47 protein-coding genes and 1 tRNA gene (1 of these 48 cut by a window edge) are annotated in these 45,211 nt (G+C 67.4%); 20 read left to right on the top strand and 28 right to left on the bottom strand.

Annotated elements, in window-relative coordinates; translation table 11 throughout:
• The 4 genes from QRN26_RS15850 to QRN26_RS15830 form a co-directional block, all read left to right on the top strand.
• A partial coding sequence (locus QRN26_RS15850; protein ID WP_285037496.1) for an aldehyde dehydrogenase family protein occupies positions 1 to 239 on the top strand: 239 nt, incomplete at its 5' end.
• Positions 240 to 1,047: 808 nt separating this feature from the next.
• Entirely contained in the window at positions 1,048 to 1,575 is a 528-nt protein-coding gene (locus QRN26_RS15840) for a TetR/AcrR family transcriptional regulator (RefSeq protein WP_285037495.1), read from the top strand.
• Complete coding sequence (locus QRN26_RS15835) at positions 1,572 to 1,925, top strand: DMT family transporter (protein WP_285037494.1); 354 nt, start codon at positions 1,572 to 1,574, stop codon at positions 1,923 to 1,925. The genes QRN26_RS15840 and QRN26_RS15835 overlap by 4 nt, the downstream gene beginning before the upstream one ends.
• Positions 1,925 to 2,242: a DMT family transporter gene (locus QRN26_RS15830; RefSeq protein WP_285037493.1), complete on the top strand. Its 318-nt coding sequence runs from the start codon at positions 1,925 to 1,927 to the stop codon at positions 2,240 to 2,242. The genes QRN26_RS15835 and QRN26_RS15830 overlap by 1 nt, the downstream gene beginning before the upstream one ends.
• 156 nt (positions 2,243 to 2,398) lie before the next feature.
• Here the strand turns inward: QRN26_RS15830 and QRN26_RS15825 are convergent, their stop codons facing one another.
• Positions 2,399 to 3,409, bottom strand: coding sequence for a substrate-binding domain-containing protein (locus tag QRN26_RS15825; protein WP_082498812.1), 1,011 nt, complete (start codon positions 3,407 to 3,409; stop codon positions 2,399 to 2,401).
• A 151-nt stretch (positions 3,410 to 3,560) separates the two neighbouring features.
• On the opposite strand from QRN26_RS15825, the gene QRN26_RS15820 reads away from it, so the two are divergent.
• The 3 genes from QRN26_RS15820 to QRN26_RS15810 all read left to right on the top strand — a co-directional run bounded on the left by QRN26_RS15820 (position 3,561) and on the right by QRN26_RS15810 (position 8,564).
• Complete coding sequence (locus tag QRN26_RS15820; protein WP_285037492.1) at positions 3,561 to 5,051, top strand: MFS transporter; 1,491 nt, start codon at positions 3,561 to 3,563, stop codon at positions 5,049 to 5,051.
• Positions 5,048 to 6,052: a Gfo/Idh/MocA family protein gene (locus QRN26_RS18935; protein WP_350223929.1), complete on the top strand. Its 1,005-nt coding sequence runs from the start codon at positions 5,048 to 5,050 to the stop codon at positions 6,050 to 6,052. Before QRN26_RS15820 ends, QRN26_RS18935 begins: the two co-directional genes overlap by 4 nt.
• A gap of 70 nt (positions 6,053 to 6,122) precedes the next feature.
• Positions 6,123 to 8,564, top strand: coding sequence for a glycoside hydrolase family 2 TIM barrel-domain containing protein (locus QRN26_RS15810; protein WP_285037491.1), 2,442 nt, complete (start codon positions 6,123 to 6,125; stop codon positions 8,562 to 8,564).
• Positions 8,565 to 8,789: 225 nt separating this feature from the next.
• Here QRN26_RS15810 and QRN26_RS15805 read toward each other — a convergent pair whose 3' ends face one another.
• A complete protein-coding gene (locus QRN26_RS15805) occupies positions 8,790 to 9,389 on the bottom strand; it encodes a TetR family transcriptional regulator (protein WP_082498809.1) in 600 nt (199 codons plus the stop codon).
• Between the two features lie 102 nt (positions 9,390 to 9,491).
• Between QRN26_RS15805 and QRN26_RS15800 the strand changes: the two genes are divergently transcribed.
• Positions 9,492 to 10,406 (top strand): SDR family NAD(P)-dependent oxidoreductase, encoded by a 915-nt coding sequence (locus QRN26_RS15800; RefSeq protein WP_056014582.1) that lies wholly within the window; start codon positions 9,492 to 9,494, stop codon positions 10,404 to 10,406.
• 107 nt (positions 10,407 to 10,513) lie between these two features.
• Positions 10,514 to 11,269 (top strand): SDR family NAD(P)-dependent oxidoreductase, encoded by a 756-nt coding sequence (locus tag QRN26_RS15795; protein ID WP_056014579.1) that lies wholly within the window; start codon positions 10,514 to 10,516, stop codon positions 11,267 to 11,269.
• A gap of 185 nt (positions 11,270 to 11,454) precedes the next feature.
• On the opposite strand, the gene QRN26_RS15790 is transcribed toward QRN26_RS15795, so the two are convergent.
• Genes QRN26_RS15790 through QRN26_RS15770 form a run of 5 tightly spaced genes read right to left on the bottom strand, consistent with a single transcriptional unit; the run spans position 11,455 to position 15,054 of the window.
• Positions 11,455 to 11,625 (bottom strand): agmatine deiminase family protein, encoded by a 171-nt coding sequence (locus tag QRN26_RS15790; RefSeq protein ID WP_082498808.1) that lies wholly within the window; start codon positions 11,623 to 11,625, stop codon positions 11,455 to 11,457.
• Positions 11,582 to 11,782: an agmatine deiminase family protein gene (locus QRN26_RS15785; RefSeq protein WP_200936470.1), complete on the bottom strand. Its 201-nt coding sequence runs from the start codon at positions 11,780 to 11,782 to the stop codon at positions 11,582 to 11,584. Before QRN26_RS15785 ends, QRN26_RS15790 begins: the two co-directional genes overlap by 44 nt.
• An 8-nt stretch (positions 11,783 to 11,790) precedes the next feature.
• A complete protein-coding gene (locus QRN26_RS15780; protein WP_285037490.1) occupies positions 11,791 to 12,810 on the bottom strand; it encodes a nitrilase-related carbon-nitrogen hydrolase in 1,020 nt (339 codons plus the stop codon).
• Positions 12,811 to 12,868: 58 nt separating this feature from the next.
• Positions 12,869 to 13,600 carry an MBL fold metallo-hydrolase gene (locus QRN26_RS15775; RefSeq protein WP_056014567.1) on the bottom strand — a complete coding sequence of 244 codons (732 nt, stop codon included), beginning with the start codon at positions 13,598 to 13,600 and terminating at the stop codon, positions 12,869 to 12,871.
• A gap of 29 nt (positions 13,601 to 13,629) precedes the next feature.
• On the bottom strand, positions 13,630 to 15,054 hold the full coding sequence (locus tag QRN26_RS15770) for a purine-cytosine permease family protein (protein WP_285037489.1): 1,425 nt from the start codon (positions 15,052 to 15,054) through the stop codon (positions 13,630 to 13,632).
• Between the two features lie 65 nt (positions 15,055 to 15,119).
• Here QRN26_RS15770 and QRN26_RS15765 point away from each other — a divergent pair, with 65 nt between their 5' ends.
• The 3 genes from QRN26_RS15765 (at position 15,120) to QRN26_RS15755 (ending at position 17,383) form a co-directional block, all read left to right on the top strand.
• Positions 15,120 to 15,752: a TetR/AcrR family transcriptional regulator gene (locus QRN26_RS15765; protein WP_082498806.1), complete on the top strand. Its 633-nt coding sequence runs from the start codon at positions 15,120 to 15,122 to the stop codon at positions 15,750 to 15,752.
• 291 nt (positions 15,753 to 16,043) lie between these two features.
• Entirely contained in the window at positions 16,044 to 16,232 is a 189-nt protein-coding gene (locus QRN26_RS15760; protein WP_056014792.1) for a helix-turn-helix domain-containing protein, read from the top strand.
• Positions 16,229 to 17,383 (top strand): tyrosine-type recombinase/integrase, encoded by a 1,155-nt coding sequence (locus QRN26_RS15755; RefSeq protein WP_285037488.1) that lies wholly within the window; start codon positions 16,229 to 16,231, stop codon positions 17,381 to 17,383. Before QRN26_RS15760 ends, QRN26_RS15755 begins: the two co-directional genes overlap by 4 nt.
• A gap of 188 nt (positions 17,384 to 17,571) precedes the next feature.
• Here the strand turns inward: QRN26_RS15755 and QRN26_RS15750 are convergent.
• The 6 genes from QRN26_RS15750 to topA form a co-directional block, all read right to left on the bottom strand.
• Positions 17,572 to 17,647, bottom strand: a tRNA-Thr gene (locus QRN26_RS15750).
• A 35-nt stretch (positions 17,648 to 17,682) separates the two neighbouring features.
• On the bottom strand, positions 17,683 to 18,324 hold the full coding sequence (locus QRN26_RS15745) for a TetR/AcrR family transcriptional regulator (RefSeq protein ID WP_056776292.1): 642 nt from the start codon (positions 18,322 to 18,324) through the stop codon (positions 17,683 to 17,685).
• Positions 18,325 to 18,337: 13 nt separating this feature from the next.
• Positions 18,338 to 19,960 carry an alpha/beta hydrolase gene (locus QRN26_RS15740; RefSeq protein WP_350223928.1) on the bottom strand — a complete coding sequence of 541 codons (1,623 nt, stop codon included), beginning with the start codon at positions 19,958 to 19,960 and terminating at the stop codon, positions 18,338 to 18,340.
• A 9-nt stretch (positions 19,961 to 19,969) separates the two neighbouring features.
• Positions 19,970 to 21,103: a DNA polymerase III subunit delta' gene (locus QRN26_RS15735; RefSeq protein ID WP_056014551.1), complete on the bottom strand. Its 1,134-nt coding sequence runs from the start codon at positions 21,101 to 21,103 to the stop codon at positions 19,970 to 19,972.
• A 203-nt stretch (positions 21,104 to 21,306) separates the two neighbouring features.
• The gene (gene tmk / locus QRN26_RS15730) at positions 21,307 to 21,942 is read right to left on the bottom strand and encodes a dTMP kinase (RefSeq protein WP_285037487.1); all 636 of its coding nucleotides are present in this window, start codon (positions 21,940 to 21,942) and stop codon (positions 21,307 to 21,309) included.
• Complete coding sequence (gene topA / locus QRN26_RS15725; RefSeq protein ID WP_285037486.1) at positions 21,939 to 24,821, bottom strand: type I DNA topoisomerase; 2,883 nt, start codon at positions 24,819 to 24,821, stop codon at positions 21,939 to 21,941. The genes tmk and topA overlap by 4 nt, the downstream gene beginning before the upstream one ends.
• A gap of 120 nt (positions 24,822 to 24,941) precedes the next feature.
• Here topA and QRN26_RS15720 point away from each other — a divergent pair, with 120 nt between their 5' ends.
• Positions 24,942 to 25,187: a DUF8847 domain-containing protein gene (locus QRN26_RS15720; protein ID WP_056014545.1), complete on the top strand. Its 246-nt coding sequence runs from the start codon at positions 24,942 to 24,944 to the stop codon at positions 25,185 to 25,187.
• A 19-nt stretch (positions 25,188 to 25,206) separates the two neighbouring features.
• On the opposite strand, the gene QRN26_RS15715 is transcribed toward QRN26_RS15720, so the two are convergent.
• The 3 genes from QRN26_RS15715 to QRN26_RS15705 are packed head-to-tail and all read right to left on the bottom strand — an operon-like array spanning position 25,207 to position 26,126.
• Positions 25,207 to 25,620, bottom strand: a complete 414-nt coding sequence (locus tag QRN26_RS15715) for an Rv3654c family TadE-like protein (RefSeq protein ID WP_285037485.1) — start codon at positions 25,618 to 25,620, stop codon at positions 25,207 to 25,209.
• A complete protein-coding gene (locus QRN26_RS15710; protein WP_285037484.1) occupies positions 25,617 to 25,970 on the bottom strand; it encodes a TadE family type IV pilus minor pilin in 354 nt (117 codons plus the stop codon). The genes QRN26_RS15715 and QRN26_RS15710 overlap by 4 nt, the downstream gene beginning before the upstream one ends.
• 3 nt (positions 25,971 to 25,973) lie before the next feature.
• The gene (locus tag QRN26_RS15705) at positions 25,974 to 26,126 is read right to left on the bottom strand and encodes a DUF4244 domain-containing protein (RefSeq protein ID WP_502927645.1); all 153 of its coding nucleotides are present in this window, start codon (positions 26,124 to 26,126) and stop codon (positions 25,974 to 25,976) included.
• Between QRN26_RS15705 and QRN26_RS15700 the strand changes: the two genes are divergently transcribed.
• A complete protein-coding gene (locus QRN26_RS15700; RefSeq protein WP_285037483.1) occupies positions 26,125 to 26,919 on the top strand; it encodes a tail fiber domain-containing protein in 795 nt (264 codons plus the stop codon). The genes QRN26_RS15705 and QRN26_RS15700 overlap by 2 nt on opposite strands.
• Positions 26,920 to 27,832: 913 nt before the next feature.
• Here QRN26_RS15700 and QRN26_RS15695 read toward each other — a convergent pair.
• From QRN26_RS15695 to QRN26_RS15660, 8 genes are all read right to left on the bottom strand, one after another.
• Positions 27,833 to 28,021: a hypothetical protein gene (locus QRN26_RS15695; protein WP_285037482.1), complete on the bottom strand. Its 189-nt coding sequence runs from the start codon at positions 28,019 to 28,021 to the stop codon at positions 27,833 to 27,835.
• A 14-nt stretch (positions 28,022 to 28,035) separates the two neighbouring features.
• Positions 28,036 to 28,383 carry a hypothetical protein gene (locus tag QRN26_RS15690; RefSeq protein WP_285037481.1) on the bottom strand — a complete coding sequence of 116 codons (348 nt, stop codon included), beginning with the start codon at positions 28,381 to 28,383 and terminating at the stop codon, positions 28,036 to 28,038.
• Positions 28,376 to 28,771 carry a hypothetical protein gene (locus QRN26_RS15685; protein ID WP_285037480.1) on the bottom strand — a complete coding sequence of 132 codons (396 nt, stop codon included), beginning with the start codon at positions 28,769 to 28,771 and terminating at the stop codon, positions 28,376 to 28,378. Before QRN26_RS15685 ends, QRN26_RS15690 begins: the two co-directional genes overlap by 8 nt.
• Entirely contained in the window at positions 28,771 to 29,397 is a 627-nt protein-coding gene (locus QRN26_RS15680) for a hypothetical protein (protein WP_285037479.1), read from the bottom strand. Before QRN26_RS15680 ends, QRN26_RS15685 begins: the two co-directional genes overlap by 1 nt.
• A complete protein-coding gene (locus tag QRN26_RS15675; RefSeq protein WP_285037478.1) occupies positions 29,394 to 31,412 on the bottom strand; it encodes an AAA family ATPase in 2,019 nt (672 codons plus the stop codon). Before QRN26_RS15675 ends, QRN26_RS15680 begins: the two co-directional genes overlap by 4 nt.
• Positions 31,409 to 31,795, bottom strand: coding sequence for a hypothetical protein (locus tag QRN26_RS15670; protein WP_056776304.1), 387 nt, complete (start codon positions 31,793 to 31,795; stop codon positions 31,409 to 31,411). Before QRN26_RS15670 ends, QRN26_RS15675 begins: the two co-directional genes overlap by 4 nt.
• Positions 31,796 to 31,821: 26 nt before the next feature.
• The gene (locus QRN26_RS15665) at positions 31,822 to 31,980 is read right to left on the bottom strand and encodes a hypothetical protein (protein ID WP_157579731.1); all 159 of its coding nucleotides are present in this window, start codon (positions 31,978 to 31,980) and stop codon (positions 31,822 to 31,824) included.
• An 801-nt stretch (positions 31,981 to 32,781) separates the two neighbouring features.
• Complete coding sequence (locus QRN26_RS15660) at positions 32,782 to 34,251, bottom strand: recombinase family protein (protein ID WP_285037477.1); 1,470 nt, start codon at positions 34,249 to 34,251, stop codon at positions 32,782 to 32,784.
• 316 nt (positions 34,252 to 34,567) lie between these two features.
• Here QRN26_RS15660 and QRN26_RS15650 point away from each other — a divergent pair, with 316 nt between their 5' ends.
• The gene (locus QRN26_RS15650; RefSeq protein ID WP_235526874.1) at positions 34,568 to 34,918 is read left to right on the top strand and encodes a PadR family transcriptional regulator; all 351 of its coding nucleotides are present in this window, start codon (positions 34,568 to 34,570) and stop codon (positions 34,916 to 34,918) included.
• Positions 34,915 to 35,478 (top strand): HAAS signaling domain-containing protein, encoded by a 564-nt coding sequence (locus QRN26_RS15645; RefSeq protein WP_285037475.1) that lies wholly within the window; start codon positions 34,915 to 34,917, stop codon positions 35,476 to 35,478. The genes QRN26_RS15650 and QRN26_RS15645 overlap by 4 nt, the downstream gene beginning before the upstream one ends.
• A 24-nt stretch (positions 35,479 to 35,502) precedes the next feature.
• Here QRN26_RS15645 and QRN26_RS15640 read toward each other — a convergent pair whose 3' ends face one another.
• From QRN26_RS15640 to QRN26_RS15630, 3 genes are all read right to left on the bottom strand, one after another.
• Positions 35,503 to 36,570: a hypothetical protein gene (locus QRN26_RS15640; protein ID WP_285037474.1), complete on the bottom strand. Its 1,068-nt coding sequence runs from the start codon at positions 36,568 to 36,570 to the stop codon at positions 35,503 to 35,505.
• On the bottom strand, positions 36,567 to 37,601 hold the full coding sequence (locus QRN26_RS15635; protein WP_285037473.1) for a TadA family conjugal transfer-associated ATPase: 1,035 nt from the start codon (positions 37,599 to 37,601) through the stop codon (positions 36,567 to 36,569). Before QRN26_RS15635 ends, QRN26_RS15640 begins: the two co-directional genes overlap by 4 nt.
• Before the next feature lie 173 nt (positions 37,602 to 37,774).
• The gene (locus QRN26_RS15630; protein ID WP_285037472.1) at positions 37,775 to 38,854 is read right to left on the bottom strand and encodes a LacI family DNA-binding transcriptional regulator; all 1,080 of its coding nucleotides are present in this window, start codon (positions 38,852 to 38,854) and stop codon (positions 37,775 to 37,777) included.
• 151 nt (positions 38,855 to 39,005) lie between these two features.
• Between QRN26_RS15630 and uriH the strand changes: the two genes are divergently transcribed.
• From uriH to acs, 4 genes are all read left to right on the top strand, one after another.
• Entirely contained in the window at positions 39,006 to 39,953 is a 948-nt protein-coding gene (gene uriH / locus QRN26_RS15625; protein ID WP_056776324.1) for a uridine-preferring nucleoside hydrolase UriH, read from the top strand.
• Positions 39,950 to 41,392 carry a uridine transporter UriT gene (gene uriT, locus QRN26_RS15620; protein ID WP_502927640.1) on the top strand — a complete coding sequence of 481 codons (1,443 nt, stop codon included), beginning with the start codon at positions 39,950 to 39,952 and terminating at the stop codon, positions 41,390 to 41,392. The genes uriH and uriT overlap by 4 nt, the downstream gene beginning before the upstream one ends.
• A gap of 12 nt (positions 41,393 to 41,404) precedes the next feature.
• Positions 41,405 to 42,343, top strand: a complete 939-nt coding sequence (locus QRN26_RS15615; protein ID WP_285037471.1) for a ribokinase — start codon at positions 41,405 to 41,407, stop codon at positions 42,341 to 42,343.
• Between the two features lie 460 nt (positions 42,344 to 42,803).
• Positions 42,804 to 44,795 (top strand): acetate--CoA ligase, encoded by a 1,992-nt coding sequence (gene acs / locus QRN26_RS15610; protein ID WP_285037470.1) that lies wholly within the window; start codon positions 42,804 to 42,806, stop codon positions 44,793 to 44,795.
• Between the two features lie 75 nt (positions 44,796 to 44,870).
• On the opposite strand, the gene QRN26_RS15605 is transcribed toward acs, so the two are convergent.
• A protein-coding gene (locus QRN26_RS15605) for a RidA family protein (protein ID WP_285037469.1) crosses the window boundary here: on the bottom strand, positions 44,871 to 45,211 show its 3' portion. It continues 130 nt past the right edge of the window; the window shows 341 of its 471 coding nt (coding positions 131-471); its start codon lies off the right edge, out of view; the stop codon is at positions 44,871 to 44,873.

Here is a 45,211-nt window from a genome sequence, read left to right as displayed (position 1 = left end):
CCGTGCGCCTCGCGAACGACACCCCGTTCGGCCTCGGCTCCTACGTGTACACGACGGACCAGGAGCAGGCGCTGCGGGTCGCGGACGGGATCGACGCCGGCATGGTGTGGATCAACCTCGTCCTCGGCGACGCCGCCGAGCTCCCCTTCGGTGGCGTGAAGCGCTCCGGCACCGGCCGTGAAATGGGCAAGCCCGCCATGGACGAGTTCGTCAACAAGAAGCTCATCCGCATCGCGTAAGTTCGCAATCCGGGCCGAACCGTAGACTCCCGATACGCACGAGGGTTGGGTCGGACCGCGACCGTGGAGAAGCGGTGGGTGTAGCCACGCGCCGTTTCAGGCGCTGGTTCCTACAACGACGGATCATCAGTCCCTCGACGCCATGCACCGCGACCATGGCCGCGCAGGTGGACATGATCGCCTCAGTCGGCCTCGGAGGCTCGAGGCGTCTCGGGCGCTACCCTGCATCGTTCAGCGAGGGCTCTCTCGCCGCCGACGTCATCGGCACCACGGAGACGTTCGAGCGGCACCGTCACCGCCACGAGGGCAACAACACGTACCGAGATCAAATCACGGATGCCGGGCTCGTGTTCTCCGGCACCTCACCGGACGGCACCCTCGTTGAGTTCGTTGAACCATGCGTCACGATCCTCCGCAAGCACCCCGACTCAACGATCGCAATCGAGAAGGATGGCGTTTCCTTCCTCGTCGACCCCGGCAGCTTCCTTTCGCCAGCCCCGGATGTCATCCGGGCCGCGCCCGGGTCCTCGTTACTCACGAGCACCCGGACCAGGCTGACGTTGCCCTTCTCGCCGCCGTCGTCAATGCTCAGCCGGCCCCCACGATTTGGGCTCCCAACAACGCAGCTCCCCGACCGCGGCCAGCAGATCCGTGTCGTTCGACGGCGAGCGCGCCGAGGCTACAGACGACAAGGACGGGGGGGGGGAATGGCGTGCTACCGCACGAAATCAAGTGAGTGCGCTGACGGAGAGTCAAGAGTTCCAGGTACAGGTTGACCTACCATCCGTATGGTAGGTACACTCGGAGAATGCCCTCGAAAACCGAAATCCTCGACTATGCGATCGAAGTGCTCCGCCGTAGTGAAGCGCTCACCATCGACGCCGTCGCTCGCGAGGCCGGCCTGACAAAGCCCGGCGTAGTGCACCACTTCCCCACGAAGGAGAAGCTGGTCGTGTCCGTCGTGGACCGCATCACCGCCAAATGGGAGGCAGACCTGACCTCCCGAGCTCCAGCCGCCACCACGCCACGCGAGAAACTGGCCGCGTACGTCGACTATGCCCTCACGAGTGACTTCGATAACAGCGACCTGGCGTTCATGGTCGACGTCCGGATCCGCGATGGCCTCGCAGAACAGTGGGTTGCCCGTCTCAGCCCCTGGTTCGGGGACGACCTTGAAGGAACCCCCGTCGAGCGCGCATCCCTGCGTGCGGCTCGTCTCATCGCCGACGGGGCCTGGCTCAACAAGGCGTTCGGCATCGATGTCACCCGCGAAGACGAGACCGCGACCCTCCGGGCCATCACCCAGCGTCTGATCGGCGAAGGAACCAACTCGTGACCAACACTGTCAAAGGGTGGCTGCTGCTTGTCGCCGCGATCCTCACCGAGGTGGCAGGCTCGCTGTCCCTGAAGGGCGCCCTGAGTCACCCCGGGTTCTACGCGCTCGTCGTCGTCGGATATCTCGGCGCATTCATCCTGCTCGCCATGGTGCTCCGCACCGGGATGGCCCTCGGCGTCGCATACGGCATCTGGGGTGCCAGCGGCGTCGCATTGACCGCCATCGGGTCCCTCGTAGTCTTCGGTGAGCCGATCACACTGTTCATGGGAATCGGCATCGTCGTGATCATCGCCGGTGTCCTCTGCGTCGAACTCGGAGCGCAGGCGGCACAGAAAGTGAAGGCCGCCTGATGGCTTACGTGCTTCTGATCGGTGCGATCGTCTTCGAAGTCGCCGGGACCACGTCCCTTCGCCTCGCCGTCGACAACAACCGCTGGTACGGCGGGGTGGTGGTCGGCTACATCATGGCCTTCGTCATGCTCTCCCTCACGTTGTCGAATGGAATGCCCCTCGGGATCACCTATGGCATCTGGGCAGCAGCGGGCGTCGCCATCACCGCGATCATCTCCAGGGCACTCTTCAAGGAGCCACTCACCTGGTTGATGAGCCTCGGGATCGTCCTCATCATGGGCGGCGTCTTACTCATCGAACTCGGCGCAGCACACTGACACCCGACTGAGCAACTCCTGCTGTCCCTCCACCCGTCGATCCGTGGATCGACATGGTCCGAACCTGACCGCTCTCGAGCCACACCGGAGCGATGCTGACGAGGACGCGGTGGGGGGAAGTCGTCAGCATCGATGACGGCGTAGAGCTGCCCGCCGTCAGCAGCTGTCGCCTGGAACCACCCAGACGACATCGCCCGGCTCGAGAGCAGCACCCGCGTTCATCGCCGCCGCACCGCGGATGACCGCGAGCTGCCCGAGGAACGCGTCGATGATCGTTGGGAGGTCAATGTGCACGGTGGTGAGACGCGGCGCGATGAGTTGGCCGAGCATCGTGTGATCGACACCGAGGACGCCGACCTGGGCGGGCACGTCGAGGTTCAACCGGCGCGCAGCCGCGATGACGGCGATGGCGACGTCGTCGTTATAGGCGCATACGGCCACGTCGTCAGCTCCGATCACCGTGAGCGCGGATGCCAGAGCATCGGTAGCGGAGTCTGCATTGAGTTGCACCCGGATCACGACCGGCTCGAGGAGGCCGAGCTCGGAGCATTCCGCTCGAACACCCCTGAGCCGTGATTCGCCATACGGGGCTGAGCGCGAGTCCTGCAGTTGTGCGTAGATCATGCGCCGCTTTCCGCAGCGGACGAGCTCGCGCACCTGGAGGCGCCCGATGAACAGATCCAATTCGTCCGTCACATCGCGACCGGCTTCGGGTCCGGACGGAATCAAGCGACTGCCGGACGCTTCGAGCATCCGCCCCTGCTCGGGCGCGAAGACTCCGAAGTCAATGATGGCCATCGGCCTGAGGTCAAGGACCGAGGTGAGCGTCGCGGTCGTGTCGCGACCGGCGAAGCGGACCACGACGCTCAATCCGAGGACGGCCGAGGCCTCAGTGATCTGATCGACCGCGTTCTGAAGATGCGGGCCGAATGTAGCGCTCGGAATGACAATGACGACCATGTCACTCACCCCCGTCGCGAGAGCGCGGCCTGCCCGCGATGGACGGTAGTTCAGCTCTGCCGCAGCCATCGAGACGCGATCGCGCGTCTCCTGCGGGAAGCTGTCCACGTTCCCGTTGAGGATCTGGCTCACCGTCGTCCGAGACAGCCCCGCACGTCGAGCGACATCTGAGCTCGTCGCTCGGCGGCCGGGCGTTGTTGCGGTCATCCCTGAATTCTGACACAGCCCGGTTGACAGGTGGCACAAGAGCGCCTAGCTTGATGTCGCGCGTTACTAACGCGCGTCAGTGTCACGCGTCACCAACTTCCCGCCGTCGCCGGTAAGCCTCGCGGACACTGCTATGACGAAGGAGTCATCCATGGCGAAAGATCCCGGGCGGGTACAGGGCGAGCAGATGCGCGCCGCAGTCGCTCTCAGTACCGAAGAGTCGATCACCGCCGCGCTTTCCGCGGAAGCGGTCGGAGCGGCCATCCACGCAGACCGTTCAGGCGAGAAGCTCAAGCTTCGCGAGAAGCTCTCTTACGGCGTGGGCGACATCGGCGCGAATCTGATCTTCGCGCCCGCGTCGGCATTCCTCCTGTTTTACCTGACTGACACCGTCGGTGTCGGTGCCGCAATCGCGGGCACCCTGTTGCTGCTCGGACGTGTGCTTGACGGCACGCTCGACCTCGTCGTCGGCACTCTGGTCGACAAGACCTCGACGCGCTGGGGCAAGGCGCGGCCTTGGATCCTCTTCAGCATGCCCGTCCTCGTCATCTCTTTCGTCCTGCTGTTCAACGTCCCCGCAGGACTGAACGAGACCGGCAAAGAGATCTACGCGTTCGTCTTCTATTTCCTGTGCCTCGGCGTCGGCTTCGTCAGCTCCAACCTCGCGTATCACACGCTGCTGTCCGTGATCACGTCCGACTCCCGGACGCGTGTGTCCCTCACCGTGATCCGCACCTTCTGCGCGATTCTGACCACCCTTCTGGTGAACACGCTGACGATTCCGCTGCTGACTGCCTTTGGCGGCGGACAGGGAGGCTGGACGGCGACGACCCTCATTTACGGTGGCATCGCCGCGATCACGCTCCTGATCGTGTTCTTCGGCACGAAGGAACGCGTGCACACCACCGCCAACACGAGCTCCGAGCCGACGAGACCACTGGGCAAGACGATTCGCATCTTGTTCCGCAACCCCTATTTCTTCCTCGTCTTCGGATTCTTCCTCCTGCAGTACATGGTCCAGGGAACAGCGGGCATCGGTATCTACTTCGCCTCCGACGTCCTCAACAACCCGGCGTTGTTCGGCCTGCTCAGCATCGCGGGCCTCGCGCCACTGCTGCTCGGAATGTGGTTCATGCCCACCATCATCGGGCGGTTCGGTAAACGAACTCCGGTCCTGATCGGCACCGGCCTGACCGTCGCCGGCGCGCTCATCACGCTCATCGACCCCACCAACATCACCCTCCTCCTCGTCGGCAGCTTGATCCGCGCGCTCGGCGGCATCCCGACGGCCTCGGTCATGTTCGCCCTGGTCGCCGATGTCGTCGACTACGGGGAGTGGAAGAGCGGCGTCCGATTGGACGGAATGACCTACGCCGCAGCGACCGCCGGCCAGAACTTCGGCGCCGGCCTCGGTACGGCCCTCGTCGGTTGGCTGCTCGCTTTCGGCGCCTACGACGGTGCCGCCGCCACACAGCCACAATCGGCGATCGACGTCGAGATCTTCCTCTACCTCTGGCTGCCACTGATCGTGTCGGTCCTGATAGCGGTAATCGTGTTCTTCCTCAATATCGACAAGTCCATGTCCCAAATGCAACGCGACCTGTCAGCACGGCGCGCGAGTGCTCTTGTAGAGCAGGGATGATGACCGCCTCGGGGAACCCACTGGCGTGGGGTGTCATCGGTACCGGCGACATCTCGAGGTCCATCTGCTCTGACCTCCGGCACCTGGAAGCCGCCCGTCTACTCGCGGTCTGCTCGCGTGATGCCTCGACGGCAGCGGCATTCGCCTCAGAGCACGAAGCGGCTAGAGCGTTCGGGCATCTCGACGAGATGCTCGCTGATCCTGAGCTCGACATCGTCTACATCGCCACCCCGCATGCGACCCACCTGTCGATCGCGCTCGCAGCGCTCCGAGCTGGCAAACACGTCCTGATCGAGAAGCCGATCGGTGTCGACGCGGACGAAGCGCGGACCATCGCGCGTGTCGCGCGGGAATCGCGCCGATTCGCGATGGAGGGGATGTGGATGAAGTTCGCTCCTGCGTATCGCAGCCTCGTGCAGACGATCCGAGCCGGCGCGATCGGACAGGTGCGAAGTATCCGAGCGTCGTTCGGACTCCCGTTCGACACGGCGGAGTCGGCGCGCTGGTCCCGGGTCCGATCCAGTAGCACTCTGCTCGATCAGGGGATCTACCCAGTGACACTCGCACTCGACCTCCTCGGAACCCCAATGCGCGTCGACGCCACCCAGGTGCGTCGAGCGGACGGCGTCGACGTCAACTGCCGCGCGAGCCTCGAGTACCCCGACGGACGATTCGCCGACCTCGCCGCCTCGATGGTCGAGTACATCGATCCCAGCGCCTCGGTCAACGGAACGAACGGGTGGATCGACGTGCCAGCCCCGTTCTGGGCAACCACCCGCTTCACCACCCACGCCGGCACTATCGAAGAGGCGTTCGGGTCGCCTGCGACCACCAGGATCGAAACGGAAGGCCATGGATACGTCCCGATGCTGCGCGCCGTCGGGGACGCCATCGCCCAGGGCCTATCGGAACATCCGCTGCACCCGCTGGATGCCTCGATCCAAACGTTCGCCCTCCTGGACCGAATCCGTTCCGCGGCACATGCAGCACGGGCCGCTTGAACGGACCGCAACACGTGGGCTGCGACACCGACCACCACCCGGGGCGACTGCCCCAGACGAAGGAGCAATCATGACGACCACCTCATTCAACGACGACTGGAGCGTCCGCGAGCACAAGAGCATCTTCGAGGCTCTTCAGAGTGCGTCCGCGGAGGCAGTCACCGTCCGGCTACCACACGACGCACTCATCCACCGGGACCGTTCCGGTGACGCCGGTCGCTCCGCTCACACCGGCTATTTCCCCAGCGCGAGCGTCGAGTACACCAAAACGCTCGACGTCCCTGAGGAGTACCGGGACAAGCGCGCGACCCTGGAGCTCCAAGGAGTCCATCGCGATGCGATGGTCTACGTCAACGACGTATTCGCCGCCCAGCGCCCGTTCGGGTACTCGACCTTCTTCGTTCCGCTCGACCCCTACCTGAAGTACGGCGAGTCGAACTCCATCCGCGTGGAATCGCGCGCGCACGAGGACTCTCGTTGGTACACCGGCGTCGGCATGCACCGCGACGCAGTGCTGCATGTCACGGAACTCGTCCACCTCACCCCGACCGGCACGCAGATCACGACCCCCGACATCGATGCGAGCCGCGCCGTCGTCGAAGTCATGACCACAGTCCAGAACGAAAGCACCGCGACCGCTCACCGCTCGATCACCACGGTCCTCCGGGCCCCGGACGGACGCGCCGTCACCTCCGACACAGCCCCGCTCACCATCCGAGCCGGGTCGACATCCGTCGTCCGTCAGCGACTCTACGTCGCCTCCCCGGAGCTCTGGGACGTCGACCACCCATCCCTGTACACGGCCGTCAGCACTGTGCTCGACGGAGAGGTCACCGCCGAGGAACGTGAGACGGTCTTCGGTATTCGCACCCTGCAGCTCGACCCTCATGACGGTCTGCGGATCAACGGGACGACCGTGAAGCTCCGCGGCGCGTGCATCCACCATGACAATGGCATCCTCGGCGCTGCCTCGATCGGTCGCGCCGAAGAGCGACGCGTGCAACTCCTCAAAGAGGCAGGATTCAACGCCATCCGCAGCTCTCACAACCCGCTCAGTCAAGCGATGCTCGACGCCTGCGACCGACACGGCATGCTCGTCATGGACGAGACCTTCGACATGTGGACCGTCGGCAAGTCCACGTTCGACTACTCGTTGTCCTTCCCCGAATGGTGGGAGCGTGACGTCGAGGCACTAGTCGCGAAGGACTTCAACCACCCCTCCGTCATCTTCTACTCCATCGGTAACGAGATCCCCGAGACGGGCACCCCACTCGGATCTGGGTGGGGACGCAAGATCGCCGAGAAGATTCGCTCGCTCGACGACACCAGGTATCTCACGAACAGCATCAACGGATTCGTCTCCGTCCTCACGGACATCGCCGCACTCATGGGTGCGCAGGACGACGGCAGCGCCCCAGGTGGAGTGAACGCTGCGGGCGACCTCATGGGCGTAATCAACTCCTCCGAAATCGTGACGGAGAAGACCGCAGAATCGTTCGCCATCGTGGATGTCGCGGGCCTCAACTACGGCGACTCCCGGTACGCCGCCGACCGCACGGCATTCCCCAACCGCATCATCGTCGGCACCGAGACGTTCCCCACGAACATCGACACCAATTGGCAGCTGGTGCAGGACAACCCGCATGTCATCGGCGACTTCACCTGGACCGGTTGGGACTACCTGGGCGAAGCCGGCATCGGACGCATGCAGTACCTCTCTGACGACGAGGCCCCCTTGTTCGCAGCTCCCTACCCGTGGCTGGCGGCATGGTGCGGGGACATCGACATCACCGGACTACGGCGCCCCGCCTCGTACTACCGCGAGATCGTCTTCGGGTTGCGGCACGAGCCCTTCATCGCCGTGCAGCGCCCCCACCCGCGCGGCACGCATCAGCAGGCCAGCCCATGGACGTGGTCCGACAGCATCGCCAGCTGGAGCTGGGACGTCGCGGTCGGCTCGCCGATCACCGTCGAGGTGTACAGCGACGCCGACGAGGTCGAACTGTTGCTGAACGGCGACAGCATCGGACGGGCCCCGAGTGGTCGCGACAACCGCTATCGATCCACCTTCGAGGTGCCGTATGCGCCGGGCGAACTCACCGCCGTCGCGATCACTGGCGGGGAGACGGTCAGCCGGACAAGCCTCCTCACCGCCTCCACCAAGCTGCAGCTGGCGGTGAGCGTTGATCGCGACCTGCTCCTCGACGACTCCTCGGACCTCAGCTTCATCACCGTCGAGCTCCACGACGAACACGGCACCCTCGCGAGCAATGTCGACCGTGCCGTCAGGGTCGAAGTCAGCGGCGCAGGGACCCTGCAAGGGCTCGGCAGTGCGCGCCCCGACACGACGGAGAAGTTCGACGCTCAGGAGTTCACAACCTTCGACGGGCGCCTCCTCGCGATCGTCCGCCCGACTGGCAGGGGAACCATCACGGTCGACGTGACGGCTCCTGACCTCGACCCCGTCCAGGTGACCCTCAACGTGGGCGCGCCGACCAGTACTGCGCACTGAACACGACTTCGCCGACCGAGGTCGCGAGTGCTCGCGGCCGCGGTCGGCGAGGTGGGATTCGACGCAGGAGCCGCACCGACGCCGCCGGCGACGTCGACGTCGTCGTCCGGCCACGGCTTCCAGCGGCAATCAAGACCTGTTCGCAGAAGGCGCAGGACCGGCCACTCCCGCGAGCGTCTGAGACGCGCCGCGTCGGTATCAGCCGCTCGGCTGGAACGATGGCGTTCAGATTGGCTTGAGCGACCCCATCGCCTCGTCGAGCAACACTCCGAACGGCCGACCCCGGTCGGTGGTCATCCAGAGGTCTTTCGCGGCGACCACGCAGGTCAGGGCCGCGCCGGCGATGACCGTCGCGCGCGGGTCGGTGCCCGGTCGATGGCCGATGCGCTCCCCCACCAGCTCGGCAAGATCGCCCTGAACGCGCGAGATCCTCTCGAGTTCCCCCGCGCTCAAGGCGGGGTTGTCGTGGATGATCAACTCGATCGCGAGTGCCCGCTCCGCCAGTGTCGCGTCTTCGAAGTGCTCGACGACGACGTCGAATGACCGCCGCAGCGATTCCCAGATCGGCTCCTCAGCGGGCCGCGCAGCGAGCGCCTCACCGAGCATCTGCGACCAGGCGTCGTACTTGCCCAGCATGAGGTCCTCTTTCGAGGTGAAGTAGCGAAAGAACGTGCGCCTGGAGATGCCGGCAGCAGCGACCAGGTCGTCGATCGTCGTCTGCTCGTAGCCCTTGGCTGCAAACAGGTCCTGGGCCAGCATCGCCAGCTCGGCACGCATTGCCCGTCGCGCTCGTTCACGCACGGGGATGGGGGTGGACTCCGTCATGTGTACCACCCTATCGTTACATCGGCATGTGTGGCACTGAGTGCCACGTGTGTCCTATAGTGGCAGCACAACCCATCGACCACGAAACATCGGAGCTACCCCGTGACCACCCCATGGACCACGAACGACATTCCTCGCCAGGACGGACGGGTCGCCGTCATCACCGGAGCCAGCAGCGGGCTGGGATTCGAAACAGCCCGTGCCCTCGCCGACCACGGCTCGGCCGTCGTCCTCGCCGTCCGCGACATCAACAAGGGCCAGGAAGCTGCGGCGAGGATCGCCGACCAGGTGCGCGACGCCCGCGTCACGGTGCAAAAGCTGGATCTGGGCTCCCTGGCATCCGTGCACGCAGCGGCCGCCGAGCTCCGGTCTGCACACCCGCGGATCGATCTACTCATCAACAACGCTGGCGTGATGTACACACCGCAGCAGAAGACGACCGACGGATTCGACCTGCAGTTCGGCGTCAATCACCTCGGCCACTTCGCGTTGACCGGTCTACTGCTCGACCACCTCCTGCCCGTGCCGGGCTCCCGCGTGGTGACGGTCAGCAGCTACGGCCACCGCATTCGAGCGGACATCTACTTCGACGACCTGCAGTGGGACCGCACCTACGACCGGGTCGCCGCCTACGGTCAGGCCAAGCTGGCGAACCTGATGTTCACCTACGAGCTACAGCGCCGCCTCGCCGAACGGGGCAGCACCATCGCCGTTGCCGCCCACCCGGGCAACGCTTCAACCGAGCTGACCCAGAACTTGCCCGCTTTCGCGCGAGTCGCCTCGGCCGCCGTCAAGCCTTTGCTTGCTCAGAGCGCTGCTGGAGGCGCACTACCCACTCTGCGTGCCGCGACTGATGCAAGCGTGCTCGGCGGCCAGTACTACGGCCCCGACCGCATGCGTGAGACCCGCGGACACCCTCATCTGGTCACGTCAAGCGCCGCCTCCTACGACCTGACGACACAGCGCCGACTGTGGTCCGTGTCCGAGGAACTCACTGGCGTCACCTTTCCCGTATAACGACTCAATCCCGAAGAACAGACGCCTTCTTTCCAACGATCGTGGGCAGTTCGTTCACGCAGACCTCCATTTGACACGCAAATCACCCCTAGAGAAAGAAGCACATCATGGCCGCATACGACGTCGCCAACCGTTCCGCAATCGTGACAGGAGGCGCATCCGGCATTGGCCGGGCCGCTGCTCACTTGCTTGCCGCGAACGGAGCGTCCGTTCTTGTCACTGACATCAACGCCGAACTCCTCCACACCGTGGTCGATGAGATCATCGCTGCCGGCGGCTCTGCCGTGGGTCTGGTCGGAGATGTCACCGACCCGGAGCACGCCTTCGAGGCCGTGCGCAAGGCTAGCGAGCTCGCACCGCTCGGTATCGCCATCAACAACGCAGGGGTTGGTGGATCAGTTGCTCAAGCCGCCGAGTATCCCGCGCAGACCTGGGATGACGTCCTCGCAGTCAACGTCACCGGGGTGATGAACGGGATGCGGGCCCAACTGCCAGCGCTGGTCGCGAACGGCGGGGGCGCGATCGTCAACACCGCCTCCATCGGCTCCAGCATCGGCGTTGCCATGTCCAGCGCATACATCACCTCAAAGCACGCCGTCTTGGGACTCACCAGAGCCGCCGCGCTCGACTACGCCGCGCAGGGCGTTCGCATCAACGCTGTCGGTCCTGGCTTCATCCTCACCCCGTTCGTCGAAGGCAAGATGGACGCCGATGCGCTTCGATACACGGAGAGCAAGCACCCGATCGGACGACTCGGTAAGGCCGACGAGGTGGCAGCCGTGATCGCCTTCCTCGCAAGCGATGCTGCAAGCTTCGTCACCGGCTCGTACTACCCCGTCGACGGCGGCTACCTGGCACAGTAGGCGCACGTCGCGCCCACCGTCGGAATCGCGGCTGTCCGAGACCCGACGTCGGCAGAACGACGACCACGTGGTGGGACCTGTCGTCAGAGCGGCTCAAGCCGAAGCGCCCGTTGAGGAATTCCTCATCGGGCGCTTCGAGCTATCTGCGGATCACGAGTCCGTCACTGGTACGCCGCCCATTGCGGCTAGAGGGCTGGTAGTTGTTGGGTGGTGCAGTGAATGCCACCGCCTCTGGCGAAGAGCGGCCGTCCATCGACCTGAACGACGGTCCGTCCTGGGTATGCGGCCGCGAGGATGGCTGCAGCTTCGTCATCACGGGTGTCGCCGAACGAGCATATCGATGTCGCGAGGATCAACGACGACGGTCACAGGCTCGAAGGCGACGATGGCGTTGGCGACCGCAGCCCAGGTCTGTCGGGCCTCTTCAGCTGCTTCCATGGTGTCGCCGACGGTGTAGCCGCTCGTCGGCCAGGCCATCCACGTGCGTTCGTGTGGTGCCCTCTCGGGTCGCATCGTCCAGCTCATACGGAGGCCTCTGCATTGACCGGCTCGACAAGCGCACCGTATGTGTCGGGCCGACGGGTGCGGAGGAAGGGAAACAGGTTCAGCCAGTCGTGTCGCTGCTCGAGCTCCAGGTCCGCGACGAGGACGACCTGCTCGTCCCGTCCGGCGCTCGCCAGGATACGACCGTAAGGGTCGCTGATGAATGACGAGCCGTAGAACGTGTTGCCTGCACTGCCATCAGAGCGCGTCTCCGAGCCCGTGCGGTTCGGCACGACCATGAACAGACCGTTCGCGATCCCGTTACCGACAATCACTTGCTCCCAGAGCGGTCTGGTATCGAAGTCGGGGTGATCGGGCTCGGACCCGATCGGTGTCGGATAGACGACAATATTGGCACCGCCGAGCGAGTAGGCGCGGGCGACTTCGGGGAACCACTCGTCCCAGCAGGTAGGCAGTCCGATGCGTGCCCCGTCGAGCGTGTCCAGCGTGTAGACAGGGTAGGGCGTCGTCTGACCGGTGCCATCTCCGCCGGTACCCTCACGTCCTGCGGCCGGTGCTTCGCGGAAGTACTGGTCCTCGTAGTATCCCGCGGTCACAGGGATGTGTAGCTTGCTCGTCCGGGCGACGAGTGAGCCGTCAGGTGCGACGATCACCGCGGTGTCAAAGCCTCGACCGGTGACGTCGCCGGTGGCCTCGTACAACGAGGCGTGGACGAAGACGTTGTGGTGGGCCGCGGCCGCGCGGGCGAACGTCACTGTAGAACCGTCGAACAGAGACTCCGCCGTGACGTCCGCACGGCCCATCGGAAGCTCGTCCGCCGGATAGCGGCTGAGGGTGAGCTCCGGCAGAAAGACGATGCGGGCCCCGGCTCCGGCTGCCATCCCGATAGCCGCGTCGAGGTCGGCGACGAGCTCGTCCCGGTCCGGGTTCCAGGCGTGTTGGACGACCGCGACGCGGAGCGGGAAGCGGTCGCCAGCATCGACCCGGGCGGGAGACGCGGGGACTCCGTTGGTGCTGCGGAGGGTGAAGGTGTTCATGGTGTGGTCCGTCCGAGGAACGCTCGAGGGCGGTACGAGCGCGAGGGGAGATGCGGCATCACGGTCCTCCGGCCAGGTACGCCCGCGCGATGCGGTCGAGCACGTAGCGATCGAATGATGCGCCGTGGCCTGGCCTGACGACATCGACCTCGAGCGCCGCCAGGAGCTTCATCGAGACGCGGTAGTCGTCTTGGTTTGACTCGTGGAGACCGTCTAGGAGGTAGTCGTCGTAGACCGCGTCTCCTGAGATCAGTTCGCGGTTTGCCCGGTCGACGAGTGCGAGGCTACCCGGGGTGTGTCCGGGAAGGTGGAGTACTTCGTACTGCCGGTCGCCGAGATCGATCACGTCGCCGTCCTCGACGGCGGTCACGGTGATCTCGCCGACATCATGGACGGCGGGATCCCACCCGGTGCGAGGCGAAGCTGTGACGAACATGTCGCTGGGCATCGACGGGTCTGAAGGGGCGCCGAGTTGTCGTGCGAACGTAGGGGCGTGAAGCGAGGTGACGGCTGCAGGAGTATCCCCGGGGTGCGCGCGAACGTCGTCGAATTCGGCAGCTCCACCCGCGTGGTCGAGGTGGCCGTGCGTGAGGACGACGATCGGTTCTCGCCACAGACGACCTTGAGCGTGCGATTCCGCTTCGAGTGCCTGCTTCAGCGAGCCGACACCGAGACCGGTGTCGACGATGAGGTCGCGGTCGTGACCTTGCCGCCACCAGATGTTGCCCCGGACGAATTCGTGCGCGTAGGGTTCGTCGATTTGTATCAGTCCCGGCGCGACGTCGCGCATACGGAACCAGTGGTCGACGACAGGAAGGCTCACGCGGTGGCTCCGAGCGCGTCGTGCTTGGCGGATCGGTCTTCGTGCGTCCAGAGCGTCGAGTAAATCACTGCTGCAAGAGTCGGCCCGGCGATGGAGGACAGGTCCGCGCCGTCCAGAGCCGCCGCGATCGGACCGATGTACAGGGTGGTGTTGACCATCAGCAGTGCCACGGTGGTGGCGATCAGCATGGCCGCCGTGCCCGGTAGGGACCATCCTCCGCGGAACCAGAACGGGCTGTCAGGATCGGTCCGGCTCAGCTCGAGTCCGTTGTACCGGTTCCGGCGCAGGACGACGTCGGTCGCGTACACGGCGAGGAGCGGGCCCATCACTGCCACGGATATCTCGATGAGGTAGTTCAGCGTCTCGAGGAGATCAGGGGCCAGGAAAGCGAGGTAGGCCGCCGCGGCCACGCAGACGATTCCGACGAGCAACACAATCACCCAACGGCGCATACGTGGAGCGAAGGTCTGCACGTAGAGACCCGCGGAGTATGCGGTGAGGGCGTTGTTCGCGATGCTTCCAACGATCACTGCTGCGAGGAACATCGGGTAAAAGTATGTCGGCAGGATGGTTGCGATGGCGGTCTGGGGATCGTTCATGTCGATGCTGGTTGCTGCGACGACGCCGAGTGCTCCGAGGAGCACAGACGGGATGATGCCGCCGAGCGCCGTCCAGATGACCACGGCCTTGCTCGAGCTTCGTGTCGGGAGGTATCGGGAGAAGTCGGCACTGGTTCCCCAGGAGAGCGGTCCAGAGGCGATGATCGTCAATCCCACCAGCCACAGCGCGATGCGCTCCCACCCACCGAGTGCGGGTGACTGGAAGCCCCAATCCGCGGCCTTGAGCACATACACTCCGGCGAGCAGGAAACACGCGCCCACGGCGCCGGAGATGTATGGGCTCAGGCGTTCGATCGTCGCATGGCCGAACACGCTCAGCGTGAGGCTGAGTGCGGCCACGGCGAGCAGTAGGAAGAAGGAACCCACCGGTGTGACGTCGAGACCGAGCGCGGTGAGGAGTGCGTTCGATGCGAGCGCGGCGAAGGTGACGTTGAGGATCACGAAGAGGATCGCGATTGCGGCGCCGAGCCCGGCACCGAACAGCGTGTTGCCACGGAGCCCGAACATCGCTCGCATGATGATCACGCTTGGAGTACCAGAAGCCGGCCCTGATACCGCAACCCACCCCACCGCGAACCACCACAGGTTGCCGACGACGCAGATGACGAGCGCTTCCCACACCTGCAGTCCAAGGATGACCAAGAGTCCGCCGTAGACGATGTAGAGGTAGGTCACGTTCGCTGCTGCCCAGATTCCGAAGAGCCCGAGGGGGCGTCCGTGGCGCTGAGATTCCGCGATGTAGTCGATCCCGCCGACCTCGATGTGTCCCGCGGTGTCGATCCCGATGTCGCTCTTGCTCATCTCAAAGCCTCCGTCGCCTATTGAACAGCTGAACAATAAGGTGAGCGTAGTGAGACTATGGGGGCATGTCAACGAAGGATTCACGCGTACGTGTCAGGTTGTCGCCCGAACAACGGGCCACTGAGATCCTCCGCGCCGCCGTTCAGATCGCTCGCGACGAGGGGCTCGGTGCGTTGTCGGTACGGTCCGTTGCGACCGGTGCAGGCATCGCCGCAGGCCTCGTTACGCACTACTTTTCTCTGGACGAGCTCGTTGCAAAGACGTATGCGACGATCGCCTCCGAGGAGTACGCCGAGACCGCGAACGCTCTGGCGGCGCTGTCGAATCCGGTTGAGAAGCTCGACACTGTGCTCGGGGCTTCGCCGGAGGCGGAGTACGCGGCCAGCGCGTTCGTCTGGGTTGAGAGTTGGGCGGTCGCAAGACGCAACCCTCAGCTCCGCATAGAACTGCGCGAGCAATCCGAGCGATGGCATCGCCTGCTCAGTGATCTGATCGAGCAGGGAATGCGTGCGGGCGACTTCACGGTCGAGGACTCGAGCGAGGCTGCGTGGCAGCTCTTAGCGCTCATTGACGGCACGAATGCGCACGCTGCGATGCGGGAGATCGATGACCCCCTGACAGCCCACATCCTCCGTCGCTCTGCGGCGGCCATGCTTGGTCAGGCGCGTCCAGCCGAAGGTCTCGGCGATCACCACTAGCGACTGACGGACATCAACGACGTCCAGTTCGGTTGCCGCTCGATGTGATTGCAACCGCTTCGTCGATGCCCCGGTGCCGACGTCAGCCATTGCCGCCTTTCGGCGCTTGCCCGAGCCGACTCTCGAGCACCCCGCACCGCGCGCTCCGTCAGAGAAGCGGAGGCTCGCTCCTCACGGACCCAGCCGATCCGAAAGACAGCACGATCCGTCGGGGTCCGCCGCTTGCCGAGCCTCCCGACAAGAGGAGTCACGGGGCGCCCGCTCTGGCGGCCAATGACTGATCGGATCATCATGCCAATCGACAAGCTCCTGCTCACCGCCGAAGAGGCAGCAGAATCACTCGGAGTGGGACGCTCCACGGTCTATGACCTCATGAGACTCGGCCACCTATCCAGCGTCAAGATCGGACGAGCCAGACGCATCCCCGTCGCCGCACTGCGCCGCTTTGCTCGGCAGCTCGCAGGTGAAGACCAGGCGTGAGTCAGCGCGCAAACGGCGAGGGCTCGATCTACAAGCGCGACGACGGCCAGTGGACTGGCGCAGCGTACGTGCTGGCCGCAAACGGAGCGCGAAAGCGCCGCACCGTCTATGGACACACCAAAGCGCAGGTCGCCGCCAAGCTCCGCGACCTCATCACCCAGACAGACGCCGGCGTCCCAACCGCGGTCTCGGGCTGGACCGTGAAGACCTACTCCGAGCACTGGCTCACCCACATCGCACCGAGCGTGCTCCGCCCGACCACCAGGGCCAACTACGAGTGGGTTCTGCAGAAACACGTGCTCCCATCGCTAAGCACGAAGAAACTCGAACAGCTGACGCCACAACACGTCCGCGAAATGCACTCCAACATCGCGCGCACGGGCGTCTCGGCCCACACCGTGCGGCTTGCTCACGCCGTGCTCCGCAGTATCCTCGCCGAAGCAGCCCGCGAGCAGCACATCGGGCGTAACGTCGCGGCACTCGTCCGCGCTCCCAAGATCGAGCACCAGGAAGTGGAGCCGTGGACAGCGGAGGAGACTTCCGCCTTTATGGAGTCCAGCCGCGACTCACAATTCGCCGAGCTCTACGTTCTCGCGCTGACGCTCGGACTTCGCCGGGGAGAGCTGCTCGGCCTGCGCTGGGCAGACATCAACGCCGAGCGAACACAGCTCCGCATCCGACAGACTGCTCACCGCGCCGGAACCGGTCAAGGGATCTCGATCGGACCGACGAAGACCGCGCGATCGCGGCGGACGCTGCCCCTACCGGCTCGAGCTATCGCTGCGCTCAGAACTCGAGCCGCGAACCAACTCTCGGATCAGCGCGCGGCCGGCGATGCCTGGGTCGATTCCGGGCTCGTCTTCACGACACGGACCGGTACCCCCATCGAGCCGAGCAACCTCCGCCGGAGCTTCGACAAGGAGATCGCCGCCGCGAACGTGCGCCGAATCCGGTTTCACGACATGCGTCACACCTGCGCGTCGCTCCTGCTGGCCCAAGGTGTGCAGATGCGCACGGTCATGGAAATACTCGGCCACGCCAACATGGCGATCACTTCCGACATCTACTCGCACGTCGCACCGACGACCTTGCGGAACGCCTCAGACGCGATGAATGCCGCGCTCGACTCCCCCGCTGTAGGACCGGAATGACCATGCACGTTCGCCGTTGTTCACTGCCGTTCGCGGGGTCGTTGCTACATGCGTTGCTACACGCGTTGCTACATTTTCGCGCCTAGCCGGCAGCTGTCGCCCAGTTCGGCCTGTCGGACGGGCCTGTGAGTGGGCAAGAAAAATGCCGCTGACCTGGGGTTTCCAGGGCAACGGCCGGGTGATACTGGTGGAGCCGCCCAAGGGAATCGAACCCTTGACCTTCTCATTACGAGTGAGATGCTCTGCCGACTGAGCTAGGGCGGCGCGTGCGCTGGTCGCCCGGCGCACGAGTATCCATGTTAGCGCAGCTTTTGCACGGTCGTGTACAGCTCGGCGAAAGAACGACGGATCCGCTCCGCGAGCGACCCGGGGGTCGGCGCATCGGCCCAGCAACGCCAGGCATGGCGGAGCCCCGCGAATCCCACCATCGTCATCATCCAACACCGATCGAAGAGGGCTTCCGAGTCACCCGCGAGCGCGGGCTCGTCGTTCAGCACCCGCCGCTCGACGACCTTGTACAGACCTTCTTCGAAACCGCGCATGCTCGCGATCCGCGCCCCGAGGAGGTGCGGGTGATCACGCAGCACGTCCTTGCGGAGATGGTGGATCTCGACGTCCTCGTCGGCATCGCCCACCGTCCGGGCCAACAACTCGCCGAGATCGGTGAGGACGTCGGTCGCCGGGCCCGCGGTCAGGAAGGCTTCGAGGGCGTCGCCGTCGGGGATCAACGGGATGTCGCCGATCAGCGCCTCCTCCTTCGTCCCGAAGTAGTTGAAGAAGGTCCGCGGTGAGATCTCCGCCCGCCGGCTCACCTCCTCGACCGTCACGTTCTCGAGCCCGTGCTCCCCCGCGAGCGTCAACACCGCGTGCTGGATCGCCCGACGCGTCGCGAGGCGCTTCCGCTCGCGGAGCCCGAGTTCGGCCGGCACCGTCATGGTCATCGAGGTCCCGCCATCAACTGCACATCGGGTCCTTCGACGGGACGGTGCCATCGATGAGGTACTGGTCGACCGCCTGGTTCACACAGTCGCTGCCCTTGTTGTAGCCGGTGTGCCCCTCACCCTTGTAGGTGATGAGCTGGCCCTGGTCGAGCTGCTCCGCGAGGTTCTGCGCCCAGACGTACGGCGTGGCCGGGTCGTTCGTGGTTCCGACGACGAGGATCGGAGCGGCACCCTTCGCATGGATCTCGCCACGCTCGGTCCTCGTCTGGTACGGCCAGTTCGCGCAGAACGTGTCGCCGTAGGCCATGTACTCGCCGATCACCGGAGCGGCCTGCTCGAGTCCCTTGGCCTCGTCGGCCATCTTCGTCTTGTCGTCGTCGTAGCTGTAGTCGAGGCAGTTGATCGCGTTGAAGGCCTCGGTCTGGTTGTCGGTGTACTTGCCGGAGTCGCCGCGACCGTTGTATCCGTCGGCGAACTGGAACGCGATGTCCGTGCCGCCCTGCATGACCTCGTCGAACATCCGACTCAGGTACGGCCACGCGTCGGCCTGGTACAGCGGGTAGATGATCGCGGTGAGCAGCGTGTTGCCGCCGAGCTCACGGCCGTCGTCAGCGGGGATCGGGCTCGCGTCCACCTGGTCGAGGAGGCTCTTGATCTCCGCCATCGCGTCGTCGACCGAACCGGAGAACGGGCAGTCCGTCCCCGACATGCAGTCCTCGAGGTAGGCGCGCAGCGCGCTCTCGAAGCCCTTGGCCTGCTCCTTCACCACCTCGAAGTTCGACGTCGACGGATCGATCGCCCCGTCGAGGACGAGGCGCCCGACGTTCTTCGGGAAGAGCTCGGCGTAGGTCGCGCCGAGGAAGGTGCCGTACGAGTAGCCGAGGTAGTAGAGCTGCTTGTCGCCGACGGCCGCCCGGAGCATGTCGAGGTCCTTCGCGGCACTCTGCGTGTCGACGAACTCGAGCATCTTGCCGGTCTCCTCCGCACAGGCGTCGCCGAAGTCCTTCGCGGCCTTCTCGTTGGCGGCGATCCACTCGTCGGAGCCGCGCTCACCCGGCGTGACGTCGTACAGGTACGCGTCCATCTCCGAATCACTCAGGCAGGTGACGGGCGTCGACTTGCCGACACCACGAGGGTCGAAGCCGACGACGTCGAAGTTCTCCTGCAGGTCCTTGTCGACCGCGAAGTCGAGGCTGTCGGCGACGAGGCTGTAGCCGGAACCGCCCGGCCCGCCGGGGTTCATGAAGAGCGAACCGATCGGCTTGCCGTTCGTCGCCTGGTGGCGCACGAGCGCGAGGGACAGCTCGCCGTCGGACGGGTTGTCCCAGTCGATGGGCGCCTTCGCCGTGGCGCACTCGAAGCCGTCGACGCACCCACTGGTCTTCCAGTCGAGCTCCTGCTCGTAGAAGGGCTTCAGCTCCGCAGCGACGTCGCTGGTCGCCGCCGACGACGACGGCGTCGGTTCGGCGGCCTTCGGGGGCAGGAACGCCGTGACGCACCCACTCAGCGTGAGGGCCGCCACCGCGAGACCGGCGACGAGCGCGACACGTGCCGTCCGCCGCGCACGGGGACCGCTGCGGCGGGATCCACCGGCCGGTCCCATCGAGGCCGACGGCTGCTGCCTGGGCGAAGTCACAGAGGCTCCCTACCGGACCGCCGACACGAGCATGGCCTCCAAGGCCAGCGCCGGGGCGACGTTCCCTTCGATTCGTGTTCGGGCGACGGAGATCGCCTCCAAGGTATCGATCGTAACCGCCGGCGTCGTCCGCCGAGCGGCATCCTCGAGTTCCGGACGCAATTCCCGGTTGATGATCGTGGCGTCGTGCCCCAGCTGGAGGAGCACGATGTCGCGATAGAGCGACAGCAGGTCGACCATGATGCGGTCGAGCCCGTCGCGGAGACTCCGTGTCGCGCGCCGCTTCTGGTCCTCCTCCATCGCCCGCACCTGCGACCGGAGGGCGGGAGGGACGGACTGGCCGGGCTCGACGCCGAGCGACCGCAGCGTGCTCTCGCGCTCGGCCTCGTCGCGCAGCGAGGTGTAGGCCTTCGCGTCGTCGCCGGCGAGTTCCAGGAGCCGCCCGGCCGTGACGACGGCCTGACCGGCACTGCGGATGTCGAGGACGGCCCGCAGAGTGGACTCACGACGTTGCCGGGCTCCGGGATCGGTCGCCAGACGGTGGGCCATCCCCACGTGGCTCTGAGCTTCACGGGCCGCGCGCTCCGCGATGTCGTGCGCCACGCCGTCGCGTCGTTCCAGCAGCTCCGCGACGTCGTCGATGGTCGGCACGCCGAGCCGGACGGAGCGCACGCGGGACCGGATCGTCGGCAGGAGGTCCGCCTCGCTGGGCGCGCACAGGACCCAGATCGTGCTGCTGGGCGGCTCCTCGAGGGACTTCAGCAGCAGGTTGGACGTGCGCTCGGTCATGCGGTCGGCGTCTTCCACGACCATGACGCGGAAACGGGCCACGGACGGTGCACGGTAGGCGTTGCGGACCAGGTCGCGGACCTCGTCGATCGTGATGATGACGCGATCGGTGCTCAGCGCGGAGAGGTCGGGGTGGGTGCGCGCTTCGACCTGCCGACGGGTGACGTCGTCTCCCCCGGGCTCTCGGCTGAGGAGTGCCGCAGCGAACGCATAGGCCAGGGTCGACCGGCCGGAACCGGGCGGACCGGTGATGAGCCAGGCGTGGGTGAGGCCTTTGGGTTCGACCGGGTCCGACGCGGCCTGCAACAACTCGATCGCGTCGCGTTGACCCGTCAAGTCGGTCCAGGAAGCCATGGGTCAACGATACCGGGCGCCACCGACGGCGGCTGGCGGTCGTGCGGGTATCCGAGCCGACGGGCGATCACTGAGCCGCCCACCGGTCACTGAGCCGCCCACCGGTCACTGAGCCGCCCACCGGTCACTGAGCTTGTCGAAGTGCCGAGCTCACGCTTCCAGACACCGGGCCGCCCTTCGACAGGCTCAGGGACCGGGTCTGATCAGAGGAGTGGCGCGATCCGCTCGCGGATGTCGGCCGCGAGTTCCTCGGGCGGCAGCGCGGCGTCGACGACGAGGAACCGCTCCGGTTCCGCTGCCGCGAGGGCCAGGAACGATTCGCGCACGCGGGTGTGGAAGTCCTGCGCCTCAGCCTCCAGCCGGTCGAACCGCTTGTTGGCGTTGTCGAGCCGACCTCGGGCTGCGGCGACGTCCAGGTCGAGGAGCACGGTGACGTCGGGGAGCAGGTCCTCCGCGGCCCACAGCGAGATGCCCCGGATCTGCGCGGCGTCGAGGACCCGTCCGCTGCCCTGGTAGGCGACGGAGGAGTCGAGGTAGCGGTCCTGCAACACGATCTCGCCGCGGGCGAGTGCCGGGCGCACGACGGTGGCGATGTGGTGGGCACGGTCCGCGGCGTACAGCAGTGCCTCGGCGCGCGGGGAGATGTCGCCGCGATGGTGCAGCACGATCTCGCGGATCTCGACCCCGAGATCGCTCCCGCCCGGTTCGCGGGTGCGGACGACGGTGCGACCCTGCTGCTCGAACCAGTCGCTCAGCAGGCTCGCCTGCGTCGACTTGCCGACACCGTCTCCGCCCTCGAGGGTGATGAACAACCCTCGGGGCCGCGCTCCCTCGCTCACGTGACGGCGTCGGCCTTCGCCGCAGCCGCCTTGTTGGCAGCACGGGTCGCGGCCGCCTTCTTCGCCGCGGCGGACCGCGCCGTCGACGTCGCCGTCGTGGCCTTCGCCGTGGTCGCCTTGGCTGTCGTGGCCTTCTTGGCGGGTGCCTTCTTGGCAGGGGCCTTCTTCGCCGGAGCCTTCTTGGTCGTCTTCGGCTTCGCCGGGCCCTTCGCGCGCTTGTCCGCGAGCAGCTGGACCGCTCGCTCGAAGTCGACGTCTTCGACCTGTTCGCCGCGCGGGATCGTCGCGTTGGTCACCCCGTCGGTGACGTAGGCGCCGAAACGGCCGTCCTTGATCTTGATCGGCTTGCCGCTCTCCGGGTCCGCTTCGAACTCCTTCAGCGCGCTCGACGCCTTCCGGGCGCCGTACTTCGGCTGAGCGAACAGCTCGACCGCGCCGGGGAGGTCGACGGTGAAGATGTCGTCCTCGGAGGTGAGCGACCGGGTGTCGGTGCCCTTCTTCAAGTAGGGACCGTATCGGCCGTTCTGCGCCAGGATCTCCTCACCGGACTCGGGGTCCGCGCCGACGACACGCGGCAGATCGAGGAGCTTGAGTGCGGTCTCGAGGTCGATCGTCGCGAGGTCCATCGACTTGAAGAGCGACGCCGTGCGGGGCTTCTCCGCCGCTGCCTTCTTCTTGGCAGGAGCCTTCTTCTTCGCGCCGGCCGCCGGCTCGGTGACCTCGCCGGTCGCCGTGTCCACGGAGAGTTCCGCCTCGGGTTCCGGGTCGAGTTCCGTGATGTACGGGCCGAACCGGCCGTCCTTCGCGACGATCTCCTTGCCGGTGGCCGGGTTCAGGCCGATGACGCGATCGCCCACGACGGGCGCGTCGATGAGTTCGTGCGCCTTCTCCGGGGTCAGCTCGTCCGGCGCGAGATCCTCGGGCAGGTTGACCCGTCGCGGCGTGGGGCCTTCCTCGCCCTCGGCGGGCGGCGGGCCGTCCGGTGTCACCTCGAGGTACGGGCCGTACTTGCCGATCCGAAGCGTGACCCCGTCGTCGATGACGATCGAGTTGATCCGACGAGCGTCGATGTCGCCGAGGTTGTCGATCACCTGGCGGAGGCCACGACCGGCGTCGTCTCCGAAGTAGAAGCCCTTGAGCCAGTCGACACGATCGACCGTTCCTCCGGCGATGCGGTCGAGGTCGTTCTCCATCTCAGCCGTGAAGTCGTACTCGACGAGTTCCTCGAAGTACTCCTCCAACAGTCGGACGACGCTGAACGCCACCCAGCTCGGGATGAGCGCCTGGCCGCGCTGCGTCACATAACCACGGTCGATGATCGTGGAGATGATCGACGCGAACGTCGAGGGGCGGCCGATGCCGAGCTCCTCGAGGCGCTTCACGAGGCTGGCCTCCGTGTACCGCGGGGGCGGCGAGGTCTCGTGCCCCTTCGCCTCCGGGTCGGCGACACCGAGCTGCTGCCCCTCGGCCAGCGGTGGCAGTTTCGCCTCGGCGGCGTCCTCCTGGGAGTTGCGGTCCTCATCCTGACCCTCTTCGTACGCGGCGAGGAAGCCACGGAAGGTGATGACGGTACCCGATGCGGTGAACTCGGCGCGGCCGACCTCGGTCGCGGCCTCGAGCGTGATCGTCGCGGTCGAGCCCTTGGCGTCGGCCATCTGGCTGGCGACGGTGCGCTTCCAGATGAGGTCGTAGAGCTTGAAGTCGTTGCCGCGGAGCGTCGAGGAGAGCGACGACGGGGTGCGGAAGGTGTCTCCGGACGGCCGGATCGCCTCGTGCGCCTCCTGCGCGTTCTTGCTCTTGCCGCTGTAGAGGCGCGGCTTGTCCGGAACCGTCTCGGCTCCGTAGAGAGACGCCGCCTGCTTGCGCGCCGCATCGATCGCCTGCTTGCTCAGCGACGGCGAGTCGGTACGCATATAGGTGATGTAGCCGTTCTCGTAGAGCGACTGCGCGACGCTCATCGTCTGGCGCGCGGAGAACCGGAGCTTCCGGCCCGCCTCCTGCTGCAACGTCGAGGTGGTGAACGGCGCTGCCGGTCGACGCGAGTACGGCTTCGACTCGACCGAGAGGACGGTCGCCTTCGACTGCTCGAGTGCTGCGGCGAGCGCCGTGGCGCGCTGTTCGTCGAGCGGGACGGCGCTGCCCTTGAGCTGGCCGAGGTCGTCGAAGTCGCGGCCGGTGGCGACGCGGTCGCCGTCGAGGCGGACGAGGCGGGCGGTGAAGGGTGCACCGGTGGCGTCTTCGCCCGGGAGGAAGCGGGCGATGACGTCCCAGTAGGAGGCGGCGCGGAACGCGAGGCGCTCACGCTCACGGTCGACGACGAGTCGGGTCGCGGCGGACTGCACGCGTCCCGCGCTCAGTCCGGGACCGACCTTGCGCCAGAGCACCGGGGAGATCTCGTACCCGTAGAGGCGGTCGAGGATGCGGCGGGTCTCCTGGGCGTCGACGAGGTCGGTGTCGAGGGGGCGCGTCTTGTCCTTGGCGGCGAGGATGGCGTCCTTGGTGATCTCGTGGAACACCATGCGGCTGACCGGGACCTTGGGCTGCAGGACCTGCAGGAGGTGCCAGGCGATCGCCTCGCCTTCGCGGTCCTCATCAGTCGCGAGGAGGAGTTCGTCGGCGTTCTTGAGGGCGCGTTTGAGGTCCGCGACGGTCTTCTTCTTCGCGTCCGAGACGACGTAGTACGGCTCGAAGCCGTTGTCGACGTCGACCGAGAACTTGCCGAGGGAGCCCTTCTTGAGCTCGGCGGGAAGGTTCTTCGGCTCGATGAGGTCGCGGATGTGCCCGACCGAGGACAACACCTCGTAATCGTCACCGAGGTATCCGGCGATCGACTTCATCTTGGTCGGTGACTCTACGATCACGAGTTTCTTGCCTGCCACGAGGCTCCTTCCATCAGCGACACCATACACACGTGCACGGCAGGCTTGTCCAATCGGGAGGCGGGCCACTCGGGTGTCCATCCCCTTGCGTTCTGCGGCGTTGGGAGCAGAATGTGTCCCATGAGTACCCAGACGAACTACACCGTGAAGTTGACCGACGGTCCGCTGGAGGGCAAGACGATCAGCGCCCCGCTCACCGATCAGGGATCGCCGAAGCCCACCGTCGACGTGCCGAGTGGCACGGCCGGCAAGGTCTACCGGTACGCCCGGACGACCGGCGAGGAGTACGACGACTCGGGAGCACCGAGTGCCGTCGACTACCGCTTCCTGGAGGCGGTCTTCACGACCGGATCCGACCAGCCCTGACCTGTCGCACTGGTACCTCTTAATACGGTGCGTTTCCGGGTGCGCCGTTCGGCCGCCCTGCGGCGTCCGGCGGCGGGCCCGCCCTCGCCGCGACCGTGACGGTGCCGATCGGGGTCTCGACGATGGCGTCGACGACGACCGTCTCCCCCTCGATGGTGCAGGCCCCGAGCGTGGCCTGGTTGCGGGATGCGACCATGCGCGCGGTGTCGCACGGGAAGCCCGCGACGCGTCCGGAGAGGGTGTCCGCGGCGGCCAACGCGGCTGCGTCCGCCGCGTTGGCCGCCCGCTGATGCCCGGCGAGCAGTGTCGCCACGGGGAGGGTGGCGAGGAGGAGCGCGACGAGCGCACCCATGACGCCCACCGCCAGCACCGACCCTGCGCCCGCCTCGTCGCGCAACCCGGCCAAGCCGAGCCTGCCGTGGCGGTGCCTCATCGTCCGCCGGCCAGGGCGCAGGAGGACACCGAGATCGGGATGAGCGCCGCGAGGCCTGAACCACCTGCGGCGTCGACCTGCACGCAGACGAGGTCACCCTCCGAGCTGCTGGCGGTGGTCGCCCCCGGCAACATCTGCGAGACCCGGCCCGCCGCCGTCCCACCGTCCTCGCCGCGTCCCAGGCTGCGGGCCGCGTCGGCAGCGGCATCGGTCGCGCGGAGCTGGGTCAGGCCCACCTGGATGGCGGAGAGCCCCATCGCCAACACCAGGACGACGGCTGGGACCACGACGGCGAACTCCGCCGTGACGGAGCCGTCCTCGGAGCGGAGCGCACGGCGACATCGACGCACCGTTCAACCGTTCGCCGTGAGCGCGCGACGGATGAGGTCGGTGAGGATGCCCCGCACCTCATCGCCCCGGAGGATGGCGACGAGGAGTCCCGCGAACCCGACGGCCGCAACTGTGGCGCCGAAAGGGCGTACATCGACACGAGGAGATTCCCCCATGCCCCAGTCCGCGGCTTTTCGTTCCAGCACCCCCTCCGACCTCGGCTTCCTGATCGACATCCTCGATCGGATCGAGGGGCGCCTCCAGATTGTGGAGGCCCCGTCAGGCGAACAGATCGGCCAGACCATCGAGCGGCTCCGTGTCCTCGTCGAGGAGCTCTCGGCCCAGGTTGACACGCTCGTCGAGGACAAGACCTACCTCCGAGCGGACATCGACCAGCGCATCGCGAACCCGCCCTCGGGGTCGAATGTGACCGGCAACGTGACTGCCTCCGGGAGCGTGACCGCGAACGGCAACGTCGCTGCGGACGGGAACGTCATCTCCGGAGCCGCGATCGCCGCGACCACCGCGCTCAGCGGCCAGGACCTCTACGCCACAAACGCGCCGGGCTTCAACATCACGGGTGGACGGGTGGCCGCGTGGCTAGAGAACGCGACCGGCCGTCTTGGGACCGCTTCGTCGTCTCGCCGGTACAAGCAAGACGAGGCACCCGCGACGATTGACCCCGCCGCCGTTCTCACCATCCACCCGAAGACGTTCCACTACATCGACGAGGTCCGGAAGCGCGACGACCCGGCGTTCGAGCACTACGTCGGCCCTGAGTACGTCGTCGCCGAGGAGGTCGGCTTCATCGCGGAAGACCTCGCCGACGCCCGGCTCGATCCGTTCGTCGTGTGGCGCGAGGTGGACGGCGCCGTCGTCCCGGACGGCGTCAACTACGCGATGATCGCCGTCGCCCAACAGGCCGTCCTTCTTTCGCTGGACGCGCGACTCCGCGCGCACGGCATGTAGAAACGAAGAACGGCCCTCGTCCCGAAGGAGGAGGGCCGTTCTCGCTGGGACGCTTACGCGATGGCGATACCACGCGAGAACGCGAGGCCCCGGTCGAGAAGCTTGCTCAGGTCCAGGAGAACAGAGATGACGCTTCTGAGCTTCTCCAACGTGATTCGCTTGGTGGGAACCGTAACGGGAGCGTTGACCGTGCGAAGAACGGGAACGTTGGTGGGAACCGTAACGGGAGCGCTAACTGTAGAAACGCTGGTACGAAGTGTGTACCCGGCTATACACAGTGTTGTACATTGGTGGAAGAGAAACGCGATCGTACTGATCCAGTCGTGATCGTTCATGAGAGTGAACCTCCTAAGGTTCGGTAGCCGGATTGCAGTCCGGGCAGATGTGTTTCTTGGAGAATCGACGATGCCCTCGGCTGATGCTGAGGGCATTGTCACGTCCGGCGGCGGGTGCCTCCAAACGACCAGAGCTTCCTGATGTTCCCAGCTTACTGGCGATAATCGCCGTTCTCCAGGGACCGCGGCCTGAGGTAGTTACAGCCGTGTAGTTCTCCACCGGTTCTCCACCGAATCGAGCGAGTTCTCCACCGGTTCTCCACCGGGTTCGGCTGACGACGTACTACCCCGCGGGGGTCGAAAACGCCGTGATTTGGGGGATTTCTCCACAACCTGTGGACAAAGTTATCCACAGGGTCTTGTAGACCCAATAATTTCTCAGCCCGGGACGTTTTCCGGCGTGTCGCGGCAGGTTTCTGGGTGCGCGAAGCTTATGCATGGCGACGTTGTCCACAGAATCGGCGCGATGGACGGCCCCCAAAGGGAACCCCCTGTACCCGAAAGGGTAGGTCTAGGGGGTTCTCTCGTCGGCGACCCGACGAGACCCGCGCCATCTCAAACGCGGGGGTTCTGGGGGGCTAGGAGCGGTCGAGGGCGCGTGCTTGGTCCTCGGAGGCCGAGGCGGAAACCGGGGTGCGTCCGCGATCCCCGCCGTCCGCGCCGTTGATCTTCCGGACCTTGCGGACCGGCTTCGGCTCGTCCGGCTCGGAGGGGGCGAGTTGCGCGGCCTGCCGCTCGCTCGCGGTCTGTCGATGGTTCGTGCTCATGGTCTGGCTCCTGTTCATTCGAAGTCGTCGTCGTCGAAGTGGTCTGCGGTGATGGTCAGCCGCGGTCTCTGCCTCTTCCGGGCCTGCCGGAAAACGAGGGCTGAGCTGTCCCGCTCGGACTCCGCCGGGGCGGTTTCGGCTCGTCGTGCCTTCGTCGCCTTCCGCGGCAGCGTCAGCACGCCCGGTCCGTGCGGGGCGGGGTCGAGGAGGACGGTGTGGCGCTCCGCTTCCGCCCGGGTGAGCTTGTGGCCCCGCTCGATGAGTCGCACGGTCTCGGCGAACTGCTTCAACCACTCGCGATCCCGCTCAGCCGCCAGCTCGCTTGCCCGGGCGCCGGTACGCGGTGCCAGTGCCCTAGGCATTGCGGACCACCTTCGCGTCGGGTGTGTCCGCGGGGATGTTCAGACCGAGGAGTGTCGCTCGCTGAGCCTCGGCCTTGAGGATCAGGGCGTAGATGCCGTTCCGGGCTTGCTGGTTCGCCGCGAGGTTGAGGTCCCGGTTCAGGTCCCGGATCATCTTGTCGAGACGGGCCTCGCTCGTTGCCCGGAGCTCGTCGGCGGTCTCGGTGGCGAGCCGCACGTAGTAGGCGGAGCAGAGCTCGCGTGCTACCCACGCGGTGACGCCCATCGACTCACCGATCGCGTCGTAGTCCGACCCGGCGACCTTGAGCGCCCAGGCTTCCGCCGCGCGGGAGTTCTCCGGCGTCTCGGGCGCCAGGACCATGGTCTTCGACTTCTTCTTCTCGCCCATCACTCAACACTCCGGATCTGGATGTCGATGCTCGTCAGACCGTCGCGCACCACATCGGAGCCCGACTGGAGGTTGAAGATGCCGCGGGAGTTCGACGACGTGCTCAGAATCGACGGGAGGTGATCCGGAGCGAGGAGCTCGATCACGCCGAGCGAGGTACGGAGCTCATCGCTCGCGACCTGCAACGTCTTGAGAGCGGCACCGACGCGGTCGCGGTTGTGTGCGGCCTTCGCGAGCGCGGCCTTCTTCCACGGCTTGCGGTTCGCGTTGATGGTCGCGACGAGCTCACCGTAGGCCGTGTAGATGGCCCGGTCGGCAGGCTCCACCAGCGCCCGAGCGTGACGAGCTCGCTGCTCGGCGGTCTTCGTGGCCTCCAGCGGGTCGGCCTGCTCGGCCTGGTCGGGGTCGTCGTTGAACAGCGCGGTCATTCGTGCGCTGTCGTCGGCACCGGCCCGACCGATCAGAGCCTCGGCCTGATTCGCTTCGACAACGAGTCGGGTCCAGCGGTTGTACGTGTCGAGGAGCTTCCCGATCGCCTGGTCGATCGGGGCGATACCCGTCTCGACCGGCAGATCGACGGTCCACTGACGGTTGGAGGAGGTGAGGCTGATGTTCTGCATGGTCATGATGCCTTTCGTTGTGTGAACTGGGGATCGAGGAGCTCGTCTGTCGGCGGACTGCCGGAGCCGACGTGGCCGATGGAGAATCTGGAGCCGCTGAGCACGACGCGACCGGAGTTGGCGAGCGCCCCGATGGCTTTGTACGCCACACCCTTCGAGAGACCCGATTCCTGGAGAAGGAAGGCCCACTCCGACCGGGTCGCGCCCGTCGAGAGGAAGGCCGCGCGGAAGATGCCGAGGGCTTGCTCGACTCGCGGAGCCATCTGCTCGGCCTCACCCGCCGCCCCGAACGAGGCCGCGTAGTGCAAGATGACCGACTCGGTCCCGTCGACCGGCGAGAGCTTGACGTCCATGACCTTCCCGGCCTCGCCGTCCTTGTTCTTGACGAGCTCAAGCGTTCGGACATCGCCGTCCCCGGAGAGCTGGAGGACCTGATCCATGCCCGCGAGGAGAGCTGTCGAACCGCGGAGGTTGCCGTTGTGGCCGGTGTGATGCAGGAGCAGGATCGAGCAACCCTCGTGCGCCTTCCGGATGGAATCGGCCGCGGAGACGACGAGACCCATGCTCGTTGCCGAGTTCTCCTCCAGGCCCGGAGCGAGGCGGTTGAGCGTGTCGCCGATGACGAGGTCGATCCCGAGGCCAGCGACCACCGCGGCGACCTCGGCCACCTCGGCCGGGTTGCCGAGGTCGACGGGGTCGGGGTAGACGAACAGGCCCTCCTTGAGCGGCTCGCGCCACGCCGCCTCGAGAGCCTGGAACCGACGATCGAGCCCAGACGCACCTTCCGCCGCGATGTAGAGCACTCGGCCTTGCTCGACCTCCCGTCCCAGCCACGGATGGCCGGTGGCGATGGAGTATGCGAACCCTTGTGCGAGGAGCGACTTGAATCCGGCCGGCGGGGCGACGAGCATCGCCGTGGAGTTCCTCGACAGCACGCCCGGAACGAGCGGTTCGGGCTTCGGCAGAGCGGCCAGATCGCCACGAGACAGGAGCCGGTCCGCGAACGAGGGACGGTCCTGTCGCTGGAGCGCCTTGAACTGCCGCTCGGCCTCGGCACGAATGCTCAGACGCGCGACCTCGTCGGCGATCCTCCGCTCCTCCGGAGTGCCCTCCGCCTCGGATGCTGGGGGTGCTACGTCGTGCTTCAGCTTTCGCGCTGCCTTGAGCTCGGCCTTCGTGAAGGGGATGAATGTCGGAGCGGGTCCCCAGTAGTTCGCCGAGGTGAGGAGGGCTGAGTCGAAGTCGGCGGCGTAGCCGGGATGGAATTTCGTGTACGTCTCGCGGGCCTGGGCCACGGCCTCTCCGACGCCGACCCGCCCTTCGCTCCCGAGCTGAGCCAGGAGGCGTGTAGCTTCGAGCATCGTTCCGTGGGAGGTGCCGTGCTCGTGGATCAGGGACGCGGCCTTCCGGACTCGCTTTCCGGGCTTGCCGGGGGTGAGTGTGGCTACCCAGTCCGCGAGCGCGAGGTCGTGCGTCGCGTCATGAGCCCGGCCATCGACGAGGACCCACTCGGGAGCTGGGGCGATGCTCGGCTCCTCGGTGAGCGCGTCGCCGTAGTAGACGAAGTACCCGTTCCCGGATCGGATGTCGACGCCGCCCATCTTCTCGCCGTCGTGAGCGAGGTTCTGGCCGACCGTGAGTACCCGACCCGCGGGAGCGGCGTAGACGTGGTGTCGCCCGCCGCCGAGGGTCGGGTAGGAGAGCGTCTCCGGCGCCGTGAGCCCATGCGCCCGGAGGGACGTAGGTCCATCCTTCGTCGGGTCGTCGGAGAGGTCGACATCCAGGGTGACGAGTCCGGAACCCCGGGTGTAGACGCCGACGAAGGCGTCCGGGTTCGCCTGCCACCACTCGAAGATGGTCGAGGGGTCGTCGGAGGCGACCTCGGTGAATCGGACCAGCGGCTTCTTCCGACGCTTCTCGCCGTCGAGCTCCACGAGGACGGGGAAGACCTTCCACCCGTAGCGGGCAAGGGAAGCCGCGATCGCCGCCACGTTCTCACGTGGCGCGAGCTTGCGGGTCATCGACTCGCCTCCCACACACCCCGAGCGAGGTCCGCTCGGAGCAGCGCGACCGCGGCACGCTTGCGCCGCGCCCATGGGAGGCCGGGGTGCTCACGGTCCACGATGTCCAGATAGTCCCGGAGGTCGTCCTCGGAGGGAAGCGGAAGACTCTTCTCGTTCGACACTCGCTTGACCGGCGGGAGGAGACCGGCGAGCTTGAGGCGCTCGTGGACCTCATCGGGCGCGAGGCCCCGCTTCTTGAGCTTCTTCTCCACGATCTGCCGGGCGTCCTCGCGCGCTTCGGCCTTCGCAGAGTTCTTCGCGGCCTTCGCGGCATTCGCCTTCCGGGAACGCTCAGCGGCCCACTCCGGCCCCTTCTTCGCGACCCCTGCCAGCGATGCCATTCGGGCCGACTCAGGCGTGAACCCCATCAGGCGTCCTCACCTTCGCGCTCGGTCTCCTGTCGGTGGACGGCGGCCATAGCCGCGAGGGTCGCTCGGTTGACCCGAGCCTCCCGCTCCCGAGCGGCGTGGTAGCCGGGGCTGAGGTCGCTCATCTTCGGCGGGCGCGGAGCCTCGTCGGCCGTCATCGGGTACCTCCGAGAAGGACCGAGAGCCGAGAGGCCTGGGAGGTTGAGAGGACCGGAGCTCGGTCGACGATGCGTTCGACGACAGCGCGGTCGTCGTCAGTGAGGACGGTCATGAGATGGGGACTTCCGGCGAGGAGCGGAGCGGCCGTTCCCTGCCGGTGAAGGCGGTACTAGGCGACGAGCGCTGGGGCTCGATCACTACCGATCCCCAGTTCCCCATCTCGGTTGCACTGGGAGGTGTGTGCTGGGATAAACGCTAGCACGTATGGTCGACGTATTCCTACCGTTTTATGACTTCTGACCTGGACTTATTTCTCCGGCTTGCCCGGAACTCTTACTCGATCTGGAGCCCGTTCGATCGGTCCTCAGTGTCGAATATCGGCGCCTGGTCTCGGTCTCAGTCTCGGTCTCCATCTCCCCCTCCTATAGAGGGGGGGAGACTTTGGAGACTCGATGGAGACTGGGATGGAGACTATGGAGACTTTCCCGGAAAGACGCGGAAGTTGAGAGGAGACTCGCTTGGAGACTGCGGAGACCGGGGATGGAGACTCGATGGAGACTGGGGGGCAGATTCGCCATCCAATGGAGACTCGTTCCAGGTGCTCGGGATGCCTCTCGATCGGAGTGCGGGGAGGTGACGGCTCTCACCCGGCGTCGACGGCGTGAACCTAGGCTCGCTTTCGGAAACCGGGGTCAGTGCCCGCGGGTGCTCGGAGACCGCCCCGAGGATGGGTGCATCTCGCCTGAACTACGCTCGGGTCCCCATCGTGGGCGCGGTAGGGATCGAGGCGTATCGCGAGCTCAGTCTCGCCACTGAATCTCGGTGCTCGCGGCCATGGCTTCCATGCTCTGTGACCGGCCACCCTGCCCTACCGAGTGGACGACGACGGTCATGAGCACGTCGAGGACGGCGCGCTTCCGATCCAGGCTCAGCGTCTCCCACGTCGCCGAGACATCGGCCTGCCCGATGATGTCGCCGAGTACGTCGACCCGGCCCGCCTCGGTCATCTTCGCGTCGATGGTGGCGATCTGCTCGCGGAGGTTGCGCACCGCGGCGCGGGCGTCGTCCGACGAAAGGGTCCCGTCCGCGACGAGGTCGACGACGCTGTCCAGGCGGGCCTGGTGTGCAAGCCGCTCGATCCGGAGGGCGTCGGCGTCCGGCCGCTCACGGTCGAGGAGGAGATCGGCGGCATCGGGCCGCGACAGTCGGGCGACGATGACGGATTCGACGAAGCGGTCGAGCGGGGCGCCGCGGCGCATGAAGTGGGCCATCGACCGGCACCGGTAGGAGTGGACGCCCGCGTCGCCGCCACCGGCCCGGATCGGGTCGAAGCAGACCCCGCACACGGCGAGGCCAGACAGGAGCCACTTCCGGCCCGTCTCCCCGCCGTTCGTCCGCCGCCCGGAGTGCGAGAGGAGCTCCTTCGCCGCGAGCCAGGTCTCCTCGCCGACGATCGGTTCCCAGGCGCCGGGGACGCATGACTCCCGCGTGATGGATTCGAGGTCGTAGAGCTCGCCATCCGGGTTCCGCCTCGGCAGGAGGGCCGCGTAGTAGGGCGAGAGGAGCATCCGCCGGAGCGTCGTCGGCCGGAACTCGACGCCGTCCGGGTTTCGCTTCGATGGCATCGTCCGCTTGCCCGCGGCGTTGAGCTCGCGGCAGATCGAGCCGAGGGTCATTCCCGAGAGGAGGGACTCGTACATCCGTCGCACATCATCGGCTCGCTCGGGGTCGATCAGGTAGGCGCTCGGGGACTCCGCCGTCCGCTCGGCGGTCGGGACCCAGAGGTAGCCGTACGGCACCCGGCCGGAGGTCGGGACGCCTCGCTCTCGCCGGTCGGCATTCGCGAAGATGCGCCGCTCAGCCTTGATTTCCGACTCTGCCCGACTGACGCTCGTCAGGACGTTCGCGACGAGGCGACCGGAGGGGGAAGCGAGGTCAAGAGCGCCGTCCGTCGTGACCGTGTTGACCTTCGCGGCGGTGAGTGCTTCGAGGGCGCTCAGGCTCCGGCCGAGCCGGTCGAGCTTCCGCACGATCAGCACGTCGAACTTGCCCGCGCGGGCGTCGGTGAGGAGCCGGTCATAGGCGGTCCCCGCGCCGCGGCTCTTGTACCCCGAGACGTTGTTGTCCTCGTAGGTCTCGACGACCTCGTAGTCGCGGGCGGCGGCGAGCTGGAGACACGCGTCGATCTGTCGCCGGATGCCCTCGGGCTCAGCTACCGACTGCCGGGCGTAGATGGCAGCGCGGACGGGAGCAACTCGGGTCGAAGTCATGGCCCCAGAATACGCCGAAACGCGCTACAGTGGCCATGGTCGCCACGGCGTACTCCGCCGTCGCCGACCCTCGCTCGTCCCGCAGGAGGCGTCGCGCCTCGCACACGAGGTCCTGCTCGATCCGGCTTCCGATCCTGATCATGATGTTCCTTCCCTGCACCGGAGTGCTGTGTCCGTGGCACGAACACCTCCATGGTCCCCGGCCGCGGCGGCTGTCGGATCGACAACGGGCTCGGGAGCGACGCATGCCTTCGCTGGGCGCGTTGTGGAGCGGCTTCCATTGCGAAGGAGCGCTATTCATGGTTGAGTATTAGTCGTGGATGAACAGCTGGCGGGACGCGATTCGCAACTCCTCCGAGGGGTGTTGCCGATGCTGATCCTGTCGACCGTGCAGCGCGGCGAGACGTACGGGTACGAACTCGTGGAGCAATTGCGCGCTCTCGGCCTGACGGACCTCGCCACCGGCGTCGTGTACCCGGTCCTCAGCCGGTTCGAGCGTGACGGCCTGGTGACCGGACGCCGGGTCGCGTCACCTGGCGGACCGGCACGGAAGTACTACGCGATCACCGAACGAGGAGAGGCGGCGAGGCTCGACGCCATCGCACGCTGGAGGGCGATGACCGACATCGCCGAGCGAGGACTGGACCCAGAGGGAGCCCGACCATGACCGATCGCAAGACCACCCCGACGGACGAGCGATCCGCCGAACCCACTCCGCACCGCCCGGGTGCCGCGGACCGATGGCGTCGCGACGCCTACCTGCAGCGCGTGGACTGGCACCTCGAGGCCGTCGTGCCCGGGCGCGAACGCCGGTCGATCGTCCGATCGCTCCGCGAGGACCTCACGGCCGAGCGGAGGCCGATGGCCGCAGCCCTCGCCGACCTCGGCTCACCCCGAGCACTCGCCGCCCGATACGCGGAAGACCCGACACGGCTTCGGCCTGTGTGGTCGATCGGGGTCATCTGGGGTGGCGTCGCGATCCTTGCCTACTGGTGCGCCTTCGCCCTGTTCACGCTCGGGATGCTCTCGGTCGTCGAGCAGTCGACGCTCACCGAGGCACACGCACGGTTCTTCTTCGTCGACGTCCTCGCGTTCGCCGGTCCGGACGGGATCGGGGTGGGATGGAGCGGCGACCTGGCCTGGCTCCTCGTGCCGGCGGTGATCCTCGCGGTCGGCGTCCTGCTCGGTGCCCGATGCTGGCGCGCTCTGCCGCGCCCGAGACACTAGAGCCACACCGGCGACCACCGGGGCTCAGAACCCCAGTGCGGTGGAGGTCAGGACGCTCAGGAGCAGCGGGGCCACACCCACGAGCAGGAAGGCGGGCAGCACGCAGACGCCGAGCGGGATCATCAGGCGCGTCGCGAGGACCGCAGCGGCGCGCTCGCCGTCGGAACGAGCCTGATCGCGTTGCTGCTGCGCCTCGCTCCGGAGCAGTTCGCCTGCCGGGACACCCGCCCGGGCCGACAGGGCGAGCACCCCGGCGATCGCCTGCTCGTCGTAGGGCACGTGGAACCGTGTGCAGGCCTCCTCGACGATCGCCCGGGCCGCCGGAGCGGCGCCGCCGCCCGCCATCGCGACCGCGACGAGGTCGAGCGACAGCCCGGGGGCCGGATCCCGCTGGGCTGCCCGCGCGCTCAGCGACGCACTCCACCGTGCGCCGAGCACGAGGAAGCCCACGCCGACGACGAGGCAACCGAGTCCAGGGCCCGTCGCGAAGAGCGTCCGCAGGGTGTCGAAGCCGAGTGCCATCCCGAGCACGACGGCCACGACAGGCAACCAGAGCACGAGCCGCGCGGTGGCCGCCGGACCGGCGAGCGCCGTACCCACGTCTCGAGCGATCCGATCCAGCTCTCGCAGCGACCCGGCCAGGTCTCGGAGGCAGACCCCGAGCGGTGCGCCGCTGATGGAGGCGACCTGCCAAGCGGCAGCCAAGCCAGCCCAGGCCGTGCGAGCACCGGCGCTCGACTCCTGCTCGGCGATGGCGGCGATGGCCTCCGGCATGTCCCCGCCGCGGACCGCGGCGTCGGCCACGCCGGCGAGCGCCGCCGTGGCCGAGCTCGCCTGCGGCATCGGGTCCGCGACTCCGACGTCCGACGCGTCGACATGCACCGGCTCGGGCGCACCGGCCACCGTGACACCGCCCTGCAGGTCGGCAGCCGCGGCGAGATGCGTCCAAGCGCTGCCGGGAGCCACCCCCGCGCCGAGCAGCACGGCCAGACGGCGCGTGGTGCGGGCGACGCGCGCGGGGCCGTCGTCCTCCGGTGGGGTCGCGCCGGGGAACGCCGCGAGCACGGGGCGAAGCCACCGAGGGGTGATCACGGCAACTCCTCGACCGCGAGACGATCCCGCTCGTCGAGGACGAACCGTCCGACGGCCACCACCTGCCTCCCGGCCGGAAGCCGGGCGAGATGGACGATGAGCCCGATGGCGCTCGTCGCCTGACGCGCGACGGCCTCCTGGCTCATGCCGGCGAGCGCACCGAGCGCTTCGAGCCTGGCGGGGACGTCCGTGAGCGAGTTCGCGTGGAGCGTGCCGGCGCCGCCGTCGTGGCCGGTGTTGAGCGCCGAGAGCAACTCCCGCACCTCCGGACCTCGACATTCGCCGAGGACGAGGCGGTCGGGCCGCATGCGGAGCGCCTCGCGCAGGAGCCGCTCGAGGTCGATACCGCCTGCGCCCTCGAGGTTCGCCTGGCGGGACTGGAGTGCGACGACGTGCGGGTGGAGGATCCGGAGCTCGGCGACGTCCTCGATGACGACGAGCCGTTCAGCCGGTGGCGCGAGCCCGAGCAGGGCACCCAGCAGGGTCGTCTTGCCGGACCCCCCGGCACCGGTGACGAGGATGTTCACGCGCGTGGCCACGGCCTCACGCAGGAGTTCGGCGACGGTGGACGGGAACATGCCGACGGCCTGCAGGGCTTCGAATCCCAACGCCTCATCGCGAGGCACCCGGATGGACAGCAGGGTGCCCCTCGTGGAGACCGGCGGCAACACCACGTGGACACGGATGCCGTCCTGCAGCCGGACGTCGACGCACGGGGTCGCCTCGTCGACGTGGCGTCCGCCGCGCGCCACGAGGCGGATGGCCAGCGCACGGATGGTCGCCTCGTCGGACGTCCATCCGGCTTCGCGGACGAGGCCGGCGCCGTGGTCGAGCCAGAGGCCGGACGTCCCGTTCACGAAGAGGTCGGTCACCCCCGGGTCGGCGAGGTAGGGCGCGAGGGCGCCGAAATCGGCGAGCGCCGTGACCCCGCGGGACTCGTCTACGCGGGTGGCTTCGGCCTCGTCGGCCGCCCCCGGTGGGTCGGGTGGGGCGGTGTCGGGCGGCACGGAGACGACGAAACGTTCGGACATGCGGCGAGCGTAGGCGCGGTCCGGTCGGTGCTCGCGGTCGGACGAGGCGACCGGCGACGGTGACACGGGTGGGGACGATTGTGGAGCGGTGTCGCACCGCATCACGTGACGCGATGCCGGCTTCGCGCGGCGCGGCCGGACGATCGACCGGCTCCGCGACGCGACAGCCCGGCTCAGCGTCCGATCGTCGACGCGCGCACGACGAGGTCCGCGGCGATCACGGGCGCCGGTGCCGCCGTCCGGCCCTCGATCTGGGCGAGGAGTTGCTCGGCCCCGGCACGACCGAGCGCCTCACCGGGCAACCGCACACTGGTCAGCGGCGGATCGCTGACGACGGACGAGGCGAGGTCGTCGAACCCGACCACGGCGAGTTCGCCGGGCACCGGCATACCCATCGCCCGCGCCGACTGCAGCACCCCGTAGGCGTGCGTGTCGGTCGCGCAGACGAGCGCCGTCACCCCGGCGTCGCGCCACCGCGGCCAGCTGTCGACGAACGCCTCCGCCGCCGCGGCCAGGTCGATGATGCTCTCCGCCCGGTCGTCGGCATGCACCCGCATCCCGCGGAGCGCGGCCTCCCGTTCGAGGAGCAGCCTGCGGAGGCGGAAGGTGTCGGTCGCCGTCCGCCCACCGAGGTAGCCCAGCTGGCGGTGCCCGAGCACGTGCAGGTGGTCGAGGAGCGCGCGCACCCCGCCGAGGAGGTCGAAGTCGACCGAGACGGCGCGGCGGTCCGTCGACGGAGCACCCGAAGCCGCCTCGACCGTCGAAGCGGGAAGCCGAGGAGCGTCGAGGAGCACGAGTGGAGTGTCGAGCCGCAACTCATCGAGGAAGGCCTCACTCGGAGCGTCGACAACGACCCCGGCCGGCCGGAGCGCCGCCAGCCGTCCGAGTGCTGCGGCGGTGGGAACGTCGCCCTCCCCCGTCACCGAGACGAGGAGCTGGTAGGTGTCACCGAGCCCCTCACGGAGCCCGCGGATGACCGCGCCGAAGTACGGGTTCGAAGCATCCGGGGTGACGAAGACGACGAGGTTGCTCGATCCGCTCGCAAGCGCCCGGGCAGCGTGGTCGGCGACGTACCCGAGCTCCGCGATCGCCCGACGGACCCGCTCGGCGTTCCGCGCCGAGACATGGCCGGCGTCCTTGCCGTTGGCGACGAGCGACACGGTCGCGACCGACGTCCCTGCACGCTCCGCGACCATCGCGGCGGTCACCCGACGGGCGCCGCGCGGGCTGGGATCGTTCGACGCGTCAGTCACCCGTCGATCGTATCGGGCGCCGGAGCCTCGGGGCTGATGGCCCGGATTGGCGAACCTAAAGCGCTTGACGTAAACTGCTCGCGGCGCACCTGAAGCGCTTTACGTCCGTCGCGGCTCGCACCGCGCCGGCACCCCAACGATGTGGAGAACCATGCCCCGCAAGATCATCCTCGACTGCGACCCCGGCCACGACGACGCGATCGCCATCCTCCTGGCGCACGGCAACCCGGAGATCGAGCTCCTCGCCGTCACCACCGTCGTCGGCAACCAGACGCTCCCGAAGGTCACCAGGAACGCCCTCGCCGTCGCCCGCATCGCCGGGATCACCGACGTGCCCTTCGCAGCCGGCGCCGACCGCCCCCTCGTGCGTCCGCTCGAGAACGCCCCGGACATCCACGGCGAGTCGGGCATGGACGGCCCCGTCCTCCCCGACCCCGCGATCGAGCTCGACCAGCGGCACGCCGTCGACCTCATCATCGACCTCGTGATGTCGCACGAGCCCGGCGAGATCACCCTCGTACCGACCGGCGGCCTGACGAACATCGCCCTCGCCGCCCGCAAGGAGCCGCGGATCGTGGACCGCGTGAAGGAGGTCGTCCTCATGGGCGGCGGGTATCACGTCGGCAACTGGTCGGCGGTCGCCGAGTTCAACATCAAGATCGACCCGGAAGCCGCACACATCGTCTTCAACGAGGCCTGGCCCGTCGTGATGGTCGGTCTCGACCTGACACACCAGGCCCTCGCGACGCCCGAGGTCGTCGAGCGCATCGCCGCTGTCGGCACCGGCCCGGCGCGGTTCGTCGTCGAGCTGCTCGAATTCTTCGGCACCACCTACAAGGACGCGCAGGGCTTCGACAGTCCGCCCGTGCACGACCCGTGCGCCGTCGCCTACGTGATCGACCCGACGATCGTGCGCACCGTGAAGGTCCCGATCGACATCGAGCTCACCGGCACGCTCACGCTCGGCATGACGGTCGCCGACTTCCGCCACCCCGCCCCGGACGACTGCAGCACCTGGGCCGCGACGGATCTCGACCACGCCCGCTTCTGGGGACTCGTCACCGAAGCTCTCGAGAACATCGGGCAGGTCGAGCTGTGAGCGCCTCCTCCGGCACCACCGGCACGACGCCCGCGGTCCGCATCGGCGCACTCATGGCCGCGCTGCTCGCGGCCTGCGTCGCCTTCCAGCTGAACGCCAGCATGCTGAGCCCGGCGCTCGTCAGCATGGCGCGCGAGCTGAACACCGACGACGCCACCATCGGCCTCTCGCAGACGATGTTCTTCACCACCGCCGCCCTGTTCTCCGTCTTCCTCCCCCGCCTCAGCGACATCGTCGGCCGCAAGCGCGTCCTCACCGGGATGCTCGTCGTCATGCTCATCGGCACCGTCGTCGCGGCCCTCGCCGTCAACGTCGAGATGCTGTTCGTCGGCCGCATCATCCAGGGCGTGTCCGGGCCGGTCGTGCCCATCACCTTGCTCATGCTGCGTGCGGAGGTCACCGACCCCAAGCGGTACGGCGCCATGATGGGCCTCATCACCGCGGTCAACGGCGGGATCGCCGGGATCGACGCCCTCGCGGGCGGCTGGCTGGTCACCAATCACGGCTTCCGGTCCGTCTTCTGGACCATGGCCGTCGTCGCAGCGGTCGCGATCGTCTTCGTCATCCTGTGGGCGGCGAACTCGCAGCCCTCGAAGGGCACGCGGATGGACTGGTGGGGCGTGCTCCCGCTCGTCGTCTCGATCGCGGCACTCCTCACCGCGTTCAACGAGGCCGGCAAGCTCGCAGCAGCGAACTGGTTGCTCGTCGGCGGCTTCGTCGTGGTCGCCCTCGTCGCGTTCGCGATCTTCTGGACCGTCGAGAACCGCGTCGCGGAACCGCTCGTGGCGACCAGGTACCTCCGTCAGCGCAGCACGTGGGCCCTCCTCCTGACGACCCTGCTCACCATGACCGGGGTCTTCGCCGTCGTCAACGGCCTCGTCACCTCCATCGCGCAGAACGCCGACGCGGGGTTCAGCATGGAGGCCGACCTCGCCTCCCTCGCATTCCTCACGCCGTATGCGCTCGTCGGCTGGATCGTCGGTCCGTTCGCCGGTCGTCTCGCGCCGACCATCGGCTACCTGAACGTGCTCCGCATCGGACTCGTCGGCAGCATCGTCTCGATCGTCGTCATGGCGCTCGTCGGCGTCCATTCCCTGCCGGTCCTTATCGCGACGACGGTCCTCATCGGCGCGACGTACGCGGGTATCGGCAACATCATGCTCAACGGGCTCGGCATCGTCCTGTCGCCGAAGGAGAACCCGGGGTTCCTGCCCGGGCTGAACGCGGGCGCCTTCAACCTGGGCGCCGGTCTCAGCTTCGTCGTGCTTCCGGCGGTGCAGATCGCCGTGGCGCCGAACGGCGGGACGTCGACCGCGGGATACACGAGTGCCATGCTGGTCGGCGCGGGCATCACCGCCGTCGCCCTCCTGGTCTCGTTCCTCATCCCGAAGCCGGCGAGCGCCGAGGTCCGTCCCGCCGATCCCGTTTCGGCGAGCTGAGAGAGGAACATCATGCAGGGTCCACGCATCGTCGTCGTCGGGTCGTTGAACGCCGATCTCGTCGTCCGCACCGCCCGCTTCCCCCAACCCGGTGAGACGCTCACCGGTTCCGAACTCGCCGTCATCCCCGGCGGGAAGGGCGCCAACCAGGCGGTCGCCGCCGGACGACTCGGCGGCGACGTCACGATGGTCGGCGCGGTCGGTGACGATGCGAACGGTTCGATGCTGCTCGAGTCGCTCTCGGACGCCGGCGTCGACGTGACCCGGATCGCGCGCCGGGACGACACGGCGACGGGTACGGCGGTGATCACCGTCGACGATGCCGGCGAGAACACGATCATCGTCTCGCCGGGCGCCAACGGCACGCTCGCGACGGAGCGGATCGGCGAGGCGTGGTCGGCACTGGACGGTGCCGGGGTCGTCTGCCTCTGCCTCGAGGTCCCACTGGAGACCGTGCTCGAGGCCGCGCAGCGCGGTGCAGCGGCAGGCGCGGTCGTCCTCCTCAACCTCTCCCCCTTCGGCCCCGTGCCCGAGGAACTCCTGCAGGCGACGGGCGTGCTCCTCGTGAACGAGCACGAGGCGGCCGAGCTCACCGGCGTCGATCCCGAGGAGTCCGGTTGGGCGGCGATGGCCTCCGCACTGCGCGACCGAGGTGTCCGACGAGCCGTCGTCACGACCGGGGCTGCCGGCAGCGTCGTGATCGACGAGGGGGCCGATGCGGTCGTCGTGCGGTCGCCGAAGGTCACCGCGGTCGACACGACCGGCTGCGGTGATGCGTTCATGGGCGCCCTCGCCCGCAGGCTCGCCGCCGGGGACACGCTCGTCGATGCGGCATGGTTCGCCTCGGCGGTCGGGAGCTTTGCGGCGACGGGAGCCGGCGCACAGGCCTCGTACCCGAGTGAGGAGCAGCTCGAGGTGTTCCGCGAGGAGCATCCCGTCGCCTCCGACTGAGCTGCAGCCTGTCAGGACGCCCGTGCCACCGGAACCCCGGAGGCGCGGGCGTTCTTGCATGACCCGGGCGTCGGCGTCCGACTCCGGGCGACATGGCACGAGATCACCCGCTCGAGCGTGTGACCGCCGGAGACGGAAGAAGGCGGCACCCATTGGGGGGAATGGGTGCCGCCTCTGCAGTGCCGGATTGGGGGGAATCGCTGGCACTGCATGCACGAATAAGTATTCGGCCGGGTTCAAGTGTACGCCAGTCGACCCGGAACACAAGCATTCCGATGGCCCCAGATCGAGTGGTTTCCCTACCATGCCCAGATCATTCACAGACTGGTCGCCGGAGTTTGTTCGGATGAGTGACAAATCCGCAACCGAGAACGCGCTACGCTCGTGCATGGCACGGACCCGGCCGCCGAAGCGCGGACAGGTCAGGAACGCGGATTCGCAAGGGAGCGAGAGACACACGATGAGCACTCACATCGACAGCCTGCTGCACGAGGACCGACGGTTCCCGCCGTCGGAGGCGTTCGCTGCGCAGGCGATCGCCGACGCCGGACTGTACGAACAGGCCTCGGACGACCGACTCGCGTTCTGGGCGGACCAGTCCCGCGAACTGCTCACCTGGAGCAAGCCGTTCACCAAGACCCTCGACTGGTCGAACCCGCCGTTCGCGACCTGGTTCGAGGACGGCGAGCTGAACGTCGCCTACAACTGCCTCGACCGACACGTGGAGGCCGGCAACGGCGACCGCATCGCGCTCCACTGGGAGGGTGAGCCGGGCGACAGCCGCTCGATCACCTACGCCGAGCTCACCGCAGAGGTCAAGCGGGCCGCCAACCTCTTCACGAGCCTCGGCGTCTCAGCCGGGGACCGTGTCGCCATCTACCTGCCGATGATCCCCGAGGCCATCGTCTCCATGCTGGCCGTCGCCCGCATCGGTGCGGTGCACTCCGTCGTCTTCGGCGGGTTCAGCGCCGACAGCCTCCGTTCCCGCATCGACGACGCCGAGGCGAAACTCGTCATCACGGCCGACGGCGGCTACCGCAAGGGCAAGGTGTCCGCGTTGAAGCCGGCCGTCGACGCCGCACTCGCCAGCCGCGGAGAGCTCGCGGAACAGGCGACGGTAGACCACGTCCTCGTCGTCCGTCGCGGCGAGAACGACGTCGAGTGGACCGCCGGACGCGACCTGTGGTGGCACGAGGCGATCGCCGACGCGGAGCCCGAGCACGACGCGCAGCCGTTCCCCGCGGAGCAGCCGCTGTTCATCCTGTACACCTCCGGCACCACCGGCAAGCCGAAGGGCATCCTCCACACCTCGGGCGGGTACCTCACGCAGACGGCGTTCACCCACAAGAACGTCTTCGACCTCCACCCCGAGACCGACGTCTACTGGTGCACGGCCGACATCGGTTGGATCACCGGACACAGCTACGTCACCTACGGCCCCCTCGCCAACGGCGCGACCCAGGTGCTGTACGAGGGCACGCCGGACGCCCCGCACCCGGGCCGCTGGTGGGAGATCATCGAGAAGTACGGCGTCAGCATCTTCTACACGGCGCCGACGGCGATCCGCTCGTTCATGAAGCTCGGCCGGACGATCCCCAAGCAGTTCGACCTCTCGTCGATCCGCCTCCTCGGTTCGGTGGGCGAACCCATCAACCCCGAGGCGTGGATGTGGTACCGGAAGATCATCGGGAACAAGCTCGCCCCGATCGTCGACACCTGGTGGCAGACCGAGACGGGCGCGATCATGGTCTCGGCCCTCCCCGGTGTGACCTCGACGAAGCCGGGCAGCGCGCAGGTGCCGATCCCCGGCATCTCGATCGACGTCGTCGACGAGGCGGGCGAAGCCGTCGGTGCCGGTGGCGGCGGGCTGCTCGTCGTGACAGAACCCTGGCCGTCGATGCTCCGCGGGATCTGGGGAGACCCGGAACGGTTCAAGGAGACCTACTGGGAGAAGTTCTGGGACGTCGAGGGCGGCCCGTTCTACTTCGCCGGCGACGGCGCCCGGCTCGACTCGGACCGCGACGTCTGGCTGCTCGGCCGCGTCGACGACGTCATGAACGTGTCCGGGCACCGGCTGTCGACCGCGGAAATCGAGTCCGCGCTGGTCGCCAACGAGATGGTGGCCGAGTCCGCCGTCGTCGGTGCGGCCGACGAGACCACGGGCCAGGCGGTGGTCGCCTTCGTCATCATCAAGGAGTCCCACCTCGAGCAGGCCTCGGGACTCGCGGACATCACGGGCGCCCTGCGCAGCTGGGTCGGCGAGCAGATCGGGCCGATCGCCCGACCGCGCGAGGTCTACCTCGTGAACGAACTGCCGAAGACGCGCTCGGGCAAGATCATGCGTCGCCTGCTGCGCGACGTCGCCGAGGGCAGGGAGGTGGGCGACACGACGACGCTCGCCGACACCACCGTCATGCAGATCATCACCGACAAGATGGTGAAGAACAGCTAGGCGAGTGCTCCAAGCACGAGAGCCGGACGGAATCGCTGATTCCATCCGGCTCTCGTGCGTCGACGCAGGGACTCGCTAGGCGAATTCGACGATGAGCTCCACCTCGACGGGCGAGTCGAGCGGGAGGACCGCGACGCCGACAGCCGAACGGGCGTGCACGCCGAGGTCGCCGAAGATCTCGCCGAGGACCTCGGAAGCGCCGTTGATGACGCCGGGCTGGCCGGTGAACGCCGGGTCGGAGGCGACGAAGCCGACGACCTTCACGATACGGGTGACGCGGTCGAGCGAACCGATCTGGCTCTCCACCGCGGCGAGCGCGTTGAGCGCGCAGGTGCGGGCGTACGCCTTCGCGTCCGCTGGCGAGACGAGGCCGTCGCCCTCACCGACCTTGCCGGTGGCCGGGAGCTTGCCGTCGG

This window comes from Plantibacter sp. ME-Dv--P-095, assembly GCF_030209365.1.
In the GTDB taxonomy this organism is placed as follows: Bacteria; Actinomycetota; Actinomycetes; order Actinomycetales; family Microbacteriaceae; genus Plantibacter.
Note: the sequence above shows the minus strand (reverse complement) of the source record. Positions and strands in the feature narration are given on the sequence as shown.

What these genes read in the sequence shown, in the direction of transcription:
- QRN26_RS15840 (WP_285037495.1), top strand. Translation starts at nt 1,048, where the DNA reads ATGCCCTCGAAAACCGAAATCCTCGACTATGCGATCGAAGTGCTCCGC.
- QRN26_RS15830 (WP_285037493.1), top strand. Translation starts at nt 1,925, where the DNA reads ATGGCTTACGTGCTTCTGATCGGTGCGATCGTCTTCGAAGTCGCCGGG.
- QRN26_RS15825 (WP_082498812.1), bottom strand. Translation starts at nt 3,409, where the DNA reads ATGACCGCAACAACGCCCGGCCGCCGAGCGACGAGCTCAGATGTCGCT.
- QRN26_RS15820 (WP_285037492.1), top strand. Translation starts at nt 3,561, where the DNA reads ATGGCGAAAGATCCCGGGCGGGTACAGGGCGAGCAGATGCGCGCCGCA.
- QRN26_RS18935 (WP_350223929.1), top strand. Translation starts at nt 5,048, where the DNA reads ATGATGACCGCCTCGGGGAACCCACTGGCGTGGGGTGTCATCGGTACC.
- QRN26_RS15810 (WP_285037491.1), top strand. Translation starts at nt 6,123, where the DNA reads ATGACGACCACCTCATTCAACGACGACTGGAGCGTCCGCGAGCACAAG.
- QRN26_RS15805 (WP_082498809.1), bottom strand. Translation starts at nt 9,389, where the DNA reads ATGACGGAGTCCACCCCCATCCCCGTGCGTGAACGAGCGCGACGGGCA.
- QRN26_RS15795 (WP_056014579.1), top strand. Translation starts at nt 10,514, where the DNA reads ATGGCCGCATACGACGTCGCCAACCGTTCCGCAATCGTGACAGGAGGC.
- QRN26_RS15785 (WP_200936470.1), bottom strand. Translation starts at nt 11,782, where the DNA reads ATGCGACCCGAGAGGGCACCACACGAACGCACGTGGATGGCCTGGCCG.
- QRN26_RS15780 (WP_285037490.1), bottom strand. Translation starts at nt 12,810, where the DNA reads ATGAACACCTTCACCCTCCGCAGCACCAACGGAGTCCCCGCGTCTCCC.
- QRN26_RS15775 (WP_056014567.1), bottom strand. Translation starts at nt 13,600, where the DNA reads ATGCGCGACGTCGCGCCGGGACTGATACAAATCGACGAACCCTACGCG.
- QRN26_RS15770 (WP_285037489.1), bottom strand. Translation starts at nt 15,054, where the DNA reads ATGAGCAAGAGCGACATCGGGATCGACACCGCGGGACACATCGAGGTC.
- QRN26_RS15765 (WP_082498806.1), top strand. Translation starts at nt 15,120, where the DNA reads ATGTCAACGAAGGATTCACGCGTACGTGTCAGGTTGTCGCCCGAACAA.
- QRN26_RS15760 (WP_056014792.1), top strand. Translation starts at nt 16,044, where the DNA reads ATGCCAATCGACAAGCTCCTGCTCACCGCCGAAGAGGCAGCAGAATCA.
- QRN26_RS15745 (WP_056776292.1), bottom strand. Translation starts at nt 18,324, where the DNA reads ATGACCATGACGGTGCCGGCCGAACTCGGGCTCCGCGAGCGGAAGCGC.
- QRN26_RS15735 (WP_056014551.1), bottom strand. Translation starts at nt 21,103, where the DNA reads ATGGCTTCCTGGACCGACTTGACGGGTCAACGCGACGCGATCGAGTTG.
- QRN26_RS15720 (WP_056014545.1), top strand. Translation starts at nt 24,942, where the DNA reads ATGAGTACCCAGACGAACTACACCGTGAAGTTGACCGACGGTCCGCTG.
- QRN26_RS15715 (WP_285037485.1), bottom strand. Translation starts at nt 25,620, where the DNA reads ATGAGGCACCGCCACGGCAGGCTCGGCTTGGCCGGGTTGCGCGACGAG.
- QRN26_RS15700 (WP_285037483.1), top strand. Translation starts at nt 26,125, where the DNA reads ATGCCCCAGTCCGCGGCTTTTCGTTCCAGCACCCCCTCCGACCTCGGC.
- QRN26_RS15705 (WP_502927645.1), bottom strand. Translation starts at nt 26,126, where the DNA reads ATGGGGGAATCTCCTCGTGTCGATGTACGCCCTTTCGGCGCCACAGTT.
- QRN26_RS15695 (WP_285037482.1), bottom strand. Translation starts at nt 28,021, where the DNA reads ATGAGCACGAACCATCGACAGACCGCGAGCGAGCGGCAGGCCGCGCAA.
- QRN26_RS15690 (WP_285037481.1), bottom strand. Translation starts at nt 28,383, where the DNA reads ATGCCTAGGGCACTGGCACCGCGTACCGGCGCCCGGGCAAGCGAGCTG.
- QRN26_RS15685 (WP_285037480.1), bottom strand. Translation starts at nt 28,771, where the DNA reads ATGGGCGAGAAGAAGAAGTCGAAGACCATGGTCCTGGCGCCCGAGACG.
- QRN26_RS15680 (WP_285037479.1), bottom strand. Translation starts at nt 29,397, where the DNA reads ATGACCATGCAGAACATCAGCCTCACCTCCTCCAACCGTCAGTGGACC.
- QRN26_RS15675 (WP_285037478.1), bottom strand. Translation starts at nt 31,412, where the DNA reads ATGACCCGCAAGCTCGCGCCACGTGAGAACGTGGCGGCGATCGCGGCT.
- QRN26_RS15670 (WP_056776304.1), bottom strand. Translation starts at nt 31,795, where the DNA reads ATGGCATCGCTGGCAGGGGTCGCGAAGAAGGGGCCGGAGTGGGCCGCT.
- QRN26_RS15665 (WP_157579731.1), bottom strand. Translation starts at nt 31,980, where the DNA reads ATGACGGCCGACGAGGCTCCGCGCCCGCCGAAGATGAGCGACCTCAGC.
- QRN26_RS15660 (WP_285037477.1), bottom strand. Translation starts at nt 34,251, where the DNA reads ATGACTTCGACCCGAGTTGCTCCCGTCCGCGCTGCCATCTACGCCCGG.
- QRN26_RS15645 (WP_285037475.1), top strand. Translation starts at nt 34,915, where the DNA reads ATGACCGATCGCAAGACCACCCCGACGGACGAGCGATCCGCCGAACCC.
- QRN26_RS15635 (WP_285037473.1), bottom strand. Translation starts at nt 37,601, where the DNA reads ATGTCCGAACGTTTCGTCGTCTCCGTGCCGCCCGACACCGCCCCACCC.
- uriH (WP_056776324.1), top strand. Translation starts at nt 39,006, where the DNA reads ATGCCCCGCAAGATCATCCTCGACTGCGACCCCGGCCACGACGACGCG.
- QRN26_RS15615 (WP_285037471.1), top strand. Translation starts at nt 41,405, where the DNA reads ATGCAGGGTCCACGCATCGTCGTCGTCGGGTCGTTGAACGCCGATCTC.
- acs (WP_285037470.1), top strand. Translation starts at nt 42,804, where the DNA reads ATGAGCACTCACATCGACAGCCTGCTGCACGAGGACCGACGGTTCCCG.